47 protein-coding genes and 1 tRNA gene (2 of these 48 running past the window's edge) are annotated in these 57,671 nt (G+C 70.6%); 32 read left to right on the plus strand and 16 right to left on the minus strand.

All coding sequences use genetic code 11. The annotated features are described in order from the left end of the window. From ACWD2L_RS21510 to ACWD2L_RS21520, 3 genes are all read left to right on the plus strand, one after another. Positions 1 to 337, plus strand: partial view of a DUF6758 family protein gene (locus ACWD2L_RS21510; RefSeq protein WP_351333473.1) — the 3' portion only. The gene continues 302 nt to the left of window position 1, outside the view; only the last 337 of its 639 coding nucleotides appear in the window; its start codon lies off the left edge, out of view; its stop codon occupies positions 335 to 337. 123 nt (positions 338 to 460) lie between these two features. Further along, positions 461 to 1,324, plus strand: a complete 864-nt coding sequence (locus ACWD2L_RS21515; RefSeq protein ID WP_351333476.1) for a PHP domain-containing protein — start codon at positions 461 to 463, stop codon at positions 1,322 to 1,324. An 82-nt stretch (positions 1,325 to 1,406) separates the two neighbouring features. Then, positions 1,407 to 2,012, plus strand: coding sequence for a MarC family protein (locus tag ACWD2L_RS21520; protein ID WP_351333479.1), 606 nt, complete (start codon positions 1,407 to 1,409; stop codon positions 2,010 to 2,012). A gap of 91 nt (positions 2,013 to 2,103) precedes the next feature. On the opposite strand, the gene ACWD2L_RS21525 is transcribed toward ACWD2L_RS21520, so the two are convergent. The 3 genes from ACWD2L_RS21525 to ACWD2L_RS21535 all read right to left on the minus strand — a co-directional run bounded on the left by ACWD2L_RS21525 (position 2,104) and on the right by ACWD2L_RS21535 (position 5,848). Beyond that, positions 2,104 to 2,256, minus strand: coding sequence for a hypothetical protein (locus ACWD2L_RS21525; RefSeq protein WP_306317966.1), 153 nt, complete (start codon positions 2,254 to 2,256; stop codon positions 2,104 to 2,106). Positions 2,257 to 2,515: 259 nt separating this feature from the next. Then, positions 2,516 to 3,391, minus strand: a complete 876-nt coding sequence (locus ACWD2L_RS21530) for an alpha/beta fold hydrolase (protein ID WP_351333482.1) — start codon at positions 3,389 to 3,391, stop codon at positions 2,516 to 2,518. A gap of 81 nt (positions 3,392 to 3,472) precedes the next feature. Continuing rightward, the gene (locus ACWD2L_RS21535; RefSeq protein ID WP_351333484.1) at positions 3,473 to 5,848 is read right to left on the minus strand and encodes a DEAD/DEAH box helicase; all 2,376 of its coding nucleotides are present in this window, start codon (positions 5,846 to 5,848) and stop codon (positions 3,473 to 3,475) included. A 514-nt stretch (positions 5,849 to 6,362) separates the two neighbouring features. On the opposite strand from ACWD2L_RS21535, the gene ACWD2L_RS21540 reads away from it, so the two are divergent. Further along, positions 6,363 to 7,118, plus strand: a complete 756-nt coding sequence (locus ACWD2L_RS21540) for a ferritin-like fold-containing protein (RefSeq protein ID WP_351333487.1) — start codon at positions 6,363 to 6,365, stop codon at positions 7,116 to 7,118. A gap of 43 nt (positions 7,119 to 7,161) precedes the next feature. Here ACWD2L_RS21540 and ACWD2L_RS21545 read toward each other — a convergent pair whose 3' ends face one another. The 4 genes from ACWD2L_RS21545 to ACWD2L_RS21560 all read right to left on the minus strand — a co-directional run bounded on the left by ACWD2L_RS21545 (position 7,162) and on the right by ACWD2L_RS21560 (position 9,058). Continuing rightward, positions 7,162 to 7,443, minus strand: a complete 282-nt coding sequence (locus tag ACWD2L_RS21545; RefSeq protein WP_351333489.1) for a hypothetical protein — start codon at positions 7,441 to 7,443, stop codon at positions 7,162 to 7,164. Between the two features lie 185 nt (positions 7,444 to 7,628). Then, positions 7,629 to 7,856: a DUF3107 domain-containing protein gene (locus tag ACWD2L_RS21550; RefSeq protein WP_327661699.1), complete on the minus strand. Its 228-nt coding sequence runs from the start codon at positions 7,854 to 7,856 to the stop codon at positions 7,629 to 7,631. 164 nt (positions 7,857 to 8,020) lie between these two features. Continuing rightward, positions 8,021 to 8,662, minus strand: a complete 642-nt coding sequence (locus tag ACWD2L_RS21555; RefSeq protein WP_351333492.1) for a TetR/AcrR family transcriptional regulator — start codon at positions 8,660 to 8,662, stop codon at positions 8,021 to 8,023. A 177-nt stretch (positions 8,663 to 8,839) separates the two neighbouring features. After that, positions 8,840 to 9,058, minus strand: coding sequence for a hypothetical protein (locus tag ACWD2L_RS21560; protein WP_351333494.1), 219 nt, complete (start codon positions 9,056 to 9,058; stop codon positions 8,840 to 8,842). A gap of 207 nt (positions 9,059 to 9,265) precedes the next feature. On the opposite strand from ACWD2L_RS21560, the gene ACWD2L_RS21565 reads away from it, so the two are divergent. From ACWD2L_RS21565 to moeZ, 7 genes are all read left to right on the plus strand, one after another. After that, positions 9,266 to 10,315 (plus strand): alpha/beta fold hydrolase, encoded by a 1,050-nt coding sequence (locus ACWD2L_RS21565; RefSeq protein ID WP_351333497.1) that lies wholly within the window; start codon positions 9,266 to 9,268, stop codon positions 10,313 to 10,315. 224 nt (positions 10,316 to 10,539) lie between these two features. After that, complete coding sequence (locus ACWD2L_RS21570; protein WP_451190554.1) at positions 10,540 to 11,874, plus strand: DUF3152 domain-containing protein; 1,335 nt, start codon at positions 10,540 to 10,542, stop codon at positions 11,872 to 11,874. Between the two features lie 200 nt (positions 11,875 to 12,074). Next, the gene (locus tag ACWD2L_RS21575; protein ID WP_351333503.1) at positions 12,075 to 14,183 is read left to right on the plus strand and encodes a DUF3492 domain-containing protein; all 2,109 of its coding nucleotides are present in this window, start codon (positions 12,075 to 12,077) and stop codon (positions 14,181 to 14,183) included. Continuing rightward, on the plus strand, positions 14,180 to 15,832 hold the full coding sequence (locus tag ACWD2L_RS21580; protein ID WP_351333506.1) for a hypothetical protein: 1,653 nt from the start codon (positions 14,180 to 14,182) through the stop codon (positions 15,830 to 15,832). The genes ACWD2L_RS21575 and ACWD2L_RS21580 overlap by 4 nt, the downstream gene beginning before the upstream one ends. A gap of 310 nt (positions 15,833 to 16,142) precedes the next feature. Further along, entirely contained in the window at positions 16,143 to 17,111 is a 969-nt protein-coding gene (locus ACWD2L_RS21585; RefSeq protein WP_351333509.1) for an NAD-dependent epimerase/dehydratase family protein, read from the plus strand. Further along, on the plus strand, positions 17,099 to 17,848 hold the full coding sequence (locus tag ACWD2L_RS21590; RefSeq protein ID WP_351333511.1) for a spherulation-specific family 4 protein: 750 nt from the start codon (positions 17,099 to 17,101) through the stop codon (positions 17,846 to 17,848). The genes ACWD2L_RS21585 and ACWD2L_RS21590 overlap by 13 nt, the downstream gene beginning before the upstream one ends. 63 nt (positions 17,849 to 17,911) lie before the next feature. Further along, on the plus strand, positions 17,912 to 19,090 hold the full coding sequence (moeZ, locus tag ACWD2L_RS21595) for an adenylyltransferase/sulfurtransferase MoeZ (protein WP_351333514.1): 1,179 nt from the start codon (positions 17,912 to 17,914) through the stop codon (positions 19,088 to 19,090). Between the two features lie 88 nt (positions 19,091 to 19,178). Here the strand turns inward: moeZ and ACWD2L_RS21600 are convergent, their stop codons facing one another. The 3 genes from ACWD2L_RS21600 to ACWD2L_RS21610 form a co-directional block, all read right to left on the minus strand. After that, positions 19,179 to 20,801 (minus strand): alpha/beta hydrolase, encoded by a 1,623-nt coding sequence (locus tag ACWD2L_RS21600; RefSeq protein ID WP_351333516.1) that lies wholly within the window; start codon positions 20,799 to 20,801, stop codon positions 19,179 to 19,181. A gap of 96 nt (positions 20,802 to 20,897) precedes the next feature. Next, positions 20,898 to 22,442 carry an alpha/beta hydrolase gene (locus ACWD2L_RS21605; protein WP_451190560.1) on the minus strand — a complete coding sequence of 515 codons (1,545 nt, stop codon included), beginning with the start codon at positions 22,440 to 22,442 and terminating at the stop codon, positions 20,898 to 20,900. A gap of 96 nt (positions 22,443 to 22,538) precedes the next feature. Then, positions 22,539 to 25,307 (minus strand): lysylphosphatidylglycerol synthase domain-containing protein, encoded by a 2,769-nt coding sequence (locus ACWD2L_RS21610; RefSeq protein WP_351333521.1) that lies wholly within the window; start codon positions 25,305 to 25,307, stop codon positions 22,539 to 22,541. 164 nt (positions 25,308 to 25,471) lie between these two features. Here ACWD2L_RS21610 and ACWD2L_RS21615 point away from each other — a divergent pair, with 164 nt between their 5' ends. The 5 genes from ACWD2L_RS21615 to nudC all read left to right on the plus strand — a co-directional run bounded on the left by ACWD2L_RS21615 (position 25,472) and on the right by nudC (position 35,451). Beyond that, entirely contained in the window at positions 25,472 to 25,837 is a 366-nt protein-coding gene (locus ACWD2L_RS21615; protein ID WP_351333524.1) for an MGMT family protein, read from the plus strand. Between the two features lie 278 nt (positions 25,838 to 26,115). Beyond that, positions 26,116 to 29,439, plus strand: a complete 3,324-nt coding sequence (locus ACWD2L_RS21620; protein ID WP_351333527.1) for an ATP-dependent helicase — start codon at positions 26,116 to 26,118, stop codon at positions 29,437 to 29,439. Between the two features lie 63 nt (positions 29,440 to 29,502). Beyond that, positions 29,503 to 32,994 (plus strand): ATP-dependent DNA helicase, encoded by a 3,492-nt coding sequence (locus tag ACWD2L_RS21625; protein ID WP_351333530.1) that lies wholly within the window; start codon positions 29,503 to 29,505, stop codon positions 32,992 to 32,994. A gap of 10 nt (positions 32,995 to 33,004) precedes the next feature. Further along, a complete protein-coding gene (locus ACWD2L_RS21630; protein ID WP_351333533.1) occupies positions 33,005 to 34,417 on the plus strand; it encodes a dipeptidase in 1,413 nt (470 codons plus the stop codon). 74 nt (positions 34,418 to 34,491) lie between these two features. Next, positions 34,492 to 35,451 carry an NAD(+) diphosphatase gene (gene nudC / locus ACWD2L_RS21635; RefSeq protein ID WP_351333536.1) on the plus strand — a complete coding sequence of 320 codons (960 nt, stop codon included), beginning with the start codon at positions 34,492 to 34,494 and terminating at the stop codon, positions 35,449 to 35,451. A 75-nt stretch (positions 35,452 to 35,526) separates the two neighbouring features. Here the strand turns inward: nudC and ACWD2L_RS21640 are convergent, their stop codons facing one another. Then, entirely contained in the window at positions 35,527 to 35,781 is a 255-nt protein-coding gene (locus tag ACWD2L_RS21640; RefSeq protein ID WP_351333538.1) for a glutaredoxin domain-containing protein, read from the minus strand. 163 nt (positions 35,782 to 35,944) lie between these two features. Here ACWD2L_RS21640 and ACWD2L_RS21645 point away from each other — a divergent pair, with 163 nt between their 5' ends. The 5 genes from ACWD2L_RS21645 (at position 35,945) to ACWD2L_RS21665 (ending at position 39,901) form a co-directional block, all read left to right on the plus strand. Next, complete coding sequence (locus ACWD2L_RS21645; protein WP_351333541.1) at positions 35,945 to 38,188, plus strand: ATP-dependent DNA helicase UvrD2; 2,244 nt, start codon at positions 35,945 to 35,947, stop codon at positions 38,186 to 38,188. 163 nt (positions 38,189 to 38,351) lie between these two features. Next, positions 38,352 to 38,675, plus strand: coding sequence for a hypothetical protein (locus ACWD2L_RS21650; protein WP_351333543.1), 324 nt, complete (start codon positions 38,352 to 38,354; stop codon positions 38,673 to 38,675). Between the two features lie 186 nt (positions 38,676 to 38,861). Next, positions 38,862 to 39,230, plus strand: coding sequence for a WhiB family transcriptional regulator (locus ACWD2L_RS21655; RefSeq protein WP_351333546.1), 369 nt, complete (start codon positions 38,862 to 38,864; stop codon positions 39,228 to 39,230). After that, positions 39,227 to 39,550: a hypothetical protein gene (locus tag ACWD2L_RS21660; RefSeq protein ID WP_351333548.1), complete on the plus strand. Its 324-nt coding sequence runs from the start codon at positions 39,227 to 39,229 to the stop codon at positions 39,548 to 39,550. The genes ACWD2L_RS21655 and ACWD2L_RS21660 overlap by 4 nt, the downstream gene beginning before the upstream one ends. Positions 39,551 to 39,697: 147 nt before the next feature. After that, a complete protein-coding gene (locus ACWD2L_RS21665) occupies positions 39,698 to 39,901 on the plus strand; it encodes a hypothetical protein (protein WP_351333551.1) in 204 nt (67 codons plus the stop codon). Here the strand turns inward: ACWD2L_RS21665 and ACWD2L_RS21670 are convergent, their stop codons facing one another. Further along, entirely contained in the window at positions 39,902 to 41,266 is a 1,365-nt protein-coding gene (locus ACWD2L_RS21670) for an ABC1 kinase family protein (protein WP_351333554.1), read from the minus strand. A gap of 67 nt (positions 41,267 to 41,333) precedes the next feature. Continuing rightward, positions 41,334 to 42,500: a ThiF family adenylyltransferase gene (locus tag ACWD2L_RS21675; RefSeq protein WP_351333556.1), complete on the minus strand. Its 1,167-nt coding sequence runs from the start codon at positions 42,498 to 42,500 to the stop codon at positions 41,334 to 41,336. 195 nt (positions 42,501 to 42,695) lie between these two features. Here ACWD2L_RS21675 and ACWD2L_RS21680 point away from each other — a divergent pair, with 195 nt between their 5' ends. The 4 genes from ACWD2L_RS21680 to ACWD2L_RS21695 all read left to right on the plus strand — a co-directional run bounded on the left by ACWD2L_RS21680 (position 42,696) and on the right by ACWD2L_RS21695 (position 46,569). Beyond that, positions 42,696 to 43,292, plus strand: a complete 597-nt coding sequence (locus tag ACWD2L_RS21680; protein WP_351333559.1) for a M48 metallopeptidase family protein — start codon at positions 42,696 to 42,698, stop codon at positions 43,290 to 43,292. 114 nt (positions 43,293 to 43,406) lie between these two features. Continuing rightward, on the plus strand, positions 43,407 to 45,104 hold the full coding sequence (locus ACWD2L_RS21685) for a TerD family protein (protein ID WP_351333561.1): 1,698 nt from the start codon (positions 43,407 to 43,409) through the stop codon (positions 45,102 to 45,104). Between the two features lie 11 nt (positions 45,105 to 45,115). Beyond that, entirely contained in the window at positions 45,116 to 45,796 is a 681-nt protein-coding gene (locus tag ACWD2L_RS21690; RefSeq protein ID WP_351333564.1) for an AIM24 family protein, read from the plus strand. 17 nt (positions 45,797 to 45,813) lie between these two features. Then, positions 45,814 to 46,569, plus strand: coding sequence for an AIM24 family protein (locus ACWD2L_RS21695; RefSeq protein ID WP_351333567.1), 756 nt, complete (start codon positions 45,814 to 45,816; stop codon positions 46,567 to 46,569). 54 nt (positions 46,570 to 46,623) lie between these two features. Here the strand turns inward: ACWD2L_RS21695 and ACWD2L_RS21700 are convergent, their stop codons facing one another. Both ACWD2L_RS21700 and ACWD2L_RS21705 read right to left on the minus strand, forming a co-directional pair. Then, entirely contained in the window at positions 46,624 to 47,148 is a 525-nt protein-coding gene (locus ACWD2L_RS21700) for an NUDIX hydrolase (protein WP_351333569.1), read from the minus strand. Beyond that, positions 47,145 to 48,617: a zinc-dependent metalloprotease gene (locus tag ACWD2L_RS21705; protein WP_351333572.1), complete on the minus strand. Its 1,473-nt coding sequence runs from the start codon at positions 48,615 to 48,617 to the stop codon at positions 47,145 to 47,147. The genes ACWD2L_RS21700 and ACWD2L_RS21705 overlap by 4 nt, the downstream gene beginning before the upstream one ends. Before the next feature lie 192 nt (positions 48,618 to 48,809). Here ACWD2L_RS21705 and ACWD2L_RS21710 point away from each other — a divergent pair, with 192 nt between their 5' ends. The 4 genes from ACWD2L_RS21710 (at position 48,810) to ACWD2L_RS21725 (ending at position 51,892) form a co-directional block, all read left to right on the plus strand. Further along, on the plus strand, positions 48,810 to 49,922 hold the full coding sequence (locus ACWD2L_RS21710) for an SDR family oxidoreductase (RefSeq protein ID WP_351333575.1): 1,113 nt from the start codon (positions 48,810 to 48,812) through the stop codon (positions 49,920 to 49,922). 97 nt (positions 49,923 to 50,019) lie between these two features. Further along, positions 50,020 to 50,484: a molybdenum cofactor biosynthesis protein MoaE gene (locus ACWD2L_RS21715; RefSeq protein ID WP_351333577.1), complete on the plus strand. Its 465-nt coding sequence runs from the start codon at positions 50,020 to 50,022 to the stop codon at positions 50,482 to 50,484. A 103-nt stretch (positions 50,485 to 50,587) separates the two neighbouring features. Then, a complete protein-coding gene (locus ACWD2L_RS21720; protein ID WP_351333580.1) occupies positions 50,588 to 50,752 on the plus strand; it encodes a hypothetical protein in 165 nt (54 codons plus the stop codon). 51 nt (positions 50,753 to 50,803) lie between these two features. Then, entirely contained in the window at positions 50,804 to 51,892 is a 1,089-nt protein-coding gene (locus ACWD2L_RS21725; RefSeq protein ID WP_351333583.1) for a YlbL family protein, read from the plus strand. Between the two features lie 80 nt (positions 51,893 to 51,972). On the opposite strand, the gene ACWD2L_RS21730 is transcribed toward ACWD2L_RS21725, so the two are convergent. Beyond that, positions 51,973 to 52,515 (minus strand): PPA1309 family protein, encoded by a 543-nt coding sequence (locus tag ACWD2L_RS21730; protein ID WP_351339031.1) that lies wholly within the window; start codon positions 52,513 to 52,515, stop codon positions 51,973 to 51,975. A gap of 146 nt (positions 52,516 to 52,661) precedes the next feature. Between ACWD2L_RS21730 and ACWD2L_RS21735 the strand changes: the two genes are divergently transcribed. The 3 genes from ACWD2L_RS21735 to ACWD2L_RS21745 all read left to right on the plus strand — a co-directional run. Continuing rightward, a complete protein-coding gene (locus tag ACWD2L_RS21735) occupies positions 52,662 to 55,565 on the plus strand; it encodes a UPF0182 family membrane protein (RefSeq protein WP_351339040.1) in 2,904 nt (967 codons plus the stop codon). A 47-nt stretch (positions 55,566 to 55,612) separates the two neighbouring features. After that, a tRNA-Met gene (locus ACWD2L_RS21740) sits at positions 55,613 to 55,686 on the plus strand. Between the two features lie 228 nt (positions 55,687 to 55,914). Continuing rightward, positions 55,915 to 57,671 carry the 5' portion of a tetratricopeptide repeat protein gene (locus tag ACWD2L_RS21745; protein WP_351339029.1) on the plus strand. It continues 40 nt past the right edge of the window, so only the first 1,757 of its 1,797 coding nucleotides appear in the window; the start codon lies at positions 55,915 to 55,917; its stop codon lies beyond the right edge, outside the window.

Raw genomic sequence — 57,671 nt, forward strand, 5'->3', positions numbered from 1 at the left:
GGTGCTCGTCGCCGAGGAGCTGGGCGTCGGACTCGGCGCGCGCTACGCGGGGATCGACGGCCCCGACCCCGGCCCGTACATGGAGGTCTCGGGGCCCCCGCAGGCCAAGGTGCTCGCCGCCGGCCGGCCCACTCCGATGTGGCACGTCTCCGGCGCCCCGGACGACCGGGCGGTCTTCGCGGGCGAGGCGCGCGGCCTGTGGCTGTGGGCGGTCGTCTGGCCGGAGCAGACGGGGATGCTGATGTACGACGAGCTGGTGCTCACGGATCTGCGGGACGCGGGGGCCGAGGTGGACCTGCTGCCGTGCGGGGCGCTGTCGCCGCGCATTCTCGGTTGAGGCGTTGAGGCGTTGAGGCGTTGAGGCGTTGAGGCGCCGCGTCGGTCGCCGCGTCGGAGCTGCTGGAATCCCCGTTATCCTTGAGCGATCCCCGTCAGTCCGTCGAGCTTGGAGTACGCAGCCGTGCGCATCGATCTGCACACCCACTCCACTGCATCCGACGGCACGGACAGCCCGGCCGAACTCGTACGGAACGCCGCCGCGTCCGGTCTGGACGTCGTCGCGCTCACCGATCACGACACCACGCGCGGGCACGCAGAGGCCTTCGCGGCCCTGCCCGAGGGGCTCACCCTCGTCACCGGCGCCGAGCTCTCCTGCCGCCTCGACGGCGTGGGCGTGCACATGCTGGCGTACCTCTTCGACCCCGAGGAGCCGGCCCTGCTCGCCGAGCGCGAGCTGGTCCGCGACGACCGGGTGCCGCGCGCCAAGGGCATGATCGCCAAGCTCAACGAGCTCGGCGTCCCCGTCACCTGGGAGCACGTCGCCCGGATCGCGGGCGACGGTTCGGTCGGCCGCCCGCACATCGCCACGGCGCTGGTCGAGCTCGGCGTCGTACCGACCGTCTCCGACGCGTTCACCGAGGACTGGCTGGCCAACGACGGGCGCGCGTACGTCGACAAGCACGAGACCGACCCCTTCGAGGCGATCCGGCTCGTCAAGGCCGCCGGCGGAGTCACCGTTTTCGCACACCCCGGTGCCGCCAGGCGCGGCCGCACCGTGCCCGAAGCGGCGATCGCGAAGCTGGCGGAGGCCGGGCTCGACGGCGTAGAGGTCGACCACATGGACCACGACGCCGCGACCCGCGAGCGCCTGCGCGGCCTCGCCGCCGACGTCGGCCTGCTGGTCACCGGGTCCTCGGACTACCACGGCAGCCGTAAGACGTGCGTGCTCGGCGAGTACACCACCGACCCCGAGGTCTACGGGGAGATCACGCGGCGCGCCACGGGCGCCTTCCCGGTGCCGGGCGCCGGCGGACGCGACGCCTGACGCGCCCCGTAGTCACCCCTCGACGTCGACTCGACGTCACTTCGACCCACCCTTCCGCACCACTCTCGCAAGGCACCCCACCGTGTTCGACGCTGCCGTCTTCGGATCCCTCTTTCTCACGCTTTTTGTGATTATGGATCCCCCCGGAATCACTCCGATCTTCCTCGCTCTCACCGCGGGCCGCCCCGCCAAGGTCCAGAAGCGCATGGCCTTCCAGGCGGTCTGCGTCGCCTTCGGCGTCATCGCCGTGTTCGGCGTCCTGGGCAACCAGATCCTGGCCTATCTGCACGTCTCCGTCCCGGCCCTGATGATCGCGGGCGGTCTGCTGCTGCTCCTGATCGCGCTCGACCTGCTGACCGGCAAGACGGATGAGCCGAAGCAGACCAAGGACGTGAACGTCGCCCTCGTGCCGCTCGGCATGCCGCTGCTCGCCGGGCCCGGCGCGATCGTCTCCGTGATCCTCGCCGTGCAGCACGCGGACGGCGTGGGCGGTCAGCTCTCCGTCTGGTCCGCGATCGTCGCGATCCACGTGGTGCTGTGGCTGGTGATGCGGTACTCGCTGGTGATCATCCGCGTCATCAAGGACGGCGGTGTGGTCCTGGTGACCCGGCTCGCGGGCATGATGCTCTCCGCGATCGCGGTGCAGCAGATCATCAACGGCGTGACGCAGGTGATCCAGGGCTCCTGACGGCCCCGGACCACGAACTCTCGGACCACAGCGAAGCCCCCGTACGCATCGTGCGTACGGGGGCTTCGAAGTGTGCGAGTCACTTACGCCGTTACGAGGCGGACGACTCTGCCGGGCGGATGTAGAGGCGCTGCCCGATGGCGGCGGCCTGCTGAACGATCCGGTTGACGGAGGCGGCGTCCACGACGGTGCTGTCCACGGCGGTGCCGTCGACATCGTCGAGTCGCATGATTTCGAAGCGCAAGGGCTTCTCCCTTCGTCTGGTGATCCTCCTGAAGGAGAACTACTGGTGCGGGGCTTCTCAGCTTGATCCCGCTGTACGGCCGGGCGGTTGCCCGGCCGTTAAGAGTGAATTGCGCGGCCTCAGTGCCGCGCGTTCCAAGGGGTACAACGAGTTGTCCGCTGCAAACATTCCCTACGCTAAGGAAATTTTTCGATCGGCTAATTACCCGTGCGTCAGGAGTGCCGCAGGAGTGCCGCGGGATGTGCCCGAGCTGCGGTTTCTACGCCGCCGGATGCCGGTCCCAGAACGCGGCGAGGGCGGCGGCCGTGGTCCGCGGCTGGTCGGTATTGGGGGAGTGCTCGGCCCCGGTCACGACGGTGCGCTCCGCGCCGAGGCGGGCCGCCATGGCGTCGAGGACCGGCACCGGCCAGGTGTCGTCCCGCTCGCCCGACAGCACATGTATCGCGAGGCCGAGCGCGGCGAGCTCGTCGACCCGGTCCGGCTCCGTGCGCAGCTGCCCCGCCGTGGCGATGAGCTGGGCCGGGCTGTTCCGCATCCAGCGGCGGCGCAGATCCTCGCCGTCACCGCGGAGATCGGCGGCGTCCTCGGGGGCGTCCAGGCCCTGGATGGCCTCCCACACCTGGGCCATGTCCAGCGCGGCGAGGGCGTCCTGGAGCAGCTTGGCGCGCTCCTGCTGGGGCGGTGCGACGGCGGCCGGGCCCGAGGACATCAGCGTGAGGGAGGCGAACGGGGCGGGGTCCTCGATGGCCGCCGCGCGCGCGACGAGCCCGCCGAGCGAGTGGCCCAGCAGATGCACCCGGCCGGTCCCGGCGTCGGCCTGGAGTGCTGCCGCCTGCGCGAGCACGTCGCGCGCCAACTCGCCCTGCCTGTAAGGCCGTTCGTCGTCCTTCGGGCCCTCCGACTCGTACTGCCCACGGCCGTCCACGGCGACGGTCCGGTAACCGGCCGCGCTCAACGGGGCGTGCAGCTCGATGAAGTCCTCCTTGCTCCCCGTGAATCCGGGCAGCAGCAGAGCGGTGCCACGGACCGGGCCCTCGGTCGGCTCCCCGGTGAGCGCGGCGAAGTCGCCACGGGCGGTGCGGAGGCGGTGCGCACGAGTGCCGGGCGGCGGGGTGAAGGTCGCGGGCCTGCTCATGTGCCGAGATTACGCGCAGCCACTGACAACGAAGGCCCGGACCCCGCAGCAGCGGGATCCGGGCCTTTCGCCGTGGACGGATCAGGCCTCGGGAGCCACGACCTTCTTCCGCGTACGACGCGGCTTCGCCTCGGCGGCGGCGGTGTCGACGACGGGCTCGGCCTTCTTACGGGTCCGGGTGCGCGTGGCGGGCTTGGCCTCGGCGGCCTCCGCGGTGTCGACGGCCACTTCGGCCTTCTTGCGCGTGCGACGCGGCTTGGCCTCGGTCGCCGTCTCAACCGCCTCGGCGGCGGTGTCGACGACGGGCTCGGCCTTCTTGCGCGTACGGGTGCGCGTGGCGGGCTTGGCCTCGGCGGCCTCCGCGGTGTCGACCGCGGCCTCCGCCTTCTTGCGGGTACGCGTGCGTGCCGGCTTGGCCTCGTTCGCGTCCACCGCCTCGGCGACGGGCTCGGCCTTCTTGCGCGTACGCGCGGGCTTCGCCTCGGTGGCCTCGACGGTGTCGACGACGGCCTCCGCCTTCTTGCGCGTGCGACGCGGCTTGGCCTCGGTCGCCGTCTCAACCGCCTCGGCGGCGGTGTCGACGACGGGCTCGGCCTTCTTACGGGTCCGGGTCCGCGCGGCGGGCTTGGCCTCAGCGACCTCGGCGGCCTCGGCCGTGTCGACCGCGGCTTCGGCCTTCTTACGCGTACGGGTGCGCGTGGCGGGCTTGGTCTCAGCGACCTTGGTGGCCTCAGCGGCCTCGGCCGTGTCGACCGCGGCTTCCGCCTTCTTGCGGGTACGCGCGGGCTTCGCCTTCGGCTCGGCCGGCTCCGGCTCTGCGGCCGCAGGCACGGCTTCCACCGTCTCGACCACCGTCTCGGCGACGGGCTCGGCCTTCTTGCGCGTACGACGACGGGGCTGGGCGGGGATCTCCGCCTCGACCGTCTCCACGACTGCCTCGGCGGCGGGGGCCGCCTGTGCGACCGACGGCGCGCCTGCGCCACCGCGCGTACGGCGGCGACGACGCGGCGTCCGCGGCTCGGCGGACTCCTCCACGGGAGCGGGAGCAGGTGCGGACACGGTGGTCGACGCGGGTGCGGCCGTGGCCTCACCGGCGCCGACCGGCTCGCCGCCGCGCATACGGCGACGGCGGCGCGGCGTGCGCGCCGGGCGCTCGCGCTCTTCACGCTGCTCGCGCTTCTCACGGTCCCGACCACGGTCACGGTCACGATCGCGGTCGCCCCGGCCACCACGACCGCCACGCGGGGACGAGGCCCCGCGGCCACCGGTCTCGCCCAGGTCCTCGACCTCCTCGGCGGCGAGCCCGGCGCGCGTACGCTCCGAGCGCGGAAGCACACCCTTGGTGCCCGCCGGGATGTTCATCTCCTCGTAGAAGTGCGGCGAGGAGGAGTAGGTCTCGACCGGGTCGTTGAAGTCCAGATCGAGAGCCTTGTTGATCAGCTGCCAGCGCGGGATGTCGTCCCAGTCGACCAGCGTGATCGCGATGCCCTTCTTGCCCGCGCGGCCGGTGCGGCCGATGCGGTGGAGATACGTCTTCTCGTCCTCGGGCGTCTGGTAGTTGATGACGTGCGTCACGTCGTCGACGTCGATGCCGCGCGCGGCGACGTCGGTGCAGACGAGGACGTCCACCTTGCCGTTGCGGAACGCGCGCAGCGCCTGCTCGCGCGCGCCCTGCCCGAGGTCACCGTGGACGGCACCGGAGGCGAAGCCGCGCTTCTGCAGCTGCTCAGCGATGTCGGCGGCGGTCCGCTTCGTCCGGCAGAAGATCATCGTCAGCCCGCGGCCGTTGGCCTGAAGGATGCGCGAGACCATCTCGGGCTTGTCCATGTTGTGCGCGCGGTACACGTGCTGCGCGGTGTTGCGCACGGTCGCGCCCTCGTCGTCCGGCGAGGTGGCACTGATGTGCGTGGGCTGCGACATGTAGCGGCGGGCCAGGCCGATGACGGCGCCCGGCATGGTCGCCGAGAACAGCATGGTCTGGCGCTTCGCAGGAAGGTGGTTGATGATCTTCTCGACGTCGGGCAGGAAGCCCAGGTCGAGCATCTCGTCGGCCTCGTCGAGGACGAGCGCCTTCACGTGCGAGAGGTCCAGCTTCTTCTGGCCGGCCAGGTCGAGCAGTCGGCCGGGCGTACCGACGACGACGTCGACGCCCTTCTTGAGGGCCTCGACCTGGGGCTCGTACGCACGACCGCCATATATGGCGAGGACGCGCACATTGCGCACCTTGCCGGCGGTCAGGAGGTCGTTGGTCACCTGCTGGCACAGCTCGCGCGTCGGGACGACGACGAGGGCCTGCGGCGCTTCGGTCAGCTGCTCGGGCTTGGCCCGGCCGGACTCGACGTCCGCGGGGACGGTGACGCGCTCCAGGATCGGGAGGCCGAAACCGAGGGTCTTGCCCGTGCCGGTCTTGGCCTGGCCGATGACGTCCGAGCCCGAGAGGGCGACGGGGAGGGTCATCTCCTGGATGGGGAAAGGGTTGATGATGCCGACGGCCTCAAGGGCCTCTGCCGTCTCGGAGAGAATGCCGAGCTGGCGGAACGTCGAAGTCTGCGTAGTCAGGGTGTTGCCTACTCTGTGAGGTGCGGCGCGAGGCGAACGCGGGGGTCGTGACCGTGCCGGTCGGTACACCGGACTCGAGCCGCGGTCTGCGGGGATCGGGTGGACCGGATGGCGCGGGACCACTGCCGACGCTCGAGCGCTCGTGCCGCTGAGGGCCCCTCCTCAGATCCGTACGTCTTGTGACGTACGACCCGGAGGGCTGTCAGGTCGGAGCCGATCGGGCCTCCGACCGGGCATCCTCATTCATGAGGCCCGTCCGAAAGTGCGCATAAGCACCTTGGAGGCGCCTTGCACTCGGCGGGCTCTTTACCACCATACCCCGGAATCGCGCATGTGCGATGGCCGAATGGGTCACGTAGCCGTCGTCACACTCATTGACCAGGGCCTTCCGCGACGGGGAGAGCGGGCTATTGTGCGCTTCATGGAGACGCCTGACAACGCCACGCCGACCGCCGAAGAAACCCCCGTGCTCACCGGTATCGCCGCCCAGGACTGGGCCACCGCGGCCGTGGACGAGAACTACCGCGCCGCCGTTGTCGACCTGCTGGGCGCGCTCGCCTACGGAGAGCTGGCGGCGTTCGAGCGGCTCGCCGAGGACGCGAAGCTGGCGCCGACGCTGGGAGACAAGGCGGAGCTGGCCAAGATGGCGTCCGCCGAGTTCCACCACTTCGAGCAGTTGCGCGACCGGCTCTCGGCGGTCGGCATCGAGCCGACCGACGCGATGGACCCGTTCGTCGAGGCACTCGACGGCTTCCACCGCCAGACCGCCCCGTCGGACTGGCTGGAGGGTCTGGTCAAGGCATACGTAGGCGACGCGATCGCGTCGGACTTCTACCGTGAGGTCGCGGCCCGCCTCGACTCGGAGACCCGCTCGCTCGTCCTCGCCGTACTCGACGACACCGGCCACGCGTCGTTCGCCGTGGAGAAGGTGCGCGCCGCGATCGAGGCCGACCCGCGCGTGGGCGGCCGGCTCGCCCTGTGGGCGCGGCGGCTCATGGGGGAGGCGCTCTCGCAGTCGCAGCGGGTGGTCGCGGACCGGGACGCGCTGTCGACGATGCTGGTCGGGGGCGTGGCCGACGGGTTCGACCTCGCCGAGGTCGGCAAGATGTTCTCGCGGATCACCGAGGCGCACACCAAGCGCATGGCGGCGCTCGGGCTCGCCGCCTGACGACGCGCTGACGACTTCTTCTGGTCGTTCGGTTCTTCTGCCGCTACTTCGTCCACGCATACGGAGTCAGCTGCTGCGCTCTGCCCCGGGTGGGGCGCAGCAGCAGCGAGAGCAGGGCCACGGACATCACGACCGCGCCCACGAGCGTGGCGATCGCATGGTCAGGACCCAGCGCGCTGTGGGTGACGAACGCCCCGACGAGGGCGCCCGCGACGCCGGTCGGCAGCACGAGCGTGCGTGACGGCAGCCTGTGCGGCAGTCGGTGGCCCGCCCCGAGGGCGAGTGCCATGCCGAGCAGTACGGAGCCGAGAGCTTCGAGAAGCATGGTGCGGATACCTCCCGCGCGGCCGGTGGGTGCACTTCGGACGTAGCCGGTCTACCCCTGGCCTCCCGGACGCAACCCTCCGCGCGAGGATCGGCTGTGCGCTCGCTGTGAACATGCAAAAGGCCTGATGGCAGCTGCGCCATCAGGCCTTTCACGTACTGTCCGCCCGTCCCCTCCGGGAGGCTCTACAGCGGGCCGAAGCCCACCTTCCGCGTCGACGGTTCGCCGAGCTCGACATAGGCGAGGCGCTCGGCGGGGACCAGGACCTTCCGGCCCTTCTCATCCTTCAGGGAGAGGAGTTGGGACTTGCCGGACAGCGCCGCGGACACCGCGCTCTCGACCTCCTCGGCGGACTGGTCGCTCTCCAGAACGATCTCGCGGGGCGTGTGCAGCACGCCGATCTTGACCTCCACGGCCTTGTCCCTCCGACGATCCGTGATGTGCGCGGATGACCGCGCTGTACCCAGCAAAGATTAGCCCTGCCGGGCGAGAGTCCCGACGCCACGGCTGCACGCCAAGAGCGAACAGCCAGACGGGAACAAAGTGAGCCGTGTGGCCGTGCCGCGTGCGCGCGTGCTCAGTTCTGCTCCGCGCCGTGCAGCGGGAAGCCCGCGATGCCGCGCCAGGCGAGCGAGGTGAGGAGTTGCACCGCCGTGTCGCGCTCGACCGGGCTCGAACTGGACAGCCAGTAGCGCGCGACGACCTGCGAGACGCCGCCGAGGCCCGTCGCGAGAAGCATCGACTCGTCCTTGGACAGGCCCGTGTCCTCCGCGATCACGTCCGAGATCGCCTCCGCGCACTGCAGGCTGACCCGGTCGACGCGCTCGCGCACCGCCGGCTCGTTCGTCAGGTCCGACTCGAAGACGAGCCGGAACGCGCCGCCCTCGTCCTCCACGTACGCGAAGTAGGCGTCCATGGTCGCCGCGACGCGCTGCTTGTTGTCCGTCGTGGAGGCGAGCGCCGTGCGGACCGACTGCAGCAGGGACTCGCAGTGCTGGTCGAGCAGCGCCAGGTAGAGCTCGAGCTTGCCGGGAAAGTGCTGGTAGAGCACCGGCTTGCTGACGCCGGCCCGCTCGGCGATGTCGTCCATCGCGGCCGCGTGGTACCCCTGTGCGACGAAAACCTCCTGGGCCGCACCCAGAAGCTGATTGCGACGGGCACGGCGCGGTAGGCGTGTGCCCTTGGGGCGCGCTGCCTCCGTCTGCTCGATGGCTGTCACGCCGCCTCCCAAGATTGTCCGTGTGCGGTGTGCGCCGCGACGCCATCGTACTTTTGAGTAACCCTGATGTGCGCGGTACGAGCGCAGAATTTCACGGACCGGACTGCTGTGAAAACCGCATGTAGTGAGCCCGATGTCACATCTGTGGTCACAAATGGGTGGATCGTGGCGCACCGCTCATCGGTAGTCGTCCTCGTCGATCGCGACGACGCGGGCCTGCTCCGCCCGGTCCGCCTCGTTCGCGGTGTCCGGGTCGGCCTGCGTGTCGGGCTCGTCGTCCTGCTCGGGCGCGAGGTCCGTGTGCTGCTCCACGGTGTCGGCCTCGGGGGTCTCCACGCCCGCCTCGGCGGGGCTGTGATCGGCGAAGGCCTCGGGGTCGCTCGGGTCGACCGTCATCGGTGGCTCCCTTCCTCACCTGTCCGTGCGTGGACGGGTGCCCTGATATCGAGCGTAGGAGACACCCGATCGGGGCGCTATGCGATCTTTTGGCGATCTCTTGAGTGGCGCGGGGCCTCCTGGGCGAACCCGCCCGGCCAGGCCGCGTTTTGGACTGTGACGGCGAACACGCGATCCACTGTGTGATCGTCTCGTAACATATGTCGCATGTCTTCGACCGAGTCGCCGCGCGTGCCTGCCGTCATCGCCGCCGCGACGCCCACGCCGGGCGCCGTCGAAGTCGCGGAGGGGGAGCACGTGCGATCCGTCGGGCTCCCCGGGCTGACGTTGTCGGTCCGGTCCCGTCCCGGAGCGCGCGAGGGGCTGCCGCCCGCGCTGTACGTGCACGGGCTCGGCGGCTCCTCGCAGAACTGGTCGGCGCTGATGCCGCTGCTCGAGGACGTCGTCGACGGGGAGGCGGTCGACCTGCCGGGTTTCGGCGACTCGCCGCCACCGGACGACAGTGACTACTCGGTGACCGGGCACGCGCGCGGGGTCATCCGTTATCTCGACGCACAGGGTCGCGTCCCTGTGCACCTTTTCGGGAACTCGCTGGGCGGGGCCGTCGCCACGCGCGTGGCCGCCGCGCGTCCCGATCTCGTCCGCACGCTGACCCTGGTGTCGCCCGCGCTGCCGGAGATCCGGGTGCAGCGCACCGCCCTGCCGACCGGCCTGCTCGCGGTGCCCGGCGTCGCCCCGCTCTTCACGCGCCTGACGAAGGAGTGGACACCGGAGCAGCGGGTGCGCGGCGTCATGGCCCTCTGCTACGGAGACCCGAACCGGGTCACGCCCGAGGGCTTCAGGGTCGCCGTCGAGGAAATGGAGCGGCGGCTCCAACTGCCGTACTTCTGGGATGCGATGGCCCGCTCCGCGCGCGGTGTCGTGAACGCGTACACGCTCGGCGGGCAGCACAGCCTCTGGCGGCAGGCTGAGCGCGTGCTCGCACCGACGCAGCTCATTTACGGAGGGCGTGACCTGCTGGTCTCGTACCGGATGGCGGCCCGCGCGGCACGTGCGTTCCGGGACTCGAGGCTGCTCACGCTCCCGGACGCGGGGCATGTCGCGATGATGGAGTACCCGCGGACGGTCGCGACGGCGTTCAGGGAACTCCTCGCCGACACCGAAGCGTTGGACAAGAGGCGCGGGAGCGCCAGTAGTGTCGGTGACGCCGCGAGTGACGGGTCCGGCACCGACGACCACACGACATTGGGGAGCTGAGGCGGCCTGTGGGACGGCATAGCCGCCGAGGATCGGCAGACGGTGCGGAGGATGCCGTCAACGTGCAGGTGGAGGCCGAGACGCACGCCCCGTCGGGGCGGGGCGTAGGCACCGGGCGCAGGCGAAGGGGGCCGGCCGAGGCGCCGCCCGCGCCGACCCCGCCGTCGGCGGCCGGGCGTCCCCCCTTCTCGGGGCACACTTCCGCGCGTCCGGGGGCCGGGCCGGTGCGTGGCGGCCACCCCGAGTCGCGCGAGTCGGGCGGCGGCTGGGGCGCGTCCGTGCCGCCGGTCGCGGGCCCCGTCGCGTCGGCACGCGGCCCCGAGCACGGTCCGTCGGCCCCCGAGGACTCGGCCCTACCGGGGCTGCGGCCGCGGCGGGAGCGGGCGGAGCCGGGGGCGCCAGACCGGGGTGCGCCAGACCGGGGTGCGCCGGGGCAAGGCGCGCCAGGCCAGGGCGCGTCGGGTCAGGGTGCGCCGGGGCGCAGGCGCCCGAGGCAGGACTACATCGACGCGTTCGATGCGCCTGCGGGTGGCAATGCCTCTGCTGGTTTCGACGTTCCGGCGGGTGTTGGTGCCTCCGCTGGTTTCGGCGCCCCTGTGGGCTCCGATGCCCCTGTGGGTTCCAACACCCCCGCGGATGCGGACCCGTACGCGCGCGTGGCCGAGTGGGACGCCGAGCCGCCCGTGCCGCCGGAGGACCGGGCGCCGGTCGAGTCCGGCGGCGGGCGCGAGAAGCGCGGCAGGGGCATGACCTTCACGGGCATCGCTGCCGCGGCCGTCACCACCGTGCTCGCCGTCGTCGTCGCGGGGCAGGTCGCCGACAAGGACGGCGGCTCCGCGAGTGACGCGCAGGCGCAGGCCGCCGAGGGCGGTCGCCCGGGCGGCGGCTCCGCCTCGCGCACGGACCAGCGGGCCGTCCCGAAGGAGACCGCGAAGCCCGCCCCGGCGACGTACGGGCAGAAGATGGCCAAGAAGTACCCGCTCGCGACGGATCTGAAGGCATCCGGTGCGTTCGCGACGATCCCCGGAACCGACAAGGCGCCGGGCAGCGGGCAGAAGTTCCGCTACCGCGTCGACGTGGAGAAGGGGCTCGGGCTCGACGGGACGCTGTTCTCGCAGGCGGTGCAGAAGACCCTGAACGACAAGCGGAGTTGGGCCCACGACAACGCCCGCACCTTCGAACGGGTCTCCTCCGGGAAGCCGGACTTCGTGATCACGCTCGCGAGCCCGGGCACGACGGCCGACTGGTGCGCCAAATCCGGCCTCGACACCACGGAGGACAACGTGTCGTGCGACTCCGCCGCCACCGACCGCGTGATGATCAACGCGTACCGGTGGGCCCAGGGCTCGAAGACGTACGACGACGTGCTCGGCGACACCGCCATCCACCCGTACCGGCAGATGCTGATCAACCACGAGGTCGGACACCGGCTCGGCTACAACCACGTGAGCTGCTCGCGGGCCGGCTCGCTCGCGCCGGTCATGCAGCAGCAGACCAAGTTCCTGACAGCCGACGGGATCACGTGCAAGCCCAACCCGTGGGTCTATCCCAAGGGTTGACGCTACGTAGCTAAACGTAGCCGTTTGATCTCTTAGCGCGACTGAACGTCGCGCGTGCGGGAAAGTTACGCCCGTTCACCCCTTTTGGTGGCGTGATGGACAACCGTCCATCACGCCACCGGCATGTCCGCATACGTTCGTCCCGCTGCGAGCCGCCAACCCAACGGTGGCTCCCTGTACGGGAGATCGGGGGTGTATGCGTGCGCATCGGACTGCTTACCGAGGGTGGTTATCCGTATGTGAACGGTGAGGCCAGACTCTGGTGCGACCGGCTCGTGCGCGGGCTCGGGCAGCACGATTTCGACATCTACGCGCTCGCCACCAGCCAGGAGCAGGAGGACGCGGGGTGGCTCGAACTGCCGCCCCAGGTCATGCGCGTGCGGACAGCGCCGATGTGGGCGGCGGGGGCCTGGAGCGAGAACGGCGCGCGCGACGGCGCGTTCGGGCGGCGGGCCCGGCGCCGGTTCGCCACGTTGTACCGGGAGCTGGTCGAGGCCGTGGTGTCGGCCGACGCGACGTCGGACGACACGGGGTCCGACGACACGGGGTCGAGCGAGGCGGACCGTTTCGCCAACGCGCTGTACGGGCTTGCCGAACTCGCCCGCGACGAAGGCGGCCTTGGTATCTCCCTGCGTTCCGAGGCCGCTGTACGCATCCTGGAGCGCGCCTGCCGTGCGCCCGGCGCGCTCCGAGCCGTGCGCGCGGCCCGCGTGCCCGACCTGCTCTCCTTCGCCGCGCACGTGGAGCGTGAACTGCGGCCGCTGTCGCTGGACTGGTACGAGGACGGGTCCGGGTTCGATGCCTCGGGTCGCTCGGCGGGTTCGGTGTCGGAGGAGGCGTCGGGGGCTTCGGCTTCCCCGTCGGGGATGTCCTCGGGTTCTTCTGCGGCTTCGTCTTCTGCGGCTTCTTCGTCGTCCTCTTCCTCTTCCTCGTCCTCTTCGTCTTCGAGGTTCTCCACGGGGCTGTCCGGAGGGGGCGGGCTCGCGTCCGTCGATCTCTGCCACGCGGCCTCCGGCGGCGCGGCCGCCCTGCCCGGCCTGATCGCCAAACACTTCTACGGGGTGCCGCTGCTCGTCACGGAGTACGGGGTGCAGCTCAGGGCCCGGTACATCGCCGCGGGTGACGCCGAGTTGAGTGCGCCGGTGCGCGCGCTCCTCGCCGCCTTCCACGGCCGGCTCGCAGCCGAGGTCTACCGGCAGGCCGCCGTGATCACCCCCGGAAACGCGCACGCGCGGCGCTGGCAGGAGCGGTGCGGTGCCGACCGCGCCAAGCTGCGCACCATTCACCCCGGCATGGAGTCCGGCCACTTCGCCGAGGTGGGCGAGCGGGAAGGGCCGGGCGATCCGGACACCGTCGTCTGGGTCGGGCGCGTCGACCCCTCCAAGGACCTCATCTCCCTGCTGCACGCGTTCGCCGAGATCCGCAAGGAAGAGCCGAAGGCCCGGTTGCGCATCGTGGGGGTGCCGGAGGCGGGGTCGGTTCCGGGGGCCGGAGCGGGCGCTGCCGCGGGCGCGGGTCTTGTGGGTGGCGGCGGTTGGCCGGCCGACGGGTTCGTCTCCGGCAGGGCCCTCGGTGGGCACGGTGGCAGCGGTGGGCACGGCGGCAGCGGTGGCGGGGCGGACGCCTCGGATCTCGCGGCCGACCGTGAGGCCGCGCTGTATCTCGGGCACTGCAAGGCGCTCGCCGCACAGCTCTTCCCGGACGAGGCGGACGGCATCCACGCCGTGGGCGAGAACCCCGTCTCCTTCGAGGAGTTGGGCGCCCCTGAGGCCCCCGACCTCGCCGATGTCTACGGCTCCTGTGGCGTCGTCGTCCTGTCCAGCGTCGTCGAAGGCTTCCCGGTCAGTCTGGTCGAAGCCATGTTCTGCGGGCGCGCGACGGTGTCCACGGACGCGGGTGCCGTCGTCGAGGTGATCGGTGGCACGGGGCTCGTGGTACCGCCGCGCAACCCCCGCGCGCTCGCCGAGGCCTGCGTGGCGCTGCTGCGCGACCCCGCACGGCGCGAACGGCTCGGTGCGGCGGCGCGGGCGCGCGCCCTGGAGCTGTTCACCGCCGAACAGAACATCACGGCATTTCACAGCATTTACCTGGAGATCGTCTCGCGTTGCCCGGTACGCCGGGACGTTGTCGACGACGCGGGCGCCCCCTTGCCGTTCGCCTACCCGCCGGAGGCCCATGTGCCGGGCCGCTGGACCACGCAGAGCACGGGTGACCGGGGCGGCGCAGCCGGGACCAGTTGGGGAGCCGATGGCGGTGCGCGGGAGCAGTTGGCAGGGATGACGCAGGGCTGCGGGGAGGCGGACGGATGACCGGGCGTATCAGCGAACGCACGAGTGAGCGCGCCGCGTTCGGCGACACCGATACCGGGGGCGACGCCGATGCGCCCCGAGTACCGGTGAGCGCCGGAGCGTGGGGCTCCGGGTCGGCGGAGGCGCTGGGCGCGCGTGGCGGCGGTGCCGGTGTCGGTACCGACGGCGAGGTGGACGGTGACCCGGCTGCCACGGACCAGGCCGACGTGGACGTGGAGGATTTGGAGGACCTGGACGTGGGATTGCTGCGTGATCCCACTGCGTGGCGGTCGCCAGCCCTCGAAGCCGGGGGCGGCGTGGGCGATGCGGGTGGCGACGGAGCCGTTGCTGGTGCCGACGCTGGTGTCGATGAGTTCTTCGGTACCGGGCCCCGCGATGCGGAGTCGCGCGACGTGGCGCGGAGTGATGTCGAACCCGGTGACGGGGCTTCCGGTGGCGCCGACTTCCGTGACGACGAATCCCGTACGGAGGCCGCCCACCGTGCCGATGTCGCCCGGATCGTCGGTCCGCGCGGCACCGGCCCCCGTGACGCCGATTCCCGCGGCGCCGCCTTCCGCTCCGGCCACCGCCGGTCCGGTGCCGATCCGGTCAAGGGGCTGATGCACCGGCACCGTGAACTGTGCGAGCGGGCCGTCGACCCGCTGGAGATCGCCGCGGGGCTCGAGGCCCACGGCGTCACCGACAGGACCGCCGCCCGTTTCCGCCACAAGGACGTGTTCTCGCTCGCCGAGGAGATGTACGCCCGCGCGTCGAGGGACGGCGACCCGCACGAACCCGTCGTCGAGGCCGCCCGTCCCGCCGCCGGCGTGCGCGGCCTGTGGGCCGGGCTCGCGCTGCTGCCGGGCACCGTCTGCGCGCTCACGTTGTTCGGCGTGCACGCCACTGCGGGCACCGCACGCCTGGTCATCGCCCTCATCGGCGTGCTCGCCACCCTCGCCGCCCTGCGCGCGACACTGCGCCACGGGCCGCTGCGTGCGATCGACGGCCCCTCCGCCCCCTCGGCCCGACTGTGGTCCTGCTGGCTGCTCGCGTACGCCCTCCTCGGCGACGGCCTCCTCGACGCCGCGCTCGCGGGCGGTCCCGACGAGCCCTGGGCCCCCGCGACCGCGCCACTGGTCGCGCTCGCCGTCGCCGTGGCACCGGCCACCTGGTGCGCCCAGCTCTTCTCGGGCGGAGCGCGGCGCCGCCTCGCCGCGAGCCGCGGGCTCGCCGAATTCGCCGCATCCGCGCGCCCGTTGCTCCTCGGGGCCGTGGCCCTGTTCGCCCTCGCCCTCGTCGCGCTCCTCGTGCCGGCCGGTGCCGTACTCGACGAGAAGGTGGACTACGCCGGAACGGGCGCCCTGGGCGTTCTGCTGCTGCTCGCCCGCCTCCTCGCCGCGCACCGCCGTACGCACGCCCCTGCTGTCGCGCTGGGCGCCGCCGTCGCCGTCGAAGTCCTGTCCGTCGCCACGGTCTTCGCCGCACGACTGCCCGGCTGCGACGTCCTGGGCGTGCCCGTCGAGACCGCGGTCGACGTGGTCGGCGCGGGCGTCGTGCCGACGGTCGCCTGCGCCGTCGCCGCCCTCGTCCTCCTCGTGCACGCCACCCGCACCCTGACCCGGGCCTCCGCCCACGCGAACGCGGGGGCCCCGATCGGCTGGGCGCCATGACCGCCATCCGCGGCATCGCCGCCTCCGTAGAGCACGCCGTGCCACCGCGGCCGGCGCTCGCCGGATGACCAGGACCACCCCTTTCCCGCGGGGCCGACACCGCGGGCCCACCCGAAGACCCAGGGCAACCCTCATAAGGAGAACGCCAGATGACCACCCCTCCTCCCGGAGGCGCCGGATACGCCGGATACTCCGGACCTCACGGGCAGCGCGGAATCCACGACCGGTGCGCCCCGCGCGCGGCGCGCGGAGTGCGCGGCGCCCTCGGAGCGCTCCGAGGGACCGGAGCGCGATCCCTGGGAGGCACCCGATGAGGGTTCTGCTGATCGGAGCCAACGGGTATCTGGGCCGCTTCGTCACCGACCGCCTGTTGGCCGACCCCGCCGTGCAGCTGACCACGCTCGGCCGGGGCGACGACGCCGACGTCCGCTTCGACCTCGCCACCGGCAGCCCCGGCGCACTCACCCGCTTCCTGGACGCCGTCCACCCCGGAGTGGTCATCAACTGCGCCGGCGCCACCCGCGGCGGCGCCCGCGAACTCACCCGGCACAACACCGTCGCCGTCGCCACCGTCTGCGAGGCCCTTCGGCGCAGCGGCTGCGGCGCCCGCCTCGTGCAGATCGGCTGCGGCGCCGAGTACGGGCCCTCGCAGCCCGGCTCGTCCACCGCGGAGGACGCGGTGCCCCGCCCCGGCGGCCCGTACGGCGTCAGCAAGCTCGCCGCCACCGAACTCGTCCTCGGATCCGGCCTCGACGCCGTCGTCCTGCGCGTCTTCTCGCCCGCAGGGCCCGGCACCCCGGCCGGATCCCCGCTCGGCCGGCTCGCCGAGGCGATGCGCCGCGCGATGCAGGCCGGCGACGGCGAACTGAAGCTGGGCGGTCTCGGCGCACAGCGCGACTTCATCGACGTACGAGACGTGGCGCGCGCCGTGCACGCCGCATCGCTCTCCGCCGCGCAGGGCGTCATCAACATCGGCTCGGGCCGCGCCGTGCGACTGCGTGACGCCGCCGCCGTGCTCGCCCGCGTCGCCGGTTTCGGCGGATCTCTCCATGAACTCGACGGCCCCGCTGTCGGGATGCGGACATCCGTAGGCCACCCCCGCACCGAATCGGACCACGGGATGCCCCCCGGGCCGAGCGCGTACCCGTACCCCGACGGCTGCGGCAGTTGGCAGCAGGCCGACGTGCGCACGGCCCGCGACCGGCTCGGCTGGCGTCCCCGCATCAACCTCGAAGAGTCCCTCGCCGACATCTGGATGGAGGCGGCATGCCGTATCTGACTCCGACCGCGACCGGCCTGTCGAGCACCGACGTACGACTCGGCTTTGGCATCCCCGGTTTCGCGCACCCCCTCGTCGCACCCGCGGAATGGGCCGAACTCACCCGTCCCGCAACGCCTTTGCACTGGGTTGTTCTTAATGTCGCCAATGGTCCGGGAGCCCGTCCCGACCAGCACTGCCTGGAGGCGGCGGGGCGGCTCCGGCAGGCCGGGGTGCGTGTCCTTGGTCACTTGGACTTGATCCATGGCGCCCGCGCCTTCGGTGAACTCGTCTCCGACGCCCACCGCTTCCTCGACTGGTACCAGGTGGACGGCTTCTCCTTCGACCGCTGCCCCACCGAGCGGGCCGCGCTCCCCGAGGTCCGGCGCGCCGCCACGACCCTGCGCGCCCTCGTCGACGACGCGCACCTCGTGTTCAACCACGGCACCCACCCGTACCCCGGATACGCCGAGAGCGCCGACCAGTTGGTGACCTTCTCCGGCCCCTGGAGCGACTACCGCTGGTCCCAGGTCGCCGAGTGGACCGCCGACTATCCGCCTGAGCGGTTCTGCCACTTCGTCCACGGCATGCCCCTCGGCCACCTCGAAGAGGCGCTGCGCATCGCGCGCTGGCAAGGCGCGGGCACGATCTACTTCACCGATCACACCGACCGGGACGGCTCCACCGACCCCTGGGAGGGGATGCCCGGCTACTGGGACGAAATCGTCTCGCGCATCGGACGCGGTGTCTCGGAATGAAGGAGGGCGTGGCAGTGTTGCAGACGGAACAACCGTACGTAGATACCGACCAACGGAGTCCCCGTGTCGCTGCCACCCCTGGTCGAGCCAGCTGCTGAGCTCACCGTAGACGAGGTCCGCAGGTACTCCCGCCACCTGATCATCCCCGATGTCGGGATGGACGGGCAGAAGCGGCTGAAGAACGCCAAGGTGCTCTGTGTGGGCGCCGGTGGCCTTGGCTCGCCGGCCCTCATGTACCTGGCCGCTGCGGGCGTGGGCACGCTCGGCATCGTGGAGTTCGACGAGGTCGACGAGTCGAACCTGCAGCGCCAGATCATCCACAGCCAGGCCGACATCGGTCGGTCCAAGGCGGAGTCCGCGAAGGACTCGGTCCTCGGCATCAACCCGTACGTGAACGTGATCCTTCACGAAGAGCGGCTCGAAGCCGAGAACGTGATGGACATCTTCAGCCAGTACGACCTGATCGTCGACGGCACCGACAACTTCGCGACGCGCTACCTCGTCAACGACGCGTGCGTGCTGCTCAACAAGCCCTACGTGTGGGGTTCCATCTACCGCTTCGACGGCCAGGCCTCGGTCTTCTGGTCCGAGCACGGGCCGTGCTACCGCTGCCTGTACCCGGAGCCCCCGCCCCCCGGCATGGTCCCCTCCTGCGCCGAGGGCGGTGTCCTGGGCGTGCTGTGCGCGTCCATCGGCTCCATCCAGGTCACCGAGGCGATCAAGGTCCTGGCCGGCGTGGGCGACCCGCTGGTCGGCCGCCTGATGATCTACGACGCCCTCGAGATGCAGTACCGCCAGGTCAAGGTCCGCAAGGACCCCGACTGCGCGGTCTGCGGCCCGAACGCGACGGTCACCGAGCTCATCGACTATGAGGCCTTCTGCGGCGTCGTGTCCGATGAGGCGCAGGAGGCTGCCGCCGGTTCCACGATCACTCCCAAGCAGCTCAAGGAGTGGATCGACGGCGACGAGAAGATCGAGATCATCGACGTTCGCGAGCCGAACGAGTACGAGATCGTCTCCATCCCGGGCGCCAAGCTGATTCCGAAGAACGAGTTCCTCATGGGCACGGCCCTGGAGAGCATGCCGCAGGACAAGAAAATCGTCTTGCATTGCAAGACGGGTGTCCGCAGTGCGGAAGTTCTCGCGGTGCTGAAGTCCGCGGGCTTCTCGGACGCCGTGCACGTCGGCGGCGGCGTCATCGGCTGGGTCAACCAGATCGAGCCGGACAAGCCGGTCTACTGAGCCTCGGCTCGGTCGCTGTGAGCTGATCGGACGGGCCTCGCGCACTGTGCGCGAGGCCCGTCCGTCGTATCCGGGCGGACGCTCGCGGTCAGGAGCACACCTTGCCGTCGTGCGGTATTCGCCCCTCCAGGAGATACGCGTCGACCGCTCCGTCCACGCAGGTGCTGCCCGAGCCGTACGCCCCGTGCCCCTCGCCCTTCCACGTCAGCTCGACGCCGACGCCCGCGCCCAACTCGTCGGCCATGCGGCGCGCCCCTTCGTAAAGAGTCGCCGGATCGCCGGTGTTGCCCACGACGAGAATCGGCGCCGCGCCCCGCGCGCTCACATCCGGATCGTCCCACTGGCCCGGGACCGGCCAGCCGTGGCACCAACCCGCCGTGTCCCAGCCCATGTACGGCCCGAACACGGGCGAGAGCTCCCGGAATTTCCCGAGCCGCTTCTTCGTCTCCCGCGCCGTGGGACGCACCTTGTCGTCGAGGCAGGAGATCGCCCGCTGGGAGTGGCTCGCCGTGCCGTAACGCCCGCTCGCCGCACGGTCGTTGTACGAATCGGCGAGCGAGAGCAGGGCGGTGCCGGCACCCTGCTCCGCGTCCCGCAGGCCTCGCGTCAGTGCGGGCCAGCTGTTCTTGCTGTACAGGGTGACCGCGATGCCGGTCGTCGCGAGTGACTCGTTCAACTCACGTCCGCCCGGAGCGGGTAGGGGGTTCGCGTCGAGCCTCTTGAGGAGCGCGGTGATCTCACGCGCGCCCTGCCGTGGATCCTTGCCGCGTGACCTGAAGTAGTTGTCGAGGGCCCGCTGGAATCCGCGAGCCTGATTCTCGGCCTGCCCGACGCGTCCCGCGGTCGGATCGACCACGGCATCCAAGGTGAGCCGGCCGACGTTGCCGGGGAACAAGTGGGCGTAGACGCCGCCCAGTTCGGTGCCGTAGGAGACGCCCATGTAGTGCAGCTTCTTGTCACCGAGGACCTGACGCATCAGATCCATGTCGCGCGCGGCCTCGGTGGTCGACACATGGGCGAGCAGTGTGCCGGCCTGTTTGCTGCAACCCTTGCCGAACGCGACGGCATCCTGGAGATACGCCGTCTCCTCCGCTTTGGTGTCCGGGGTGAGGTCGATGGACTCGGCCGCCTGCGTCTCCTTGTCGCTTCGGCAGCGGAGTCCGCGGCTTTCCGAGACGCCGCGCGGATCGAAGCTCACCAGGTCGTAGCGCTCACGCAGCTTCGCGTATTGCGGGGCGAGGGCCGGCAGTAGATCCACTCCGGAGCCGCCGGGGCCGCCGAAGTTGAACAGCAGGGACCCGATCCGCTGACCCCGATCGCCCCGAGCCTTGGTGCGGATGAGGGCGAGGTCGATGGTGGGCCCGGCCGGCTCGGCATGGTCGAGTGGCGCCTTGAGCGTCGCGCACTGCCAGTCGGAGCCGGGCGCGGGCGAGTCCGCGTGCGCACGACAACGGCCCCAGTCGAGCTGCTGGTCGGTGAGTGATGACGGGAGGGCGGGGGTGTCGCCGTCGCCCGGCGCCGCGTCGGTGGGGCGTGAGGCGGATACCGACGGCGGCTTCGGATCGCCTCTGTCGGCACGCTCGCCCGAGCCGCTGCAGCCCGCGACCGGCCCGGCCGTCAGGACGACGGCCGCGGCCACGGCGAGCGAGCGGACGCCTTTTCCCCAGCGTGGGCGTGCGCCCGCGGGCGCACACGAATCCTGTGCCGTCATGGCACCTCCCCCCTCAACTGCCCCCGTTCGAAAGACAGTCAAGCCATCGTAGGAGCGTCCACGGACATCCGACTCGGCCTGTGGACAACTCCTAGATCACTTGCAGACCGTTCGCTCGTTCGGGGGCTTCCCGCTGAGGAGGTAGGTGTTCACGGCGCCGTGCACGCACTTGTTTCCGCTGTCGTAGGCCCCGTGCCCCTGGCCGTCGTACGTCAACTCGACGCCCACGTCCTCGCCGAGCGCATCGACCATCTTCTTCGCCCCCTCGTACGGGGTGGCCGGGTCGCCGGTGTTGCCGACCACGAGGATCGGGGCGGAGCCGGGCGCGCTGACGTCCGGGTGCTCGGCGGCCCCTTCGACGGACCAGCCGGAGCAGTTGAGCATGCCCCAGGCCAGGTAGTCGCCGAACATCGGGGACGCCTTGCGGAACTCCGGCAGCTTCGCCTCGACGTCCTTCGACGTGTAGCGGGGCTTGTCGTCGGCGCAGTTGATGGCGATGTTCGCGGCCTGGATATTGCTGTACTTGCCGTCCTCGTTGCGTCCGTTCATCGAGTCGGACAACGCCATAAGGATCTTGCCGTCACCGTTGTACGCCTGCTGGAGACCCTCGGTCAGGTACTCCCAGAAGTCCTGTGAGTACAGGGCCTGCGCGACCCCGTTGGTCGCCGCGGTCTGTGTGAGATCGCGCGGGAAGACGCCCGGGATCGGCTTCTCCTCGAGCTCGTCGAGCAGCTTTGTGATCTTGGTCTTGACGTCTTGCGGAGTGTCACCGACCGGACAGTCCTCGGCCTGGGACGTGCAGTGCTTCGCGTAGTTGTCGAGGGCGAGCTGGAAACCCTTTGCCTGGCCGAGCGCCCCCTCCTCCGGGTCCTGGGTGGGGTCGACGACGCCGTCGAACACGGCACGGCCCATCTTCTTGGGGAACAAGTGGGCATAGACGCCGCCCAGTTCGGTGCCGTAGGAGATGCCGAAGTAGTGCAGTTTGTCGTCGCCCAGGACCTGGCGCATGAGATTCATGTCGCGAGCCGCGTCCGTGGTGCGTACGTGGGGGAGGACGTCGTCGGAGTTCTTCTCGCACGTGTCGTTGAACGTCTTGATGCTGTCGACGAGCTTCTTCTGTTCCGCGGTGTCGTCCGGCGTCGAGTCCTGTTGGAAGTAGTCGTCGAGCTGTTTGTCGTCCTCGCACCTGACGCCCGCGCTGCGACCCACCCCACGCGGGTCGAAGCTGACGAGGTCGTAGCGGGTGCGCAGCTTCGCGTACTCGGATCCGAAGGCCGGCAGAGTGGTGACACCAGAGCCGCCGGGGCCGCCGAAGTTGAAGATCAGCGAGCCGATCCGCTTGTCCTTGTCCCCGCTCGCCTTGGCGCGGATCAACGCCAGGTCGATCGTCTCGCCCTTGGGCTTGTCCCAGTCGAGTGGCGCCTTCATGGTGGCGCACTGCCACTCGGCGCCACCGGGAAGCGGAGAAGGCGCGTCGCCACCTCCCTGGGATTCCGCGGGTGCGGGGCAGTCCTTCCAGCTCAACGACTGGGAAGGAAGATCCACGTCGTCCTTTGTGTCGCTGCTGCACGCCGCGAGCGATACGGACAGCAGGGTGGCGGCGGTCAGGGCAGCGGTACGGGACCAGGACGGATTGGGCATGCGTCCATCCTGCGGCGGCAGGGTGCGGGGCGCTCGGGCTGCGGGCTGTGCGAGTGAGGTTCTCGCCGCCCGGGAGGCCCAAGTCGCCCAAGTCGCCTAGAGGGCGCCCTTCCTTGTGAGGTGGTTGAAGAACAGCCATCCGGGCAGCACGGGGAGCCACAAGGTGAGCAGCCGGTACAGCAGCACCGCGGGCGCCGCCACCTCCTTGGGGAGGCCGACCGCGATCAGACCCACCGTCAGGGTCGCCTCGACGGCGCCCACGCCACCCGGTGTCGGGGCAGCCGAGCCGAGCGCGTTACCGGCGAGGAAGACCACCGCGACGCTGGCCAGGCTGATCGTGGTCTGGGTCTCGTCCCCGAAGGCACGGATCGAGGCGTCGAGGCACATCACGAAGCAGGCGGTCAGCAGCAGCATGCCGCCGATGCCCGTGAGCAGCTTCCGCGGCCGCTGCAACACGTCGAGCATGCGTGGCACGACCCCGGCGAAAAGTGAGCGCACGCGCGTGGACACGAATTTCCGCAGGAACGGGATCGACGTCATGACAAGGACGAGCACCGCGACGGTCAACAGGCCCGCGATGACCGTGCGGGACGGCGACAAGGAGGGCGTCTTCTCCGTCCCCGTCAGGTAACCGAAGGTCAGCAGCAGCAGGATGTGGCTGCCCATGCCGAACAGCTGCGAGGCGCCCACACTCGCCACGGCGAGCCCCGGACGCACCCCGGAGCGCTGCAGGAAACGCGTGTTGAGCGCCACTCCACCGACTGCCGCCGGCGCCACGATCTTCACGAAGGAACCGGCGACCTGGGCCGCGACGGCTCGCATGAAGGGGACGCGTTCCGGCACGAAGCCGAGCAGGCTCATCGCGGCGGCTACGTAGCTGAGCGCGGAGAACAGCACCGCGAGGCCGACCCAGCCCCACTCGGCCTCGCGCACGATCGCGCTGAAGTCGATGTGGGTGAGCTGTGACAGCAGGAAGTACGCGCCGATCGCACCGGCGATGAAACTGATCAGCGTGCGCGGCCTGATGCGCTCCAGGCGCGCCGGTTCGACGGGAGCCTGGGGCCGGATGCGCAGCACCTGGTGGCGGATCTGGGTCAGCAGATCCTCCTCGCGGGCCTCTTCCAGGGCCTCGTCGAGGGCCCGCTTCTCGGCCTGTCGCTCCGCCTTCTCGGACTTCTTCTCGTCGCGTACGGACACCTTGGCGGCGTCGCTGGGGGTGGTCTCCTCGATGCGCGCCTGCTTGGCCTTGCTGGACGCCTCCAGGACGGCCTCACGCTCACGCTGGGCACGCTCACGTCCGAGCTTGCGCAGCGTCGCCCTGGTGGAGCGGGTGAGCGCGATCGGCTGCAGCAGCGGCAGACAGTCGGCGATGGTGTCCGGGCCGAGGACTCCTACGGCGGACGCGACGGTGCGCTCGGCGCCCGCCCGAAGTCCGAGCGTCGTCAGAAGCTGGGCGATGTCCATGCGGAGCACCAGGTCGCCAGCGGCGATCTCGCCACCGCGCAGGTCCGTCAGGACGACGGTGCCGGAACGATCCACCAGAATGGCGTCGCCGGCCAGTCGGCGATGCGCGATCCGCCGTGACTGGAGCGCCTGGACCTGATGCCACGTGTCGCGCATCAGCTCATCGGTGATCTCCTCGTCCGGCAGCGAGTCCAAGGACCGGCCGCCGACGTGCTCGTAGACGAGCATGACCGCATCGGGGCCGAGCTCGGACGTCGCGATCAGCTTCGGCGCGTTCGCCCCGGCGGCGATCGCCGCATAGGCGAGCAGCGCCTCCTGCTCCAGGGCCTGGCGCAGCGATTGGAGGCTGCGGCGCTGCGTGATGCCGCGCAGCGTCAGTCGTCGCCACACGCGGTAGAAGAAGCCCTGCGCCTGCTGCTCCCGGTCCACCACGGTGACGTCGAGCGGTGGGCCGTCCTCCAGGGTGACGAAGTAGCGCCGCCCCCGGTCGCCGTTCTCCGTGGCGCCCTCATGGGCTTCCTCGCGGGAGGCGCTGACCGGGTGGAAGCCGACGTGGCGCAGTCCGGCGAGGAGCGTCTGCCCTGTGGGGCGCACGTTCGGGGAGCCGACGGCGTACAGCGTTCCGTAGGCGACGGTCCAGCCGATGAGGACCGTCAGGATGATCGAGAACGGTGTCGTGTAGCCGGTGACGAGCATCGCGAAGGCGTCGAGCAGCAGCACCACCCACAGCACGACGCGCCACCGTGGTCGCCGGGACATGCCGACGGCCGTCATGTAGGCGATGACGGGCGCCAAGTAACCGTGCACCGGGTCGGTCAGCGCGTGGATGTCGCCGGGCGACACCGTGGTGAGCGCTTCCTGGATGGACCGCGGGGCGGCCTTGGCGACCCAGAGGTCCGTAGCGAGCGTCACCCCGTGCGCGAGGACCGCGGCGAGCACTCCGTCGGCGATCCGTAGGCCGTCGCGCTTGATGAGCCGCTCGATGGCGAACGCGACCGGTACCAACAGGATGGCGATGCTCGACGCGAGACCCGCGAACTTGGTCAGCAGGTCGGGTGCCTGTCCTGTGCCCTTGTCGATGTCCTGGGCGAAGCCCGAGGTCGTGCCGTGCGCGAACGCCGCGATCGCCAGGATCACGACGACGGCGAGCAGGCCGACGAGGAGCCGCATGAGATCGGAGGGGCGGTGCACGCGCGCGGGGAGCAGTGGTTCGTCCCCGTCGACCTGCTCGGCGTGTGCGCCGCCCTCCGCACAGTCGGGGTCGTGCAACGGTTGCTCGTGCTTCGTTTCGGGGGCCTGGTCGGCCGCTTCGTCAGGGCGCGCCGGTGCCACAGAGGTGCCCTCCGCCTTGTCGGGGTGCACGCTCTGCTGCTCCGTGGTCTCTTCTTGATCTCGTATCACCAGTCACCGTCCGCACGATGGTGGCATGCCGCACCGCCATAGGGGGGCATCAGGGTGCATTCGAGAAAGCGGCAGTACTCGACAGGCTTGGCCGTCCGCGTCTGTGCCGGCCGCCTCTCGTACATCCCTCCGCGCTGTCGGTGCCGTGCGGCAGGATGGGTCGGATGAGCAAGGAGAGCGAACCGGCGGGAGAGCTTCCCGCGTACGCGGAGCGCGTCCTGGACGTCGCGGAGCTGATCCCGAGCGGTCGGGTCATGACGTACGGGGACGTGGCCGAATGGCTCGAGGAGGGCGGGCCCCGTCAGGTGGGGCGGGTGATGGCTCTCTACGGAGGCGCGGTTCCGTGGTGGCGCGTGGTGCGAGCGGACGGGCAGTTCCTGCCCGGGAACGAGCTGCGCGCGCTCGACCACTACAGAGAGGAGAGCACGCCCTTGCGTCAGGCATCCCGGGCCGCCGAAGGGCACCTGCCACGCCTCGACATGAAGCGCGCGCGGTGGGACGGCCGGGCGGGTACGGAAGCTCACAATTGACAGCTTCGGCCATCCCGCGCGCGGGTGGGGTGCCGGTGGCCCGTATGGGGGAAACGGGGCATGCGGGGCACTTCGGCGGCCCTGTGTCCGTTGGTGAGACCGGGCACATCCGCGCCCGGAGGAGTGCGGGAGAGGCGCCGGAAGCCCGGCTTCCGCCACACTCGACGGCGTAGCGTCGACGGCACCGTCGATGGCAGACACCTCCTTCACCCCATGGCCACCGCTTCGCGCGGAAGCCTCTTCGACCACCAGCACACCCACCAGGACCAGCGATCCACGTGAGCTCTTCCTCGTCCACCCGGCACCTGTCGCAGCACCAGGTTCGACAGGGGACCCCCGGTGCGTACCGGCTGGTGCGTACCCCGCCGATTCAGGTGGGCCCCCCTCGTCTGGACGCACATCAGCGTGCGGTGGTTGACCATGCCCACGGGCCGCTCCTCGTCCTGGCCGGTCCTGGAACGGGCAAGTCCACGACGCTCGTGGAAGCCGTCTCGGCGCGTATCGCCAAGGGCACCGACCCCGAACGCATCCTGGTGCTCACGTTCAGCCGGAAGGCCGCGGTCGAACTGCGCGACCGCATGGCGCAGCGCATCGGTGCCGCGCACGCCCCACAAGCGACGACATTCCACTCGTTCTGCTACGCCCTGGTCCGCGCCCACCAGGACGCGGACCTCTTCGTGGATCCCTTGCGGCTGTTGTCGGGGCCCGAGCAGGACGTCGCCGTACGGGAGCTGCTCGCGGGGCAGATCGGCCTGGAGAAGGCGGGGCTCGCGCATGTGCGCTGGCCGGACGACCTGCGCGCGTGCCTGACCACGCGGGGCTTCGCCGACGAGGTGCGCGCGGTCCTCGCCCGAAGCCGGGAGCTGGGTCTCGGGCCGGCCGCCCTGGACGCCTTCGCGCGCCGCATCGGCCGCCCTGACTGGCGGGCGGCCGCCACCTTCCTCGCCGAGTACCTGGACGTCCTCGACGCACAGGGCGTGCTCGACTACGCGGAACTGGTGCATCGCGCCGTGCTCCTCGCGCGCCGCACGGAGGTCGCGGACCGGCTCGCCACGCAGTACGACGCCGTGTTCGTCGACGAGTACCAGGACACCGACCCCGCCCAGGTGCGGCTGCTGCACGCGCTCGCGGGCGGGGGGCGCACGCTCGTCGCCTTCGGCGATCCGGACCAGTCGATCTACGCGTTCCGGGGCGCGGACGTGAACGGCATCCTGGAGTTCCCCGGTGACTTCCCGCAGGCGGACGGCGCCCCCGCCCCGGTCGAGGTGCTCACCACATCCCGGCGTTCCGGCGCCGGTCTCCTGGAGGCGACGCGCCGCATCACCCAGCGGATGCCCCTGACCCGGCTGCCCGCGCACAAGGTGCGTGCCCACCGCGAGCTGTCAGCCGTGCGAGACGGAGGCAGGGCCGAGGTCTACACGTATCCGACGTCCGGTACGGAGCTCGACAACATCGCGGACATCCTGCGGCGTGCCCACCTGGAGGACGGCATTCCGTGGAGCGACATGGCCGTCCTGGTGCGCGCCGGCTCGCGCGGCATTCCGGGAGTGCGGCGCGCCCTCACGGCGGCAGGCGTCCCTCTCGACATCGACGGTGACGATCTGCCGCTGCGCCACGAACCGGCGGTCACGCCGCTGCTGACGGCTCTGAAGGTGGTGGCACGCGCGGACACCCCGGACACCCCGGACGCGCCCGACTCCTCGGAGGCCCCGGACGCCTCGGAAGGCGCGTACCGGCTCGACACCGAGACCGCCCTGGAACTCCTGGCCTCGCCGCTCGCCGGGATGGACACGGCCGATCTGCGCCGCCTGGGGCGTGCGCTGCGCGAGGAGGAGCGCGCGTCAGGGAACGCGCTGCCGCCGCCCTCGGACGAGTTGCTCGCGCGTGCCCTCGTCGAGCCCGAACGGCTCGCGCTGCACGACCCGGCGTACGCCCGAGGTGCGCAGCGTCTCGGCGCGCTCCTCGCGACCGCCCGCCAGAAGCTCGCCGACGGCGGCACCGCCGAAGAGGCCCTCTGGGAGCTGTGGAACGGCACCCCCTGGCCGAGCCGGCTCGAACGTGCCGCCCGCCGAGGCGGCGCGGCCGGGCGCAACGCGGACCGTGACCTGGACGCCGTCTGCGCCCTGTTCGCCGTCGCCGCGCGCGCGGAGGAGCGCACCGGAGGCCGTGGCGCCCGCAACTTCCTCGAGGAGCTCGAGGCCCAGGACATCGCGGCCGACACCCTCGCGGGACGGGCCGTGCGCCCGGACGCCGTCCGCCTGATGACCGCGCACCGCTCCAAGGGCCTGGAGTGGCGGCTCGTCGTCGTCGCCGGCGTCCAGGAAGGACTCTGGCCCGACCTGCGGCGCCGCGGTTCGCTCCTGGAGGCCGACCGCATCGGACGCGACGGCCTCGCCGAACCCCTCACCCCCGGGGCGCTGCTCACAGAGGAACGACGTCTGTTCTACGTCGCCGCCACGCGCGCGCGGGAGCGGCTCGTCGTCACCGCCGTGAAGGCGCCCGCCGACGACGGCGACCAGCCGTCCCGGTTCCTGACCGAGTTGGGCGTGGAACCCAAGGACGTCAGCGGGCGCCCACGCCGCCCCCTGGCAGTGGCCGCCCTCGTCGCCGAACTGCGCGCCACGACGGTCGACCCGCGCGTCTCCGAAGGGCTGCGCGAGGCCGCCGCACGCCGCCTCGCCCAGCTCGCGGCGCTCAGCGACGACGGAAGACCGCTCGTGCCGTCCGCCCACCCGTACCGCTGGTGGGGCATGTACGAGCCGACCGAGAGCAAGGTCCCGCTGCGCGACCGGGACAAGCCCGTCGTCCTCTCCGGAAGCGCCCTCGACCAGCTGGCCAACACCTGTGCCCTGCAGTGGTTCCTCGGCCGCGAGGTGAAGGCCGACGCCCCAGCCACCGCGGCCCAGGGCTTCGGCAACGTCGTGCACGTCCTGGCCGACGAGGTCGCCTCCGGGCGGACACCCGCCGACCTCGCCGTCCTCATGGAGCGCCTGGATTCCGTGTGGGACTCCCTCGCCTTCGACGCGCCCTGGAAGTCGGCCCAGGAGAAGGAGAACGCCCGCGCCGCGCTCGAACGATTCCTTCAGTGGCACGTCATGGACCGTACGGGCCGCACCCCCGTCGCCAGCGAGCACGACTTCGACGTGACGCTCGAAACGGGTCCCTACGAAGTGCGCATTCGCGGCTCCATGGACCGTGTGGAGCGGGACGCCGAGGGCCGCGCCTACGTGGTCGACTTCAAAACCGGCAAGCAGACACCGAGCGCCGCGGACGTCGCCCACCATCCACAGCTCGCCGTGTACCAGCTCGCCGTGAACGAAGGCGTGGTCGACGAGATCTTCGAAGGAGTTCGTCCGCACTCCGGGGGAGCGGAACTCGTGCAGCTTCGGCAGGGCGCCGCCAAGAAGGACGGCGGCGAGACCCTGCCGAAGGTGCAGGCGCAAGAGCCCCTCGAAGGGGAGTGGGTCGGCGACCTCCTCGCCACCGCGGCCGGCAAGGTCCTCGACGAGCGCTTCGTACCGACCACCGGGCAGCACTGCACGCACTGCGCCTTCCGTGCCTCGTGCAGCGCGCGCCCGGAGGGCAAACACGTGGTCGAGTGACGTGCGCCTCCACTGGGCAGGAACAGGACGGCGCTGTCAGTGGTGCCGGTTAGCCTCGATGAGGTGACCACGCGCCTCACCGACCCCGAGCAGCTCAAAGAGCTGCTCGGCATCCCGTTCACCCCGGAGCAGACGGCCTGCATCACCGCGCCGCCCGCCCCGCAGGTGATCGTGGCCGGAGCGGGCTCCGGAAAGACGACGGTGATGGCCGCCCGCGTGGTCTGGCTGGTCGGCACCGGTCAGGTCGCCCCCGAGCAGGTCCTGGGCCTCACGTTCACCAACAAGGCGGCCGGGGAACTGACCGAGCGTGTCCGCAAGGCATTGATCAAGGCGGGCGTCACCGACCCCGATGCCATCGATCCGGACAACCCCCCGGGCGAGCCCGTGATCTCCACCTACCACTCCTTCGCGGGCCGGCTCCTGACCGACCACGGCCTGCGCATCGGGCTCGAACCCACGACGCGACTGCTCGCCGACGCCACGCGCTTCCAGCTCGCCGCGCGCGTGCTGCGCGAAGCGCCCGGCCCCTACCCCGCCCTCACGCGCTCCTTCGCCGACCTGGTCAGCGACCTGCTCACGTTGGACGGCGAGCTGGCGGAACACCTCGTACAGCCCGGCAAGCTGCGTGCGTACGACCATGAGCTGCTGCGCGCCCTCGAAGGCGTCAAACTCAGCAACGCAGACCTGCGGAAGGTGCCCGAGGCGGCCACCGCGCGCCTGGAGCTGGCCGAGCTGGTGGGGCACTACAGGGAGGCCAAGCGCACGCGCGACCTCCTCGACTTCGGCGACCAGATCGCCCTGTCGGCGACGCTGGCCGACACCCGGCCCGAGGTGGGCGAGATCCTGCGCGACGAATTCCGCGTCGTCCTGCTCGACGAGTACCAGGACACGTCCGTGGCCCAGCGGATCCTGCTCGCAGGCCTCTTCGGCGGGGGGACGGGCCACGCGGTGACCGCGGTCGGCGACCCCTGCCAGGCGATCTACGGGTGGCGCGGCGCTTCCGTCGCCAACCTCGACGACTTCCCGCGCCACTTCGCGTACGGGGACGGGCGCCCGGCCACCCGCTTCGCGCTCAGGGAGAACCGGCGCAGCGGCGGCCGCCTGCTCGACCTGGCCAACGGGCTCGCCGAGCCGCTCCGGGCGATGCACGCGGGCGTGGAGGCCCTGCGGCCCGCCCCCGGGGCCGAGGGGGACGGAGTCGTGCGCTGCGCCCTGCTGAGCACGCACAGCGAGGAGATCGACTGGCTCGCCGACTCCATCGGCCACCTCGTCGCTACGGGAACGGCACCCGGAGAGATCGCCGTCCTGTGCCGCACCGCGACCGACTTCGCCGAGATCCAGGGCGCGCTGGTCGCCCGCGACATCCCGGTCGAAGTCGTCGGCCTCTCCGGCCTGTTGCACCTCCCGGAGATCGCCGACCTGGTCGCCATGTGCGAGGTCCTCCAGGACCCCGGTGCGAACGCCTCCCTCGTGCGACTGCTGACCGGCCCGCGCTGGCGCATCGGCCCGCGCGACCTCGCCCTCCTCGGGCGCAGGGCCCGCTTTTTGGTCTCCCACGCGCGCGGGGGTGAGGACGACGACCCGGACCGGCGCCTGGCCGCGGCCGTCGAGGGGGTAGACCCCTCCGAGGTGATATCGCTGGCGGACGCGCTCGACACGTTCCTGGAGACCTCGACCGGCACCGAAGAGGACGACGACGGGCTGCCGTTCTCGCCGGACGCGCGCGTGCGCTTCGCCCGGCTCGCCACCGAACTGCGCGAGCTGCGCCGCTCGTTGTCCGACCCCCTCATGGACGTGCTGCACCGTGTCCTGGCGGTCACCGGCCTGGAGGTCGAACTCTCCGCGTCCCCGCACGCGTTGGCGGCCCGGCGGCGCGAGACGCTGTCGAACTTTCTCGACATCGCCGCCTCCTTCGCGGCCAACGACGGCTCCGCGACGCTGCTCGCCTTCCTCGGATTCCTGCGCACCGCGGCGCAGTACGAGAAGGGCCTCGACAATGCGCTGCCCGGTGGCGAGGACACCGTGAAGGTGCTCACCGCTCACAAGTCCAAGGGCCTCGAATGGGACGTCGTCGCCGTTCCCGGCCTCGTCAACGGCACGTTCCCGAGCACCCAAGGCCGTGAGAAGTGGACGGCGCAGGCCAAGGTCCTGCCCCACGAACTGCGCGGTGACGGCGCCACGTTGCCCGAGATCGAGACGTGGGACTCCAAGGGCATGAAGGCCTTCCACGCCGATATGAAGGACCACCAGCACACGGAAGAACTGCGCCTGGGATACGTCACGTTCACGCGTCCGCGCTCTCTGCTGCTCGGCTCAGGGCACTGGTGGGGGCCGTCCCAGAAGCGCAGGCGCGGCCCGTCGGACTTCCTCCAGACGCTGTACGAGCACTGCGCGGCCGGTTACGGCGAGATCGAGGTGTGGGCGGACGAACCGGCGGAGGACGAGGAGAACCCGGCCCTCCAAGAGAACTCGGCCGAGCACGCCTGGCCGCTGCCGCTGGACGAGGAGGCGCGGGCGCGCCGCCGGGCCGCCGCCCACACTGTCCTCGCCCACTTGGAGCGCGCCGCGGGACCCGAGGCCGCGTACGCCCACACGGAGTCGCACCCCGCCACCCTCGACGAGCCGCCCTTCGAGGACCCCGACTGGCCGCCCCCGCCCGAGGATGACGAACCGCCCTACGACCCCTACGAGGACGACCACGACCCGTACGAGGACGCCGCACCCCCGGCCGACACCTACGCGCGCGTGGCCGAGCACGAGCGAGCGGCCCCGGTCGTACCGCATCCCGCTCCCGCGCCGGAGGCGGAGCTCACCCCGGAGGAGGCACGCACCATCGCCTCCTGGGACCGCGACCTCGACTCGCTGACAGGCGAGCTGTTGCGCGCCCGCGCCGCCGTGCGCGATGTCCCCGTCCCGCACACGCTCACCGCGTCCCAGCTGCTGCGGATGGCCGCCGACCCGGACGCCTTCGCCCAGGAACTCGCCCGCCCCATGCCCCAGCCACCGCAGCCGGCGGCCCGCAGGGGCACCCGGTTCCACGCCTGGATCGAGGCACGGTTCGAAGAGCTGCGGCTGCCCATGCTCGACCCCGAGGAGCTTCCCGGCAGCGATGCCGAGATCGCGGACGAGCGCGACCTGGAGGCACTCAAGGAGGCCTTCGAGCGCACCCCGTACGCCCATCGCTCTCCCTACCGGGTCGAGACGTCGTTCCAGCTGGCCATCGCGGGACGTATCGTCCGGGGCCGTATCGACGCCGTCTACAAGGAGGGCGACGGCGACGAGGCGACGTACGAGATCGTGGACTGGAAGACGGCCCACCGGAAGTCCGCCGACCCCCTCCAGCTGGCTGTCTACCGGCTTGCCTGGGCCGAGCAGCAGGGCGTTCCCCTGGAAGCGGTGAGCGCCGCCTTCCTGTACGTACGCACCGGGGAGACGGTCCGGCCGCGACGGCTGCCCGGCCGGGAGGAGCTGGAGCGGCTCCTCCTGGAGGACCCGCAGCAGCCGGCGGAGCCCGTGGAGGAACCGCCGGACGAACACGTTCGGGCGGGCGGATAGGCTCGTGACCATGAGCAAGCCCGTTGACACTGCCGTCAGCACAGTCCGTGCGTATGTCGAGAACCACCGCGAGGCGTTCCTCGACGACCTCGCCGCCTGGCTGCGGATCCCCTCCGTGTCCGCCCAGCCCGACCACGCACCGGACGTGCGGCGCAGCGCCGACTGGCTTGCCGCGAAACTTGCCGGGACGGGCTTCCCGACATCGGAGGTGTGGGAGACGCCCGGCGCCCCCGCCGTGTTCGCCGAGTGGCCCTCGGGCGACCCCGGGGCCCCCACGATCCTCGTCTACGGGCATCACGACGTGCAGCCCGCGGCGCGCGAGGACGGCTGGGAGACCGACCCCTTCGAGCCGGTCGTCGTCGGAAACCGCCTCCACGCGCGCGGGGCGGCCGACGACAAGGGACAGGTGTTCTTCCACACCCTTGGCGTGCGTGCCCACCTGACCGCGACCGGCCGCACCGCACCCGCGGTCAACCTCAAGTTCCTCATCGAAGGCGAGGAGGAATCGGGCTCCCCGCACTTCCGTGCCCTCGTGGAAGAGCGCAAGGAGCGCCTGGCGGCGGACGCCGTGATCGTCTCCGACACCGGTATGTGGTCCGAGGACACCCCCACGGTGTGCACCGGCATGCGCGGCCTCGCCGACTGCGAGATCGAGCTGTACGGCCCCGACCAGGACATCCACTCCGGTTCGTTCGGCGGCGCCGTCCCGAACCCGGCGACCGCGGCCGCCCGCCTCGTGTCCGCGCTGCACGACGAGCACGCGCGCGTGGCCGTCCCCGGCTTCTACGACGGCATCGTGGAACTCACCGACCGGGAGCGCGAGCTGTTCGCGGAGCTCCCGTTCGACGAGGAGCAGTGGCTGCGCACGGCGAAGTCCCGGGCCGCCTACGGAGAGGCCGGGCACAGCACCCTGGAGCGCATCTGGGCCCGCCCCACCGCCGAGGTCAACGGCATCGGCGGTGGCTATCAGGGCCCCGGCGGCAAGACGATCGTGCCGTCCTCCGCGATGCTCAAGCTCTCCTTCCGGCTGGTCGCCGGGCAGGACCCGGACCACATCGAGAAGGCCGTCACCGACTGGGTCGCCGAGCAACTGCCCGCGGGGATTCGCCACACGATCACGTTCGGGGCCGCCACCCGCCCCTGCCTCACACCCCTCGACCACCCGGCGTTGAAGTCCGTCGTACGCGCCATGGGAATGGCCTTCGAGAAGAAGATCCGCTTCACCCGAGAGGGTGGCTCGGGTCCCGCGGCCGACCTCCAGGACGTCCTCGACGCCCCGGTGCTCTTCCTGGGCATCTCCGTGCCCTCCGACGGCTGGCACGCCCCCAACGAGAAGGTCGAACTCGACCTCCTTATGAAGGGTGTCGAAACAACCGCCCACCTGTGGGGCGATCTCGCGGAGAGCTGGGCAGATGCACACTGATTGAGGCCCCGCGCACCCACCTCGCCGAACCGCCCGCCGAACCACCCAATCCACCGGGGGAGTTGGAAGCACTCGTGACCACCTGGACCGACCGAACCGCCGACCTCGCCGCAACGCGACCCCTCTCGCTCTCCGCGCCGAGCGGAATCGACCGCGCTGCCCACCACCGTCTCGACGAGGCGTGGCTCGCCGCCGCGTGGAGCCACCCCACGACCCGCGTCTTCGTGGTCTCGGGTGGTCAGGCGCTCATCGACGAGACCTCGGACGGCACGACGGAACTGGTCATGACCCCGGCCTTTGAAGCGCCTCTCACGGAGGCGCATCGCTACTTCCTGGGCACCGACGAGGACGGCGTGAGCTACTTCGCGCTCCAGAAGGACACGCTTCCCGGACGCATGGACCAGTCCGCCCGCCCGGCCGGACTGCGCGAGGCGGGGATGCTCCTCTCGCAGCGGGACGCGGGCCTCATGGTGCACGCCGTCGCCCTGGAGAACTGGCAGCGCCTGCACCGTTTCTGCTCCCGCTGCGGCGAGCGCACCGTCATCGCCGCCGCGGGCCACATCCGCCGCTGCCAGGCCTGCGGAGCCGAGCACTACCCGCGCACCGACCCGGCCGTGATCATGGCCGTCACGGACGATCAGGACCGCATCCTGCTCGGCCGCCAGGTGCACTGGCCCGAAGGGCGTTTCTCGACACTCGCCGGTTTCGTCGAGCCCGGCGAGTCCATCGAACAGTCGGTGCGGCGCGAGGTCTTCGAGGAGGCGGGTGTCGTCGTCGGTGACGTCGAGTACGTCGCCAGCCAGCCCTGGCCGTTCCCGTCCAGCCTGATGCTCGGCTTCATGGCGCACGCCACGTCCTTCGAGATCAACGTGGACGGTGACGAGATTCACGAGGCGCGCTGGTTCTCCCGCGAGGACCTGCGGACCGCCTTCGACTCCGGTGAGGTCATGCCTCCCTACGGGATCTCGATCGCGGCCCGGCTGATCGAGCTGTGGTACGGCAAGCCCCTGCCGAAGCCCAGCGACGCACTGTGAGTGCTCCGGTCGTGGACAGCGGAAAGCCCCCGTACCCGGGTTCGGGCGGGGGCCTTTCGCTCAGATCCGGGCGGCTCAGGCGGCCATGGCCTGCTTGACCTGGGCCAGCGAGGGGTTCGTCATGACCGACTCGGTGCCGCTGTCGGACACCACGAGGAGCGTGGGGACCGTCTGGTTCCCGCCGTTCGCCTTCTGGACGAAGGCCGCGGAATCCGGGTCGTGCTCGATGTTGACCTCGTTGTACCCGATGCCCTCACGGTCCATCTGCTTCTTCAGCCGCTGGCAGTAGCCGCACCACGTGGTGCTGTACATCGTCACAGTGCCCGGCATTTCCTCGTGCTCCTTCGGTGGCTGGGGGGTGCGTGTTCGCAATGAGTCGAACGTACGCGGAGCGGCGACCATTCCCGCACGTCGAACGCATTGGTACGACTAACGGTCGGTACCTGTGGACAACGCGACGCATCCGTCCCCGCGGACCTGGCAGCATGGCGGGGTGACAGCAGCAACGCACTCCACCCTGTTCCCGCAGGACCCCGACCGCGCCCAGTACTCGGCTCCGCCGAGCGGCGCCGACGCGGTGCTCGAGGGGCTCGACCCCGAGCAGCGCGCCGTGGCGACGGCCCTGCACGGTCCGGTGTGTGTGCTCGCGGGCGCGGGCACGGGCAAGACACGAGCGATTACCCATCGCATCGCATACGGCATCCACGCGGGGATCCTCCAGCCCAATACCGTCCTCGCCGTCACCTTCACCAACCGTGCCGCCGGTGAGATGCGCGGCCGGCTCAGGCAGCTCGGCGCCGAAGGGGTGCAGGCCCGCACCTTCCACTCCGCCGCCCTGCGCCAGCTCCAGTTCTTCTGGCCCAAGGCGGTCGGCGGCGAGCTGCCCCGGATCGTCGACCGCAAGATCCAGCTGGTCGCCGACGCCGCGGCCGCCTCGCGCCTGCGCCTGGACCGCGGTGAGCTGCGCGACGTGACCGCGGAGATCGAGTGGTGCAAGGTCACACAGACCGTCCCCGGTGACTACGCCGCGGCGGTGCACAAGGCGGGACGTGAAGCGCCCCGGCAGCCCGCGGAGATCGCCCAGATCTACTCCGCGTACGAAACCCTCAAGCGGGACCGCTCCGTCATCGACTTCGAGGACGTCCTGCTGCTCACCGTGGGCATCCTTCAGGACCGGCAGGACATCGCCGAGCAGGTCCGCGCCCAGTACCAGCACTTCGTCGTCGACGAGTACCAGGACGTCAGCCCGCTCCAGCAGCGCCTGCTCGACCTGTGGCTCGGCGAGCGCGACAGCCTCTGCGTCGTCGGGGACGCCAGCCAGACGATCTACTCCTTCACCGGGGCCACCCCTGACCACCTGCTGGGCTTCCGCACGCGCCACCCCAGTGCCACCGTCGTCAAGCTGGTCCGCGACTACCGCTCCACGCCCCAGGTCGTGCACCTTGCCAACGGGGTGCTGACCCGAGCGAGCGGTCGCGCCGCCGAGCACCGCCTGGAACTGATCTCGCAGCGCGAGGCGGGCCCCGAGCCGGCCTACGTCGAGTACGCCGACGAGCCCGCCGAGGCCGAAGGCGCCGCGGGCCGCATCCGGGAGCTGATCGACTCCGGGGTGTCGGCCGGCGAGGTCGCGATCCTGTTCCGGACGAACGGGCAGTCGGAGATCTACGAACAGGCACTCGCCGACGCGGGCGTGCCCTACCAGCTGCGTGGCGCCGAGCGCTTCTTCGAGCGGGCCGAGGTGCGCAAGGCACACCATGAGCTGCGAGCGGCGGCCCGCTTCGGTGACAACGACGCGGGGCTCGACGAGGCCGTCGATCTGCCTTCCCAGGTCAGAGCCGTGCTGTCCGGCGCGGGCTGGACCACCGAGCCGCCGGCGGGTTCGGGGGCCGTACGCGACCGCTGGGAGTCGCTCGCCGCCATCGCCCGGCTCGCGGGGGACTTCGCGAGAGCCGAGCCCACCGCGACGCTGAGCGCGTTCGTGGCGGAACTCGACGCGCGGGCGAGCGCACAGCACGCCCCGACCGTGGAAGGCGTCACCCTCGCCTCGCTGCACGCGGCGAAGGGCCTCGAGTGGGACGCGGTGTTCCTGGTCGGCCTCGCGGAGGGCATGATGCCGATCACCTACGCCAAGACCGACGCGCAGATCGAGGAGGAGCGGCGGCTCCTGTACGTCGGCGTGACCCGCGCGCGTCGCCATCTCGGTCTTTCCTGGGCGCTGTCCCGCTCGCCGGGCGGCCGCCCGAACCGCAGGCCGAGCCGGTTCCTCGACGGGCTGCGGCCGGGGTCGACGGGATCGGCGGGGCGCGGCGCGAGTGCGGGGCGTGGAGGCATCGAGTTCGGCACCCGTGCGGGCACCCGCGAGCCGCTCGGCCCCACACCCCGCAGGGGCGACAGGAAGGTGGCCCGGTGCCATGTGTGCGGGCGCACCCTCGAAGCCGCAGAGATGAAGCTGATGCGCTGTGAGGACTGCCCGTCGGACATGGACGAGGGGCTGTACGAGCGACTGATCGAGTGGCGCGGTCGCACGGCGGCGGGCCTCGGTCAGCCCGCGTTCTGCGTCTTCACCGACAAGACCTTGATCGCCATCGCCGAGACCGCCCCCGAGGACGCGGCCGAACTGTCCCGCATCCCGGGTGTCGGCCGCCGGAAGTTTCGGACGTACGGATCCGATGTTCTCGCCATTTGTGCAGGTCAGACGATTGGTGATCAGCCCGACGGGGAGGCGGGGGACGCCTGATGCAAACTCGTCGAAAAAATAGTTTGCGCATGCCCCGACAATCCCCATAGGTTCATAAGCACGAAAACAGCGGCCTTCTCGGAGGCCCTGGTTCCGTGTTGTACTTGAATGCCGTCGGACCGGTTCGCACCGGTCCCCGATACGCCGAGAGGAGGCGATTCCAGTGATCAGCATCAACGCCAGCTCCATCAGCACCGTCAAAATGACCGATCGCTCGGTCGTCGCTTCCTGCCTGCTCGGCTTCTCGAACCTGGGCACCGGCCTGTCTGGCGTCTCCGCCACGCGTCCGGAGTCCGGCATGTCCCTCGCGGGTCTTCCCATTCGCGAGCGCAATGAGCGACCGACCAAGGCACCGGAAGCAGTAGCGACGGCACAGGCTCAGGCCTATGCCTTTGCAGCGGCCGGTGCCGGATTCCGGAAGCAGACGAAGCAGCACCACACGATGTGGGCCTTCCGTGGGCCTGACCCCTGGAGCGATCCAGCCTGATCAACGATCAGGCCGGCGCCTTCAGGGCCGCGGAACCCCACCCGGGATCCGCGGCCCTTCTGTTTTCCCGGAAGACCCAGCGATCTTCCGAGGAACCAGAGCGAAGGGGCCTCGGGACAAGAAAAGAACCCGGTACCACCGCCACCCGGCCCACCGGCCGGACGACCAGACGAGGAAGAAGACACCGTGCAACTCGAAGCGCACGCCCCGTCCGTACCGCCTTCAGACCCTCTTTCCCAGCCCGTGTCCACGGAGGACTCCACCTTGAACCCGCTGACCGCGCTCACCGCGCTCGATGACGCCATCGAGAACCTCGACGTGCCCGTCCCCTGCCGCGCCTACGACCCCGAGTTCTTCTTCGCGGAGTCGCCGGCGGATGTCGAGTACGCCAAGTCCCTCTGCCGTACCTGCCCGCTGATGGAGGCCTGCCTCGCCGGCGCCAAGGAGCGGCGTGAGCCCTGGGGCGTCTGGGGTGGCGAGCTGTTCGTCCAGGGCGTTGTCGTCGCCCGGAAGCGGCCGCGTGGCCGCCCGCGCAAGAACCCGGTCGTGGCATGAACACCCCCGGAACGATCGACCGCCCTCTGACGCACGACCCCAAGAAGCAGGCCCCGATGAAGACGTCCCCGAGCGAGCCCGCAGGTTCCGCGATCCCAGACTTCACCACCGCCGGCGCGAACGAGTCGCGCCAGAACAGGACCCATCAGATGCAACTCATCCCAGAAGCCCTGGCTCGTGCGCATATGCACGAGCAGCTGCGGGAGGCCGAGAGCGAACGCCGGGCCATGCGCCTGGCCACCGCCCGCCGGATGCAGCGCCGTGCCGAGCGCGCGTCGCTGCGCGCCCGGCGTGCGCTCGCCATGGCCGTCATGCAGTAACCGTCATGCAGTAACCGAACCGTCGACGGGGCTCGTCGATATACGCCGCTGCGTGCGGCTGCTTCCTTGGGGGCCGGTCCGCTTCGGACCGGCCCCCAAGGCGTGTGGCGCCCGGCATTCATCGGCTCATCGAGTTATCGTCGCCGGGTGACGTCTCTTCCTGGCGGGGACTCCGCGACACAGCCCGACCACCAGGCCCTCGCGTGCGCGCGGTGCGGCATGACAGTCCCGGAACTGCCGTTGACCTGGACGTGTTCCGTCGAGGGCGGCACCCGGCGGTACTTCTGCGACGGATGCGCCCGCGAGAACATCAGGGCCATCGAGGGACGGCTCGACTCCGACTGGTGGTGATCAGGCCTCCGCCGCCGGCCAGTCCTCGACGTCCGCCGCATCCCCGGCGGCAAAGCCCGGCACCCAGGCCTCCAGTTCGTCCCGCAGCCGCACGGTGGCCCCGAGCTGGCACAGCACCCCGATCGTGCTGAGCGTCACCCGATGTATCAGCAGGTACGACGGCGGCAGGTTGAGCTGCTTGCCCAGCTGATGGGCGGGGGAGCGGGGATCGGCTATCCGGGCCGCCTGATTGCGCATCCAGGAGCGGGTGAACGTGAAGGCCTCGACGCGGGCCGGCTCGATGATCGGCAGCAAGTAGTCGAGCACCGCGTCCGGTTCGAGCGCGATCGACTCCTTGACGAAGCCCTCCTCGCAGAGCAGCTCGTAGACCGCCTCCGCCTCGCCGTCGAGCGTCCTGCGCAGAGAGGCGCCGATCGGCTCGGGCAGGCCGCCGGGCAGTCGGTCGACCGTGCCGAAGTCGAGGACTCCGAGGCGCCAGCCTCCCTTCTCGTCCGGCAGCAGCCGGAAATTGCCCGGGTGGGGATCCGCGTGCAGCAGGCCTGTGCGCGCGGGCCCCGAGAACAGGAAGTGGGCCAGTAGCTGACCCGCGCGGTCGCGCTCGTCCGCACTGCCCTTGTCGATGATCTCGGCGAGCGGTGTCCCGTCGATCCACTCCGTCACCAGCACCTGATCGCACTGGTGCACCACGTGCGGCACCACGACATCGGCGTCGTCGTCGAACTCTTCCGCGTGCGTCTCCTGGGCCTGCGCCTCCAGCGCGTAGTCCAGCTCCTCGGAGACCCGGTCGCGCAGCTCGGCGATGAGTGGCTTGATGTCCATGCCCGGGACCAGCGGGCCCAACAAGCGTGCGAAGCGGCTCAGTTGTCCGAGGTCCGACAGCAGTGCCTCACCCGCGCCCGGGTACTGCACCTTCACGGCGACCTCGCGCCCGTCGTGCCACACAGCGCGATGCACCTGTCCGATCGACGCGGCGGCCGAGGGCTTGTCCTCGAACTCGATGAACAGTTCGCGCCATTGCTCGCCGAGCCGCTCACCGAGAACCGCGTGCACGGTCCGGGTAGGCATCGGAGGTGCGGCTTCCTGGAGCTTGGTCAGGGCGGCCCGGTACGGGCCGGCGACGTCCTCCGGAAGCGCGGACTCGAAGACGGACAGCGCCTGCCCGACCTTCATGGCCCCACCCTTGAGCTCACCGAGCACCTTGAACAGCTGCTCCGCCGTGCGCTGCTGCAGTTCCCGCCCGACCAGCTCGGCGGACTTACCACCGATGCGTCTGCCGATGCCCCAGGTCGCGCGCCCCGCGAAGCCGATCGGCAGCGCTGCCAGCTTGGCGGTACGGGTAACCGCCTTCCGGGGAAGATCAGACATACACCCCTCCAAGTGCCGAACAGTCATGCCGTGCATGCCCGGGTGCCGTGGTGCCGACAGCCATTGCCTACCCCGCCATTGTGTCGTGCGGCACGGGGTCCACGGAGACCTCCTGCCCGTTACCTCTCTCACCCGCACCGCATGGGCACTGCGGATGTGGCCACACCGGTCGGGCGTGCCAGTCCAGGCCCGGCGCGGCAGCCTCCCAGCGTGCCCCTGTGCTCGACGGCAACTCCCCGTCGAGGAAGGCCAGTCCATGGGCCGCCGCGAGGCCCGCGACAGCGGTGGCAAGGCCGAGGTCACAGGCCTGCACCTGACGGCCGGTCGGCCCCGAACTCCACTGGACGAGCAGCCGGGGCCAGGTCGGATCACGGTCCGTGCGCCCGAGGAGCAGGCAGTGCGCGCAGCCCGTCCCGCCGGGCAGTACCAGCGGCCCGACCACTCCGGTGGCCTCGACGACGCCCGCATACAGGTGTGGAATGCCGGTCTCCAGCAGGTCCTCGACCGCGGCCGGGTCCGGGGAGTGGACCGCGAGTCCGTCACGCGGAGCAATGATCACGAGGGAGAGCGGGGGCTCTTCGGGATCCGGCTCCGCAAGGCGCTCGGGGGCCGACCTGCGCCGATCGGGGCGCGGAGGTCTGGCCGGTGCCATCGAACGCACCACCCGGCGTGCGGACACGTCCCTGCGCTCGCCCGTCGCCTCCATCGGATGCCCGCCCGGTGCCACGTCCCAAGGCTCGACGCACCCGCCGTCCCGCACGTCGACATGGCCGACACCCGCGGAGGCGAGCACCGAGGCGATGACCGCGCCCACCCGCCCGACGCCTCTCACCTGGACCCGCATCGCGCGCCGGGCAGTCAACTTCATTATCGCTTCGGCCGGTTCCGATGTCGTGACTGTCAAGGCGGCGTGGTCGGGGCGGAGCCGATCCATTGCGCGCTTCTGTTTGCGCAGTTCAGCGCCGGTTCTGCCGCCGCCGGTCGCGTCGTCGAGGAGTCCCGCTCCGCTCAGCCGCTCCAGGAGCGCGTCCACATGACCGTCCGGAAGGCCCATCTTCTGGGCCTCTTCGCGCAGGAGCGGGACCCCGCGGGTGCCGTCGAGCAGTGTCAGAAAGCTGCCGGTGGCCGTGTCGACCGGGCCGAGTACCACCGCGTGCGCCGGTGTGAGCCCGAACTGCACCGTGCTCAGGTCGTGCCAGCCGCGCCGCAGGGCCGGCTTCAGGATCGGATGCATGACTGTCCCCCGTACTGTGCCGACGGTGTCGTTCCCGTCGATCGACCGCCAGCATGCCCGCACGGCCGGAGCCGTGCGGAAAGTTGTCCACAGGCTGTGGGTGATAGTCGTACTAATCGAGGGGCGGGTTGCGGGGCCGCACCGAAGACTTCCGGAGGCGGGACTTCCGCCCGCTCCAGCGGGTAACGTCGGGGCGTGTCCGCCGACCCACTGCACCGTGCCACGAACACGCAGCGCAGCATGACCAGCCCGCCCTCAGGCGGCCTGGGGGCGAGCGCGGTCGAGGTGCGCAGAAGCTCCCGGCGTCGCAGGACTGTCTCCGCGTATCGCGAGGGCGATCGCACCGTGGTGCTCATCCCGGCGCGCATGTCGGAGGCCGAGGAGAAGCGTTGGGTGGGCGTCATGCTCGACAAGCTCGCCGCGCAGGAGAGCAAGCGGGTGCTCGGCGACACCGAGCTGGCGGACCGCGCCGAGCGTCTGTCGGACCAGTACCTCGAGGGGAAGGCCCGCCCCGCTTCGGTGCGGTGGGTCACGAACCAGAACACCCGGTGGGGTTCGTGCACTCCGGCGGAAGGCAGCATCCGGCTCTCCCACCGACTGCAGGGCATGCCCGAGTACGTCGTCGACTACGTACTCATCCATGAACTCGCGCACCTGCTGGTCCCCGGTCACGGACCGCGGTTCTGGAGTCTCCTGGACGCGTACCCGCGCACGGAGCGGGCGCGCGGGTACCTCGAAGGAGTGGTCGCGGCCGACCGGCTCCCGCATCTGCCCCCCGCGCGCGGCGACTGATCACCCCTCAACGCGAGTTCTGTACCAGGGGTGTACCGACATCTCCCGCTGTCGGTCTTTGCGGATAGCCTGGCGCGACGCAATCACCATCGGGATGGGGGACGGTCGTTACGCATGGCCAGGGAATTCCAACGCGGCCACAAGGCCAAGATCAGTGACCTCACCGCAGGCACGGATCTGTACGTGGGTGTACAGATCACCGGCCCCGGACTGAGCTTCGACATCAGCTGCTTCGGCCTCGACGCCGAGGAGCGGTTGTCCGACGACCGGTACTTCGTCTTCTTCAACCAGCCGAAAACGCCCGAGGAATCCGTCCAGCTGCTCGGCGCGCAGGCCGGTGACACGGAGTCCTTCCGCGTCACACTCGAGCAGATCCCCGCGAACATCCAGAAGCTTTCTTTCACCGCGACCATCGACGGTGCGGGGCAGATGTCGCAGGTCGCTCCCGGGTACATCCGGATCGTCGCCGGTGGTGAGGAAGTCGCGCGGTATTCCTTCCAAGGTGGTGAGTTCTCCACCGAGCGTGCCGTAATGCTCGGCGATTTCTATCTGAAGGACGTGTGGCGGTTCGCCGCCGTCGGGCAGGGCTTCGACGGGGGCCTGGACGCGCTGCTGAAGAACTTCGGTGGTGAGGTCGCAGAGGAGGAGCCCGCCGCCGCGCCACAGCAGTCCGCGGCACCAAGCTTCGCGCCTCCCGCCCAGGCCACCGCGCCGCCGTCCTTCGCGGCCCCGGCAGCGCCTGCTCCAGCACCCGCGCCTGCCCCGCCCGCCCCGGCGCCCGAGCCGATGCCGCAGAACGTCGCACCGGCGCAGGCCCCCACGCCCCCGCCGCCCCCCGCGCCTTCGGTGCACGCGGCGCCCACCATCGCCGCGCCGCTCGCCACGCCGCCCGGCACGGTCCCGCCGCCGCCCCCGGCGCCGAGCGCTCCGAACCCGTACGGCCAGCAGCAGCCGCAGTTCGGCCAGGTCCCCGGCCAGGGCGGCGCATCACTGCCTCCCGGCTACGACCAGCAACCGCCGGCGCCGCCCGCTCCGCAGGGCTTCGGTCAGCAGCCCCAGACGCCTCCGGCCCAGCACGTCTTCGGCCAGCCCCCGGCCGCCCCCTCCCCGCAGGGGGCGCCGCAGGGCATCCCGCAGCAGGCAGCCGCGCCGGGCGTGGCCGCAGCCCTGGAGAAGTTCCGCGAGGCTCCCACGGGGCAGCGCTGGACGCTCCAGAACAAGAAGCTGATCCGGGTCGACCTCGGGGCCGGCGGCGACCAGCCCGTCCTCGCCCGCCAGGGCAGCATGGTGCTCTACCAGGGCAAGGTCGAGTTCAGCTACAAGGGCGCCGGGTTCGCGGGCCGCATCGTGGGCAACGCCACCGGTCAGGAGATGCAGCTGATGCGCTGCACCGGCCGCGGCCAGGTCTTCTTCGCGGAAGAGGCCACCCACGTGCACCCCATCGAGCTCCAGGGCGACGCGATCTGCGTCTCCGCGGAGAACGTCCTCGCGTTCGACGAGAGCCTGCAGCACGAAGTGCGCAGGATCGAAGGGCACGGCATCCCTGGAGGCGCCCTGTTCGTGATGCAGTTCCAGGGCACCGGAACGGTCGTCGTGAAGACCCACGGCACGCCCGTCGTGCTGCCGGTCACGCCCACCACGTTCGCCGACTCCAACGCCGTCGTGGCCTGGTCCGCGGCCGCGCAGGCGATCGTCTCCAACCAGGTGCGCATGCGCCGCAACGCCTATCCGGGCGACAGCGGCGAAGGCGTCAACCTGCAGTTCCGGGGCGCTCCCGGCAACTTCATCGTCGTCCAGCCGTACGAGGTCTGAGGGAGCCCGTCATGAACCAACCGCTCGCGGGCTTCGCCCCGACCCCGGTAGCCGCCCGCATGGAGAACCACGGCAGCAACATGCTGAAGGTCGCCATGCAGACCGGAAACGACCTCTTCGCGCGCGTGGGCTCGATGGTCGCCTACGAAGGCTTCGTCCAGTACGAGCCCAACCCGCCCGCCGTCCGTCAGATCGCCCGTGACTGGATCACCGGCGAGGGCGCACCTCTCATGAAGTGCTCCGGTGACGGCCTGCTCTACCTCGCCGACTACGGCGCCGACGTCGTCGTCATCAACCTCGGTGGCGAGTCGATCTCCGTCAACGGCACCAACCTCCTGGCCTTCGACGCGCACCTCCAGTGGGGCGTCGAGCGCGTCAAGGGCCTCGCCAAGTTCACTGGTCAGGGCCTGTGGAACATCACGGTCGGCGGCCAGGGGCACGTCGCGCTGACCTCCCGTGGCACCCCCATCGTGGTCGACTGCGGCCGCGGCGAGGACGAGACCTACGTGGACCCCGACGCGCTCATCGCCTGGTCGCCGAGCCTGAAGGTGAAGGGCAAGCGCAGCTTCAGGGCCGGCTCGCTCATCGGGCGCGGCAGCGGCGAGGCCTACCAGATGGGCTTCTCCGGGGAAGGCATCGTCGTCGTACAGCCCAGTGAAGACAGCACCGACCGCCTCCGAGCCCGGGGCTGAGGGGGAGCGAAAACACCATGCAGAGCCCGCTTTTCGCGTACACCGAGCAGCAGACCCAGGAGCGCTACACGGTGCAGAACCCGCAGATGCTGCGGGTTGCCCTGGAAGGTCACGACGACATCCTCGCCCGTAAGGGCGCGATGGTCGCCTACCAGGGGCTGATGGAGTTCGACGGCGAGTACCAGACGTCCGGACAGCAGCGCGCCCGCGCGCACACCGGCGAGGGTCTCAGCCTGATGCGCTGCCACGGGCAGGGCACCGTCTACCTGGCGAACCTCGCCCAGTACATCCACGTCGTGGATGTCGAACAGGACGGCCTGACCGTCGACAGCAGCTACGTGCTGGCGATGGACTCCTCGCTGCACCACGAAGTCGTCGCCGTGGACAGCCAGTTCGGCATCTCCGGCTCCGGCAAGTATCAGCTCAACATCACGGGGCACGGCAAGGTCGCGCTGATGACATCCGGTCAGCCGCTGATGCTCCAGGTCACGCCCGACCGGTACGTCAACGCCGACGCGGACGCCATCGTCGCCTGGTCCACCGGGCTCCGGGTGCAGATGCAGGCGCAGACGCATTCCTCCGGCGTCTGGCGGCGTCGGGGCAACACCGGCGAGGGCTGGGAGCTCAGCTTCATGGGCAGCGGTTACGCGCTGGTCCAGCCCAGCGAGCTGCTGCCGCCGCAGCACGCGGCGACCGGCGGAGGCCTCGCCGCGCAGTACGGGATGGGGCAGCAGGGCGCCCGCGGCCAGAACCAGGGGAACGTCTGGAGCTAGGCAGGTATGGGTAAGGGGCGGCCACCATGGTGGCCGCCCCTTACCCATGTCCTTCTAGAGCCGTGCTCGGGTGGCTTCCACCAGACGGACGACAGAGGTGTCGGCGACCTCTGCGACCTCGGAGTACGGGAACCAGCGCAGGTCCAGGGACTCGTCGCTGATGGCTTCCGTGGCGTCCGCCGGGGCGAGCGCCGCGTACTGCACGTCCAGGTGCTGGGTGCACGGCCCCGGAATCGGGTGCCGGTCCAGGCGGACCGGCCCGCCCCCGAGGAACGTGAGGCCGGGGATGCCCGACTCCTCCGTCGCCTCGCGCAGGGCCGCGGCCCGCAGGGTCGGGTCGCCCTGCTCGCAGTGTCCCCCCATCTGAAGCCACATCTGCAGCTTCTTGTGGAGTGTGAGCAGCACGCGCCCGCGCGTGGGGTCGACGACAAGCGCGCTCGCCGTGATGTGCCCTGCGATGCAGGGCTTCCACAGGCCTTCGGCGCCGTGCTCCGACAGATGGTCCAGGTAGACCTGGCGCAGTTCTGGCTGGTCCTCGTAGCTCTTGAGCACGAGGACCGTGTCGTCGTACAGGCTCACTTGTCGGAGTCGCCCTCGCCCTGGTCGCCTTCGCCCTTGTCGTCCTCGCCCTTCTTCAGGTCAGGCTTCTCGGTGGAGCCGCCGCTCGCCGCCTCGCCGAGCATCTTGTCGATCTCGGAGAAGTCCAGCTGCTCGTCGCGGTGCACGAAGCCGTCCGGATCGTCCAGGTCGGACGCCGTCGGCAGCATGTCCGGGTGCGCCCACAGGCCGTCCCGCCCGTCCACACCGCGCGCGTCCGTGAGCGAGGCCCACAGGCGCGAGGCGTCACGCAGGCGCCGCGGACGCAGCTCCAGACCGATCAGCGTCGCGAACGTCTGCTCCGCCGGGCCACCGGTCGCACGGCGGCGGCGCAGCGTCTCGCGCAGCGCGTCGGCGGACGACAGGCGCGGCTTCGCGGCCGCGTGGACCACCGCGTCGACCCAGCCCTCGACGAGCGCGAGAGCCGTCTCCAGGCGAGCCAGAGCGGCCTTCTGCTCCGGGGAGTCCTCCGGCTGGAACATGCCCTGCTGGAGTGCTTCCTGGATTTGCTCGGGGTTCTGCGGGTCGAACTGGCCGACCACGTCCTCCAGCTTCGAGGTGTCGACCTTGATCCCGCGCGCGTACCCCTCGACCGCACCGAACAGGTGCGAGCGCAGCCACGGCACGTGCGAGAACAGCCGCTGGTGAGCGGCCTCGCGCAGCGCCAGGTAGAGGCGGACCTCCTCCTGCGTGACCCCGAGGTCCTTGCCGAAGGCCTCGACGTTCAGCGGCAGCAGTGCGGCCTTGCCGGCCGGGGCCAGCGGCAGGCCGATGTCCGTGGAACCGACGACCTCGCCCGCGAGCACGCCGATGGCCTGCCCGATCTGCTGGCCGAACATGGCGCCGCCCATGGAGCGCATCATGCCGATCAGCGGGCCCGCCATGGCCTGCATCTCCTCGGGCAGCACATCGCCCATGGCCATGCCGACGCGCTCGGCGACCGGATCGACGAGCTCCTTCCACACCGGGAGGGTCGCCTCGACCCACTCGGCGCGGCTCCAGGCCACTGCCGAGTGCGCGCCCGAAGGCAGCGACGTCGCGTCGTCCAGCCACAGGTCGGCCAGGCGCACGGCCTCCTCGACCGCGGTGCGCTCGGCGGGACCCACGCTGGCGTCCTTGACGCCGTCCTGTGTGCCCTGCGAGACGGTCTGGCGGGCGATGTCCTTGGCCATGTCCCAGTTCACCGGCCCGCCCTCGTAGGAGAGCATCTGACCGAGCTGCTGGAAGGCCGCTCCCAGATCGTTCGGATTCATCGAGCCGAACATGGCTGCGAACGGGTTGTCCCCGCCCTCGCCTCCCGGGCCGCCCGCGCCGGGCAGGCCCGGGAACCCGAATCCGAACGGGCCGGCCGGTCCCTGACCGCCACCGCCCTGCTGGTCCTTCTTCTTGCCCTCGTCGCCGTCTTCCGGCTCCTCCGGCGGAAGGCCGAAACCGAATGGGGTGTCACTCACGGGATTCCTCGGCTGGTTGGGCCGCCGGTTTCTGGGCCCGGCGGCGACTGCCCGACTACACACCCAGCGTAGACACCATGACCGGATCGGGCCTCAGTGCTTCGCCGACGAATGGCCTGCGGCAGGATGGATGCCTCCTGGTACGTACGTGTCATACGGGTACGTACTGAAGACAACCGCTGGAGACGCCCGGTGAGTTCCCCAGATCCGCAGGTTCGCGCAGCGCGAAACCCTGCACCCCGTCCAGCCGTCCGCGGCCCCGTCGTCGCGGTCACCGGTGCCGCGTCCGGCATCGGCGCCCTGCTCACCGAGCGGCTCGCCGCGTCGGACGAGATCAAGCAGGTCCTTGCCATCGACGAGCGGCGCGGCGAGTGCACGTCCGCGACCTGGCACGTCCTGGATGTGCGGGACCCGGCCATCGCCGAGAAGCTGCGCGGCGCCGATGTCGTCGTGCACCTGGCCCTCGACCTCGACCTGGAGTCCGACCCCGCGGCCCGCACCGCGTACAACGTGCGGGGCACCCAGACGGTGCTCACCGCCGCGGCCGCGGCAGGAGTGCACCGCGTCGTGCTGTGCACCTCGACGATGGTCTACGGAGCCCTCGAGGACAACGAGCTTCCGCTCGCCGAGGACGCGGAGCTGCGCGCCACCGCCGAGGCGACCGGAGTCGGCGACCTCCTGGAGGTCGAGCGGCTCGCCCGCCGCGCCCCGCGCGCGCATCCCGGCCTGAACGTCACGGTGGTGCGCCCGGCGGTGCTCGTCGGCGGCATGGACACGGCGCTCACCCGGTACTTCGAGTCGCCGCGCCTCCTTGTAGTGGCCGGTTCGCGGCCCGCCTGGCAGTTCTGTCACGTGGACGACCTGTGCAGCGCTCTGGAGCACGCGGCCCTGGAAAAGGTCGACGGAGAGCTCGCGGTCGGCTGCGACGGCTGGCTGGAGCAGGAGGAGGTCGAGGAGCTCAGCGGCATCCGGCGCATGGAGCTGCCCTCCGCCGTCGCTCTGGGCGCGGCGGCCCGGCTGCACCGGATCGGCCTGACGCCGTCCCCGGCGGGCGACCTCGCCTACACGATGTACCCGTGGGTGGTCAGTGGGAGCCGGCTGCACGATTCCGGATGGCGACCCCAGTGGACCAACGAGGAGGTCCTCGCGGAACTGCTCGAGGAGGTCGCGGGCCGGCGCACGGTCGCGGGCCGACGCCTGGGCCGCAAGGACGCGACGGCGGCCGGTGCCGCGGGCGCGACCGTCGCCCTTCTGGGCACGGCGGCCGTGGTGCGGCGGGTCCGCAAGGCGCGACGGCGCATCTGACCACCGCCCGACCTGTAGGAGGCTCCAAGCCGGTACGCGTGCGTGCCGGTCGAAAACGCTATTCACGGTTGTCGGCGGCGTGCGGCACGATGAGGGCATGGCACCCACTGAGCACGACCACCCCGGTGAGCTGAGGGCACAGGACCCGATCAAGCTGCTCGCCGTCCGAGAGACGCCGCTCACCGTCGACGAGGTCTTCCGGGCCGTCGGCGACGACGCGGCGGGCGGCACCGCGCTCTTCGTGGGGACCGTGCGCAATCACGACGGCGGGGCCGACGTGGACAAGCTGGGCTACTCCTGCCACCCGACCGCAGAGGCGGAGATGCGGCGCGTCGCCGAGAAGGTCGTCGCCGAGTACCCCGTGCGGGCCCTGGCGGCGGTGCACCGAGTCGGCGATCTGACGGTGGGCGATCTCGCGGTCGTCGTCGCCGTCTCCTGCCCGCACCGGGGCGAGGCCTTCGAAGCCTGCCGCAAGCTCATCGACGACCTGAAGCACGAAGTGCCGATCTGGAAGCACCAGACGTTCTCCGATGGGACAGAGGAGTGGGTTGGGGCCTGCTGAGGCTCCGGTTGCGTAACCGCCCCCCTGCGGCGAGCGTTGGGACTGCGGATGGTTAATCTGCTGATACGTCAGTGGCAGTCGCTCATGGGGTCGGGAGGTCGGCATGGCAGCGCTCCTGTGGCTGCTCATTCCCGTTGTCGCCGCGGTGGCCGCCGGGCTCTGGGGCACCTGGGCCGGTCGGCAGCGGCACAAGACCGGGGACGTCACGGAACTCAGTGGTTACGCGCGTTTCCGTGAGGCGATGGAGAAGTCGCACCAAGGCACCTGACGGGCCCGGCCCCACAGGTGCGTCGACAGAGTCGTCCCGTACTGTCGTTCCATGCCACGCCGCACTGCGACGATGCTCGCCTCGACCCTGATGCTGATCGCGCTCTTGTGCGCGGGGGTGCTCATCAAAGTGCCCTACGCGGAGATGTCGCCGGGACCGACGGTGAACACGCTCGGGGACCACGGCGGCGAACCCGTGATCCAGATCTCCGGCCACAAGACGTACGACGCGTCCGGCCACCTGAACATGACGACGGTCCGCGTCACCAGCGCCGACTACAACATGAACCTGGCTTCGGCCGTCTACGGGTGGCTCGCCCACGACAGCATCGTGGTGCCGCACGAGACGCTCTACCCGGACGGGCAGACCGAGCAGCAGTCCTCGCAGCAGAACGCCGAGGAGTTCAGCCAGTCCCAGGAGAGCGCCAAGGTGTCGGCGCTGAACGAGTTGGGCATCCCCGTGAAGTCCTGGGTGATCGTCTCCAGTGTCGTCAAGGGCAGCCCCGCCCAGGGCAGGCTGCACGCCGGAGACGTCATCAAGTCCGTCGACGGCACCAAGGTCACCAAGCCCACCGACGTCGCCAAGCTCGTCACCAAGCACAAGCCGGGCGAGAACGTCGTCTTCAAGGTCGTGCCCGTCAAGGAGGCGGCCGCCGCCGAGAAGGCCGGCAAGGAGGCGACCCGTACGGAGAACGTGACGATCAAGACGGAGAAGGCCGAGGACGACCGCGCGATCGTCGGCATCCAGGCGGGGACCGACCACACCTTCCCGTTCGAGATCGACATCAAGCTGGCCGACGTGGGCGGCCCGAGCGCTGGCCTGATGTTCTCCCTCGGCATCGTCGACAAGCTCACCACGGACGATCTGACCGGCGGCAAGTTCGTGGCCGGCACCGGCACCATCGATGACGACGGCAAGGTCGGCCCGATCGGCGGCATCGGTATGAAGACCGTCGCGGCGCGCGACAAGGGCGCCCAGTACTTCCTGACGCCGAAGGACAACTGCGCCACCGCGGCCAAGGACACCCCGGACGGACTGACGCTCGTCAAGGTGGGCACCATGGACGACGCGATGGACGCCCTGAAGGACATCCGCAGCGGCGACACGGCGGACCTGTCCACGTGCACGGCCAAGGGCTGAACAGGCGCAAACACCGCACTACGTAGAGGGGCGCCACCGGAATTCACCGGTGGCGCCCCTCTACGTAGACGAGGAGAGCGTTACTCGGCGAACGTCACCGACAGGGCTTCCGCGAGTCCCGGTACGAGGTTCGAGCCCGTGAGGACCTCCGTCGTCGCGTCCTTCTCACGCAGCCGCAGTGCCGAGTCGCGGGTGCCGTCGCGCAGTACGCCGACCGTCATCCGGACCTCCTGGCGGTCCGGGTGCTCGGCCACCCACTTCGTGAGCTTCGCGTCGCTGAGGCCCGCCGGGACGGACGCCTCCGCGGAGGGCGGCAGCATGAGGCGCTCGACCGTCAGCGCGCAGCCCACCACGGCGTCGGGCCACGCGATGGTGCCGAGGAACTCGTCCAGCGGCTTTCCGGCAGGAATCTCGTCCTGCTCGATCGGGGTGAGGCCGGGGGCCTCCTGCTCGCCCTCGAGCCCCAGCTGGGCGGCGAGAGCGGGTTCCTGGGCGCGCAGCGCGGCGGTGTCGACGAGGGCGAAGAGGCGAGCGGGCTGGTCCCAGCCAAGCCCGGCGGCGTACTCGTCGATCTCGAGTACGGCTCGGGTGAGGGGGCTCGCTGCCATGGGAGTGTTGGACATAGTCACAATCCTGCCTCGTTCCTGCCCCGAACCGGGAACTGAGTAAAGCGTGAGTAAGTTGCATAGGTGATGGGTCCGCGATCTCCGGGCCCGACCGACCGACCGACCGAATACCGAACTTCGAGGTGCACACCTTGGCTTTCCAGATGCCGGACCGCGGCGGTGGCCCGACGGGACCGCGGATCAGAGTCGGCCGACCCTCCCGGCGTGCTCGAACGTTGTTGTTGACGCTGGGCGTCCTGGCCGTGCTCGGCATGGTCTTCGTCATGTTCGCCGGATTCTGGACCGATTGGCTCTGGTACCGCTCGGTCAAGTTCTCCTCCGTCTTCACGACTCAACTGTGGACGAAGATCGGACTCTTCTTCGTCTTCGGACTGCTGATGGCGCTCGCCGTCGGCGTGAACGTCTGGCTGGCGCACCGGCTGCGCCCGCCGCTGAGCGCCATGTCGATGGAGCAGCAGAGCCTCGATCGCTACAGAATGGGTATCGCGCCCTTCAAGCGCTGGCTGCTCGTCGGCATCACCGCCCTTGTGGGTCTGATCGCGGGAGCATCGGCCGCCAGCCAGTGGCGTACGTGGCTGATGTTCGTGAACGGCGTGCCGTTCAACCAGAAGGACCCGCAGTTCCACATGGACGTGTCCTTCTACGCGTTCGATCTGCCCTGGTACCGCTTCCTGCTCGGCTTCGGGTTCGCGGCAGCCGTCATCGGCCTGGTCGCCGCGGCGCTGACGCACTACCTGTACGGCGGCCTGCGGATCACCAGCCCGGGGGCGCGGGCCACGGCCGCGGCGACGGGGCACCTCTCCGTCCTGCTGGGCGTGTTCGTCGCGCTGAAGGCGGTCGCGTACTGGCTCGACCGGTACGGGCTCGCGGTGAAGCAGAGCGACTTCAAGGCGACGGACAACTGGACGGGCCTCAGGTACGTCGACGCGAACGCGTATCTGCCGGCGAAGACGATCCTGTTCTGCATCGCCGTCATCTGCGCGATCCTCTTCTTCGCGACCCTGTGGCGGCGCACCTGGCAGCTGCCGGTCATCGGCTTCGGCCTGATGGTGCTCTCGGCGATCCTGATCGGTGGCCTGTACCCGGCCATCGTCCAGAAGTTCCAGGTCCAGCCGAACGAGCAGTCCAAGGAAGCCCCGTACATCAAGAAGAACATCGAGGCGACCCGTAAGGCGTACGGCATCGACAAGGCCAAGCCCGTGGACTACAAGGGCAAGGGTTCGGACGACGCCAAGAAGCAGCGGACGGAGTCCGATTCGGCGGCCAGCTACCGGCTCAACGACCCGAACATCGTCTCGCCGACCTTCCAACAGCTCGAGCAGCAGCGGAAGTACTACCAGTTCCCGACGACCCTGGACGTGGACCGCTACAACGGCCAGGACACCGTGACCGGCCTGCGCGAGCTGAACCTGAGCAAGCTCGACAAGCGCAACTGGATCAACGACCACTTCGTCTACACGCACGGCTACGGGGCCGTGACGGCGAAGGGCACGGCGACCTCCGGGGGCGCCCCGCAGTTCACCGAGTCGGGCCTGCCGACCACCGGCGACCTCGGCGACTACAACCAGCGCATCTACTACGGCGAGAAGACGTCGCAGTACTCGATCGTCGGTGGGCCGCAGAAGGAGCTGGACTATGAGCAGGACGACGGCACTCAGAAGACGACGAGCTACAAGGGCAAGGGCGGCGTCAATCTGGCGAACCCGCTCAACCGCGCCGCGTACGCCGTCGCCTTCAGTGAGCCGCAGATCCTCTACTCGGGGGCCATCGGTGAGGGTTCGCGGATCCTCTACAACCGCACTCCCAAGGAGCGCGTCGAGGCGGTCGCGCCGTGGCTGACGATCGACGGAGACCCGTATCCGACGGTCGTGAACGGCAAGATCAAGTGGGTCATCGACGCCTACACGACGTCGAACGGCTATCCCTACGCGTCGCGTACGACGCTGGGCGACAGCACCGCCGACTCGCTCAACGAGGCGGACAGCCAGCGCGCCGTGGTGGCCCAGCAGAACCAGGTCAACTACATCCGTAACTCGGTGAAGGCGACCGTCGACGCGGGCACGGGTGAGGTCAAGCTCTACACGTGGGACGACAAGGACCCGGTCCTGAAGACCTGGAAGAAGGCGTTCCCCGGCACGGTCGAGGACAAGAGCGAGATCCCGGCCTCCTTGAAGGAGCACCTGCGCTATCCGCAGGACATGTTCAAGGTCCAGCGTGAGCTGCTCAGCCTCTACCACGTGACCAACTCGAACCAGTTCTACAACGCGTCCGACGCGTGGCAGGTGCCGAACGACCCGACCAAGAAGGACAACAGTGCGGTCCCGCCGTACTACCTGTCCATGAAGATGCCGGGTCAGACCAGCCAGCAGTTCTCGCTGACGACGACGTTCACGCCGAGCGGGCGGCCCAACCTGAGAGCCTTCATGGCGGTCGACGCCGACGCGACGAGCAAGGACTACGGCGCCATAAGGCTGCTCAGAGTCACCGAGGACAAGGTCGCAGGGCCCGAGCAGGTACAGAACACGCTCAACTCCTCGGGCTCCGTGGCCAACTGGGTGCGCGATATGAAGGGTGCCGACTCGACGGTCCTGTACGGCAATCTGCTGACGGTGCCGCTCGACAAGGGCTTCCTCTACGTAGAGCCGATCTACGCCCAGGGCCGCAATGCCGAGTACCCACTCATGCGCAAGGTCGCGGTCTCGTACGGCAACAAGATCGGGTTCGCGGACTCGCTGTCCGAGGCGCTCAACCAGGCCTTCGACGTGGACGGGGACACGCCTGCCGAGCCGGAGAAACCCGGCGGCACCGAGCCGCCCGAGAACTCGACGGTGAAGGACGCGCTCGCGGACGCGGACGAGGCCTTCAAGGACGGCCAGGAGGCCCTGAAGGACAACGACTGGACCGCCTACGGCAAGGCCCAGGACCGGCTGCAGGACGCCTTGCAGCGTGCCGAGGACGCGCAGACCAAGGCCGACAAGGCGGCAGGGGACAACAAGAGCGACAAGAACAGCGGAAGCGGCGACAACAAGGAGGCGGCCGGCGGCTGACCGGTCAGATGACCCCTCCGCGCCGTGGTACGGTTTGGACACAACGGCGCGGGGTGGAGCAGCTCGGTAGCTCGCTGGGCTCATAACCCAGAGGTCGCAGGTTCAAATCCTGTCCCCGCTACTGATGATCGAAGGCTCGGAAGCTAAGGCTTCCGGGCCTTCGGTGCGTCGTGGCCCCTGCTGTCATGAGCCACCGGCATGTGCGAAGCGTGTGCGAACGATGCCCCCCTCGGGGGGAGTTGAGAATTCCGTGTTTCACTTGTCGCCCTGTGGGCATGTCGACAAAACGCTGAAGTGACCTCACTGGCTGCGGTATACCAGGTGTACCCAGGTTGCAGGTGGTGCGACGATGGACGTTATGGGGGACAAGGCAACTCTGTTGGAGACAGGGCGGTTTGTGCAGCCGACAGATCGGGATGAACCGGGCGAGGCTGCGGAAGAAGTACGCCAGCGGCTGGCCGCGGAGGCCGGCGACGTCGAGGCGATGAGTGTCCTCGGCGCCATGCTGCTGCGCCGCGGAGATCTCGGCGGCGCCGAGCCCCTGTTGCGTGCTGCCACCGGCGCCGGTGACCGCGCCGCGGCCAACAACCTCGGCGTCCTGCTCCACCAGCGCGGCTACGCGGACGAGGCCGCCGGCTGGTGGCGCATCGCCGCCGTCGCGGGTTCCGCGCCCGCCGCGCACGCCCTGGGCCGGCACTTCCGCGAGCGCGGGGACGAACCCGCCGCCGAGTACTGGCTGCGCCAGGCCGCAGAGCACGGCCACACCCTGGGCGCGTACGCGCTCGCCGATCTACTGGAGCACCGCAGCGACGTCGGTGCCGAGCGCTGGATGCGGGTCGCCGCGGAGCGCGGGCACCGGGAGGCCGCGTACCGGCTCGCCCGCGCGCTCGACCGCAAGGGCGGCACCGACGTGCTCGTCTCCGGCGAGGGCAAGGCCCCGGCGGAGGAGGCCGAGCAGTGGTACCGGCAGGCCTCCGCGCGCGGGCACCGGCGGGCCGCGCTGCACCTCGGTTCGATCCTGGAGAAGCGCGGCGAGTTGAAGGAGGCCGGGCGCTGGTACCTGACGTCCGCCAAGGACGGTGAGGCGCGCGCCGCGTGCGCCCTCGCGTTCCTGCTGCGCGACGCGGGCGACGAGGAGAGCGCCGCCGTGTGGTGGCTGCGGGCCGCCCAGGACGGCGACGGCAACGCGGCGAACGCACTGGGCGCCCTGCACGCCGAGCGCGGCGAGACGCAGACCGCCGAGCGCTGGTACCGCGCTGCCATGGACGCGGGCGACAACAACGGCGCGTACAACCTCGGCCTGCTCTGCGCCGAGCAGCAGCGCACCGCGCAGGCCGAGGGCTGGTACCGCCGTGCCGCCTACGCGGGCCACCGCGAGGCGGCCAACGCGCTGGCGGTGCTGCTCCTGCAGAACGGGGACGCGGTCGGCGCCGAACCCTGGTTCTCCAAGGCGGCGGAGGCCGGAAGCGTCGACGCGGCGTTCAACCTCGGGATCCTGTACGCGAGTCGGGACGACGAGGCGGCCGCGTTGCAGTGGTACGAGCGTGCCGCGGCCGGTGGGCACACCGAGGCGGCGTTGCAGGCCGGGATCGCGCGGCAGCGCGAGGGCGACGAGCAGGCCGCCGAGCGGCACCTGCGGTGTGCGGCTGGGGGCGGCAGCGGCGAGGCCGCATATCGGCTCGCCTCGCTGCTCGATGTGCGGCGGCCGCCCGCCGTTCGGCACGAGTTGGGGGAGCCCGTCACCGAGAAGAGCGAGTGCGAGGAGTGGTACGAGCGGGCTGCCGAGCACGGGCATCGCAGGGCGCAGGTCCGGGTCGGGATGCTGGCCGCCGCGCGGGGCGATGTGGTGGAGGCGGCGCGGTGGTACCGGGAGGCCGCGGAGGCCGGGTCGCGCAACGGGGCGTTCAACCTTGGGCTGTTGCTCGCCCGCGAGGGGAGTGGGCCGGAGGCGGCGCTCTGGTGGACGCGGGCGGCCGATGCCGGCCACGGGCGTGCGGCGCTTCGGCTCGCGCTGCTGTGCGCGCGGCGCGGTGACCTCGCCGAAGGGCAGAAGTGGGCGTCCCGGGCGGTCGAGTTGGGCCCCGCGGAGGTCGCGGAGCGCGCCGG

The sequence above is a fragment of the Streptomyces sp. NPDC002754 genome (assembly GCF_053592315.1).

Bases quoted from the DNA above. Each gene is read 5' to 3' on its own strand.
- ACWD2L_RS21615 (WP_351333524.1), top strand. From the start codon at position 25,472: ATGAGCAAGGAGAGCGAACCGGCGGGAGAGCTTCCCGCGTACGCGGAG.
- ACWD2L_RS21565 (WP_351333497.1), top strand. From the start codon at position 9,266: ATGTCTTCGACCGAGTCGCCGCGCGTGCCTGCCGTCATCGCCGCCGCG.
- ACWD2L_RS21720 (WP_351333580.1), top strand. From the start codon at position 50,588: ATGGCAGCGCTCCTGTGGCTGCTCATTCCCGTTGTCGCCGCGGTGGCC.
- ACWD2L_RS21605 (WP_451190560.1), bottom strand. From the start codon at position 22,442: ATGCCCAATCCGTCCTGGTCCCGTACCGCTGCCCTGACCGCCGCCACC.
- ACWD2L_RS21730 (WP_351339031.1), bottom strand. From the start codon at position 52,515: ATGTCCAACACTCCCATGGCAGCGAGCCCCCTCACCCGAGCCGTACTC.
- ACWD2L_RS21590 (WP_351333511.1), top strand. From the start codon at position 17,099: ATGCCGTATCTGACTCCGACCGCGACCGGCCTGTCGAGCACCGACGTA.
- ACWD2L_RS21685 (WP_351333561.1), top strand. From the start codon at position 43,407: ATGGCCAGGGAATTCCAACGCGGCCACAAGGCCAAGATCAGTGACCTC.
- ACWD2L_RS21640 (WP_351333538.1), bottom strand. From the start codon at position 35,781: ATGCCGGGCACTGTGACGATGTACAGCACCACGTGGTGCGGCTACTGC.
- ACWD2L_RS21535 (WP_351333484.1), bottom strand. From the start codon at position 5,848: ATGACCCTCCCCGTCGCCCTCTCGGGCTCGGACGTCATCGGCCAGGCC.
- ACWD2L_RS21585 (WP_351333509.1), top strand. From the start codon at position 16,143: ATGAGGGTTCTGCTGATCGGAGCCAACGGGTATCTGGGCCGCTTCGTC.
- ACWD2L_RS21560 (WP_351333494.1), bottom strand. From the start codon at position 9,058: ATGACGGTCGACCCGAGCGACCCCGAGGCCTTCGCCGATCACAGCCCC.
- ACWD2L_RS21695 (WP_351333567.1), top strand. From the start codon at position 45,814: ATGCAGAGCCCGCTTTTCGCGTACACCGAGCAGCAGACCCAGGAGCGC.
- ACWD2L_RS21530 (WP_351333482.1), bottom strand. From the start codon at position 3,391: ATGAGCAGGCCCGCGACCTTCACCCCGCCGCCCGGCACTCGTGCGCAC.
- ACWD2L_RS21600 (WP_351333516.1), bottom strand. From the start codon at position 20,801: ATGACGGCACAGGATTCGTGTGCGCCCGCGGGCGCACGCCCACGCTGG.
- ACWD2L_RS21630 (WP_351333533.1), top strand. From the start codon at position 33,005: ATGAGCAAGCCCGTTGACACTGCCGTCAGCACAGTCCGTGCGTATGTC.
- ACWD2L_RS21725 (WP_351333583.1), top strand. From the start codon at position 50,804: ATGCCACGCCGCACTGCGACGATGCTCGCCTCGACCCTGATGCTGATC.
- ACWD2L_RS21545 (WP_351333489.1), bottom strand. From the start codon at position 7,443: ATGCTTCTCGAAGCTCTCGGCTCCGTACTGCTCGGCATGGCACTCGCC.
- ACWD2L_RS21715 (WP_351333577.1), top strand. From the start codon at position 50,020: ATGGCACCCACTGAGCACGACCACCCCGGTGAGCTGAGGGCACAGGAC.
- ACWD2L_RS21690 (WP_351333564.1), top strand. From the start codon at position 45,116: ATGAACCAACCGCTCGCGGGCTTCGCCCCGACCCCGGTAGCCGCCCGC.
- ACWD2L_RS21670 (WP_351333554.1), bottom strand. From the start codon at position 41,266: ATGTCTGATCTTCCCCGGAAGGCGGTTACCCGTACCGCCAAGCTGGCA.
- ACWD2L_RS21735 (WP_351339040.1), top strand. From the start codon at position 52,662: ATGCCGGACCGCGGCGGTGGCCCGACGGGACCGCGGATCAGAGTCGGC.
- ACWD2L_RS21660 (WP_351333548.1), top strand. From the start codon at position 39,227: ATGAACACCCCCGGAACGATCGACCGCCCTCTGACGCACGACCCCAAG.
- ACWD2L_RS21675 (WP_351333556.1), bottom strand. From the start codon at position 42,500: ATGCATCCGATCCTGAAGCCGGCCCTGCGGCGCGGCTGGCACGACCTG.
- ACWD2L_RS21580 (WP_351333506.1), top strand. From the start codon at position 14,180: ATGACCGGGCGTATCAGCGAACGCACGAGTGAGCGCGCCGCGTTCGGC.